Annotated in this window: 48 protein-coding genes and 1 pseudogene; 32 read left to right on the top strand and 17 right to left on the bottom strand. The window is 40.0% G+C overall.

Annotation, left to right across the window (positions count from 1 at the left end; genetic code table 11):
- The first annotated feature begins 503 nt into the window (after nt 1-503).
- On the top strand, nt 504-671 hold the full coding sequence (locus tag O3C63_01955) for a hypothetical protein (protein ID MDA0771686.1): 168 nt from the start codon (nt 504-506) through the stop codon (nt 669-671).
- On the opposite strand, the gene O3C63_01950 is transcribed toward O3C63_01955, so the two are convergent.
- Nucleotides 668-1,654 carry a 2-hydroxyacid dehydrogenase gene (locus O3C63_01950; protein MDA0771685.1) on the bottom strand — a complete coding sequence of 329 codons (987 nt, stop codon included), beginning with the start codon at nt 1,652-1,654 and terminating at the stop codon, nt 668-670. The two genes, O3C63_01955 and O3C63_01950, sit on opposite strands and share 4 nt — an antisense overlap.
- 51 nt (nt 1,655-1,705) lie before the next feature.
- The gene (trpA, locus tag O3C63_01945; protein MDA0771684.1) at nt 1,706-2,431 is read right to left on the bottom strand and encodes a tryptophan synthase subunit alpha; all 726 of its coding nucleotides are present in this window, start codon (nt 2,429-2,431) and stop codon (nt 1,706-1,708) included.
- A 130-nt stretch (nt 2,432-2,561) separates the two neighbouring features.
- Here trpA and gatB point away from each other — a divergent pair, with 130 nt between their 5' ends.
- Complete coding sequence (gene gatB, locus O3C63_01940; protein ID MDA0771683.1) at nt 2,562-4,148, top strand: Asp-tRNA(Asn)/Glu-tRNA(Gln) amidotransferase subunit GatB; 1,587 nt, start codon at nt 2,562-2,564, stop codon at nt 4,146-4,148.
- Nucleotides 4,149-4,184: 36 nt separating this feature from the next.
- On the opposite strand, the gene O3C63_01935 is transcribed toward gatB, so the two are convergent.
- Nucleotides 4,185-4,904 carry a hypothetical protein gene (locus tag O3C63_01935; GenBank protein MDA0771682.1) on the bottom strand — a complete coding sequence of 240 codons (720 nt, stop codon included), beginning with the start codon at nt 4,902-4,904 and terminating at the stop codon, nt 4,185-4,187.
- 468 nt (nt 4,905-5,372) lie between these two features.
- Here O3C63_01935 and topA point away from each other — a divergent pair, with 468 nt between their 5' ends.
- On the top strand, nt 5,373-7,889 hold the full coding sequence (gene topA / locus O3C63_01930) for a type I DNA topoisomerase (protein ID MDA0771681.1): 2,517 nt from the start codon (nt 5,373-5,375) through the stop codon (nt 7,887-7,889).
- Nucleotides 7,890-8,163: 274 nt separating this feature from the next.
- Complete coding sequence (locus O3C63_01925; GenBank protein ID MDA0771680.1) at nt 8,164-8,352, top strand: hypothetical protein; 189 nt, start codon at nt 8,164-8,166, stop codon at nt 8,350-8,352.
- 165 nt (nt 8,353-8,517) lie between these two features.
- Here O3C63_01925 and O3C63_01920 read toward each other — a convergent pair whose 3' ends face one another.
- Nucleotides 8,518-8,763, bottom strand: a complete 246-nt coding sequence (locus O3C63_01920; GenBank protein MDA0771679.1) for a hypothetical protein — start codon at nt 8,761-8,763, stop codon at nt 8,518-8,520.
- 299 nt (nt 8,764-9,062) lie between these two features.
- Here O3C63_01920 and mutS point away from each other — a divergent pair, with 299 nt between their 5' ends.
- The 3 genes from mutS (at nt 9,063) to O3C63_01905 (ending at nt 15,782) form a co-directional block, all read left to right on the top strand.
- Nucleotides 9,063-11,681, top strand: a complete 2,619-nt coding sequence (gene mutS / locus O3C63_01915; protein MDA0771678.1) for a DNA mismatch repair protein MutS — start codon at nt 9,063-9,065, stop codon at nt 11,679-11,681.
- An 83-nt stretch (nt 11,682-11,764) separates the two neighbouring features.
- On the top strand, nt 11,765-13,657 hold the full coding sequence (locus O3C63_01910; GenBank protein ID MDA0771677.1) for a hypothetical protein: 1,893 nt from the start codon (nt 11,765-11,767) through the stop codon (nt 13,655-13,657).
- Between the two features lie 88 nt (nt 13,658-13,745).
- Nucleotides 13,746-15,782: an acyl-CoA thioesterase gene (locus O3C63_01905; GenBank protein MDA0771676.1), complete on the top strand. Its 2,037-nt coding sequence runs from the start codon at nt 13,746-13,748 to the stop codon at nt 15,780-15,782.
- On the opposite strand, the gene O3C63_01900 is transcribed toward O3C63_01905, so the two are convergent.
- Nucleotides 15,779-17,230: a hypothetical protein gene (locus tag O3C63_01900; protein ID MDA0771675.1), complete on the bottom strand. Its 1,452-nt coding sequence runs from the start codon at nt 17,228-17,230 to the stop codon at nt 15,779-15,781. The genes O3C63_01905 and O3C63_01900 overlap by 4 nt on opposite strands.
- 216 nt (nt 17,231-17,446) lie before the next feature.
- On the opposite strand from O3C63_01900, the gene rplC reads away from it, so the two are divergent.
- The 7 genes from rplC to O3C63_01865 all read left to right on the top strand — a co-directional run bounded on the left by rplC (nt 17,447) and on the right by O3C63_01865 (nt 22,228).
- On the top strand, nt 17,447-18,124 hold the full coding sequence (rplC, locus tag O3C63_01895; protein ID MDA0771674.1) for a 50S ribosomal protein L3: 678 nt from the start codon (nt 17,447-17,449) through the stop codon (nt 18,122-18,124).
- A gap of 58 nt (nt 18,125-18,182) precedes the next feature.
- Complete coding sequence (locus O3C63_01890) at nt 18,183-19,187, top strand: ABC transporter substrate-binding protein (GenBank protein MDA0771673.1); 1,005 nt, start codon at nt 18,183-18,185, stop codon at nt 19,185-19,187.
- Nucleotides 19,177-19,980 (top strand): tRNA (guanosine(37)-N1)-methyltransferase TrmD, encoded by an 804-nt coding sequence (gene trmD / locus O3C63_01885; GenBank protein MDA0771672.1) that lies wholly within the window; start codon nt 19,177-19,179, stop codon nt 19,978-19,980. The genes O3C63_01890 and trmD overlap by 11 nt, the downstream gene beginning before the upstream one ends.
- An 8-nt stretch (nt 19,981-19,988) precedes the next feature.
- Entirely contained in the window at nt 19,989-20,801 is an 813-nt protein-coding gene (uppP, locus tag O3C63_01880) for an undecaprenyl-diphosphatase UppP (GenBank protein ID MDA0771671.1), read from the top strand.
- A gap of 22 nt (nt 20,802-20,823) precedes the next feature.
- Complete coding sequence (locus O3C63_01875; protein ID MDA0771670.1) at nt 20,824-21,438, top strand: hypothetical protein; 615 nt, start codon at nt 20,824-20,826, stop codon at nt 21,436-21,438.
- Between the two features lie 82 nt (nt 21,439-21,520).
- Nucleotides 21,521-21,874 carry a hypothetical protein gene (locus O3C63_01870; GenBank protein MDA0771669.1) on the top strand — a complete coding sequence of 118 codons (354 nt, stop codon included), beginning with the start codon at nt 21,521-21,523 and terminating at the stop codon, nt 21,872-21,874.
- 12 nt (nt 21,875-21,886) lie between these two features.
- Nucleotides 21,887-22,228, top strand: a complete 342-nt coding sequence (locus O3C63_01865; protein ID MDA0771668.1) for a hypothetical protein — start codon at nt 21,887-21,889, stop codon at nt 22,226-22,228.
- A gap of 28 nt (nt 22,229-22,256) precedes the next feature.
- Here O3C63_01865 and thrC read toward each other — a convergent pair whose 3' ends face one another.
- From thrC to O3C63_01845, 4 genes are all read right to left on the bottom strand, one after another.
- Nucleotides 22,257-23,333 (bottom strand): threonine synthase, encoded by a 1,077-nt coding sequence (gene thrC / locus O3C63_01860; protein ID MDA0771667.1) that lies wholly within the window; start codon nt 23,331-23,333, stop codon nt 22,257-22,259.
- A gap of 253 nt (nt 23,334-23,586) precedes the next feature.
- On the bottom strand, nt 23,587-24,786 hold the full coding sequence (locus O3C63_01855) for a radical SAM protein (GenBank protein ID MDA0771666.1): 1,200 nt from the start codon (nt 24,784-24,786) through the stop codon (nt 23,587-23,589).
- Nucleotides 24,779-26,230, bottom strand: a complete 1,452-nt coding sequence (locus tag O3C63_01850; protein MDA0771665.1) for a phosphoglucomutase/phosphomannomutase family protein — start codon at nt 26,228-26,230, stop codon at nt 24,779-24,781. The genes O3C63_01855 and O3C63_01850 overlap by 8 nt, the downstream gene beginning before the upstream one ends.
- 41 nt (nt 26,231-26,271) lie before the next feature.
- Entirely contained in the window at nt 26,272-27,180 is a 909-nt protein-coding gene (locus O3C63_01845; protein ID MDA0771664.1) for an HDOD domain-containing protein, read from the bottom strand.
- A gap of 177 nt (nt 27,181-27,357) precedes the next feature.
- Between O3C63_01845 and aroB the strand changes: the two genes are divergently transcribed.
- Nucleotides 27,358-28,998, top strand: a complete 1,641-nt coding sequence (gene aroB, locus O3C63_01840) for a 3-dehydroquinate synthase (GenBank protein MDA0771663.1) — start codon at nt 27,358-27,360, stop codon at nt 28,996-28,998.
- Between the two features lie 60 nt (nt 28,999-29,058).
- Nucleotides 29,059-30,186 (top strand): glutamine-hydrolyzing carbamoyl-phosphate synthase small subunit, encoded by a 1,128-nt coding sequence (gene carA, locus O3C63_01835; protein ID MDA0771662.1) that lies wholly within the window; start codon nt 29,059-29,061, stop codon nt 30,184-30,186.
- Here the strand turns inward: carA and ribH are convergent.
- From ribH to O3C63_01820, 3 genes are all read right to left on the bottom strand, one after another.
- Nucleotides 30,125-30,613, bottom strand: coding sequence for a 6,7-dimethyl-8-ribityllumazine synthase (gene ribH / locus O3C63_01830; protein MDA0771661.1), 489 nt, complete (start codon nt 30,611-30,613; stop codon nt 30,125-30,127). The two genes, carA and ribH, sit on opposite strands and share 62 nt — an antisense overlap.
- 84 nt (nt 30,614-30,697) lie before the next feature.
- Complete coding sequence (gene mnmE / locus O3C63_01825; protein MDA0771660.1) at nt 30,698-31,993, bottom strand: tRNA uridine-5-carboxymethylaminomethyl(34) synthesis GTPase MnmE; 1,296 nt, start codon at nt 31,991-31,993, stop codon at nt 30,698-30,700.
- A 132-nt stretch (nt 31,994-32,125) separates the two neighbouring features.
- A complete protein-coding gene (locus O3C63_01820; GenBank protein ID MDA0771659.1) occupies nt 32,126-34,402 on the bottom strand; it encodes a sensor domain-containing diguanylate cyclase in 2,277 nt (758 codons plus the stop codon).
- A 156-nt stretch (nt 34,403-34,558) separates the two neighbouring features.
- Here O3C63_01820 and O3C63_01815 point away from each other — a divergent pair, with 156 nt between their 5' ends.
- The 6 genes from O3C63_01815 (at nt 34,559) to obgE (ending at nt 39,832) form a co-directional block, all read left to right on the top strand.
- Nucleotides 34,559-35,218, top strand: a complete 660-nt coding sequence (locus O3C63_01815) for a hypothetical protein (protein MDA0771658.1) — start codon at nt 34,559-34,561, stop codon at nt 35,216-35,218.
- Nucleotides 35,218-36,018, top strand: a complete 801-nt coding sequence (locus tag O3C63_01810; GenBank protein ID MDA0771657.1) for a flagellar hook basal-body protein — start codon at nt 35,218-35,220, stop codon at nt 36,016-36,018. Before O3C63_01815 ends, O3C63_01810 begins: the two co-directional genes overlap by 1 nt.
- Nucleotides 36,018-36,560 carry a hypothetical protein gene (locus tag O3C63_01805; protein MDA0771656.1) on the top strand — a complete coding sequence of 181 codons (543 nt, stop codon included), beginning with the start codon at nt 36,018-36,020 and terminating at the stop codon, nt 36,558-36,560. The genes O3C63_01810 and O3C63_01805 overlap by 1 nt, the downstream gene beginning before the upstream one ends.
- Nucleotides 36,561-36,732: 172 nt before the next feature.
- Nucleotides 36,733-37,542, top strand: coding sequence for a prephenate dehydrogenase/arogenate dehydrogenase family protein (locus O3C63_01800; protein MDA0771655.1), 810 nt, complete (start codon nt 36,733-36,735; stop codon nt 37,540-37,542).
- A 103-nt stretch (nt 37,543-37,645) separates the two neighbouring features.
- On the top strand, nt 37,646-38,362 hold the full coding sequence (locus O3C63_01795) for a transposase (protein MDA0771654.1): 717 nt from the start codon (nt 37,646-37,648) through the stop codon (nt 38,360-38,362).
- Between the two features lie 123 nt (nt 38,363-38,485).
- Nucleotides 38,486-39,832, top strand: coding sequence for a GTPase ObgE (gene obgE, locus O3C63_01790; GenBank protein ID MDA0771653.1), 1,347 nt, complete (start codon nt 38,486-38,488; stop codon nt 39,830-39,832).
- Here the strand turns inward: obgE and trpS are convergent.
- On the bottom strand, nt 39,829-40,869 hold the full coding sequence (gene trpS, locus O3C63_01785) for a tryptophan--tRNA ligase (GenBank protein ID MDA0771652.1): 1,041 nt from the start codon (nt 40,867-40,869) through the stop codon (nt 39,829-39,831). The two genes, obgE and trpS, sit on opposite strands and share 4 nt — an antisense overlap.
- 56 nt (nt 40,870-40,925) lie before the next feature.
- Between trpS and O3C63_01780 the strand changes: the two genes are divergently transcribed.
- Genes O3C63_01780 through def form a run of 3 tightly spaced genes read left to right on the top strand, consistent with a single transcriptional unit; the run spans nt 40,926 to nt 42,704 of the window.
- Nucleotides 40,926-41,321, top strand: a complete 396-nt coding sequence (locus O3C63_01780; GenBank protein ID MDA0771651.1) for a thioredoxin domain-containing protein — start codon at nt 40,926-40,928, stop codon at nt 41,319-41,321.
- A gap of 37 nt (nt 41,322-41,358) precedes the next feature.
- Nucleotides 41,359-42,135 (top strand): acyl-ACP--UDP-N-acetylglucosamine O-acyltransferase, encoded by a 777-nt coding sequence (gene lpxA, locus O3C63_01775; GenBank protein ID MDA0771650.1) that lies wholly within the window; start codon nt 41,359-41,361, stop codon nt 42,133-42,135.
- The gene (gene def / locus O3C63_01770) at nt 42,132-42,704 is read left to right on the top strand and encodes a peptide deformylase (protein MDA0771649.1); all 573 of its coding nucleotides are present in this window, start codon (nt 42,132-42,134) and stop codon (nt 42,702-42,704) included. Before lpxA ends, def begins: the two co-directional genes overlap by 4 nt.
- On the opposite strand, the gene O3C63_01765 is transcribed toward def, so the two are convergent.
- Nucleotides 42,701-43,591 carry a Fic family protein gene (locus O3C63_01765; GenBank protein MDA0771648.1) on the bottom strand — a complete coding sequence of 297 codons (891 nt, stop codon included), beginning with the start codon at nt 43,589-43,591 and terminating at the stop codon, nt 42,701-42,703. The two genes, def and O3C63_01765, sit on opposite strands and share 4 nt — an antisense overlap.
- Before the next feature lie 575 nt (nt 43,592-44,166).
- Between O3C63_01765 and O3C63_01760 the strand changes: the two genes are divergently transcribed.
- Entirely contained in the window at nt 44,167-44,688 is a 522-nt protein-coding gene (locus O3C63_01760) for a helix-turn-helix transcriptional regulator (GenBank protein MDA0771647.1), read from the top strand.
- A gap of 62 nt (nt 44,689-44,750) precedes the next feature.
- Here O3C63_01760 and argS read toward each other — a convergent pair whose 3' ends face one another.
- The 3 genes from argS to O3C63_01745 are packed head-to-tail and all read right to left on the bottom strand — an operon-like array spanning nt 44,751 to nt 48,418.
- On the bottom strand, nt 44,751-46,541 hold the full coding sequence (argS, locus tag O3C63_01755; GenBank protein ID MDA0771646.1) for an arginine--tRNA ligase: 1,791 nt from the start codon (nt 46,539-46,541) through the stop codon (nt 44,751-44,753).
- Nucleotides 46,534-47,733 carry a hypothetical protein gene (locus tag O3C63_01750; GenBank protein MDA0771645.1) on the bottom strand — a complete coding sequence of 400 codons (1,200 nt, stop codon included), beginning with the start codon at nt 47,731-47,733 and terminating at the stop codon, nt 46,534-46,536. Before O3C63_01750 ends, argS begins: the two co-directional genes overlap by 8 nt.
- A 1-nt stretch (nt 47,734) precedes the next feature.
- Nucleotides 47,735-48,418: a hypothetical protein gene (locus O3C63_01745; GenBank protein MDA0771644.1), complete on the bottom strand. Its 684-nt coding sequence runs from the start codon at nt 48,416-48,418 to the stop codon at nt 47,735-47,737.
- 112 nt (nt 48,419-48,530) lie between these two features.
- Between O3C63_01745 and rpsL the strand changes: the two genes are divergently transcribed.
- From rpsL to O3C63_01715, 6 genes and pseudogenes are all read left to right on the top strand, one after another.
- Nucleotides 48,531-48,917: a 30S ribosomal protein S12 gene (rpsL, locus tag O3C63_01740; protein MDA0771643.1), complete on the top strand. Its 387-nt coding sequence runs from the start codon at nt 48,531-48,533 to the stop codon at nt 48,915-48,917.
- A 38-nt stretch (nt 48,918-48,955) separates the two neighbouring features.
- On the top strand, nt 48,956-49,435 hold the full coding sequence (gene rpsG / locus O3C63_01735; protein MDA0771642.1) for a 30S ribosomal protein S7: 480 nt from the start codon (nt 48,956-48,958) through the stop codon (nt 49,433-49,435).
- A gap of 141 nt (nt 49,436-49,576) precedes the next feature.
- Nucleotides 49,577-49,846: pseudogene (locus tag O3C63_01730) on the top strand (ribulose-phosphate 3-epimerase).
- Nucleotides 49,838-50,377 (top strand): hypothetical protein, encoded by a 540-nt coding sequence (locus O3C63_01725; protein ID MDA0771641.1) that lies wholly within the window; start codon nt 49,838-49,840, stop codon nt 50,375-50,377. The pseudogene O3C63_01730 and the gene O3C63_01725 overlap by 9 nt, the downstream one beginning before the upstream one ends.
- Before the next feature lie 104 nt (nt 50,378-50,481).
- Nucleotides 50,482-51,582, top strand: a complete 1,101-nt coding sequence (locus tag O3C63_01720) for an ATP-binding protein (GenBank protein ID MDA0771640.1) — start codon at nt 50,482-50,484, stop codon at nt 51,580-51,582.
- A complete protein-coding gene (locus O3C63_01715) occupies nt 51,573-52,835 on the top strand; it encodes a diguanylate cyclase (protein MDA0771639.1) in 1,263 nt (420 codons plus the stop codon). The genes O3C63_01720 and O3C63_01715 overlap by 10 nt, the downstream gene beginning before the upstream one ends.
- The last annotated feature ends 440 nt before the right edge of the window (nt 52,836-53,275 follow it).

The following is a 53,275-nucleotide window of genomic DNA, read 5'->3' as shown; positions in this document are numbered from 1 at the left end:
CGTTCGCATGAGCATTAACACTCAACGGGATTTAAGCTTATAATCTTTGCTCCACAAACTAAACCTATCAAAGTTTGTTTCGCGCACTAACCGTGTTTGTGACTTGTTAGTTAGTGGGTTAGCCCCTAATTAACAAGTAGTTGTCCTCAGTATGTCGGGACTATGCTACGCGAAGAGCAGGAGCTGCGAAAGCAACTTCTACTTTTTCAGTAGCGAACTCAGATGTTTCTACACTTATTTTTTGCCTTGGTTTTACCAGGACCTAGACTACCTGGACTCGCGTTTTATAATCTCCGACCCCTGTCAAAGCTAACACGCCCCCATATTTTATTTCCACCAAATTTTCAGTCTTCTACAGGTAATAAGCACAAGCTCACTACCTACTTAAGTATATCATTCCACAGATAAGGAAGGGTTAATCCGCTCTATAATTAACAAAGATTCAAAAGGAGTTCTATATGAAAAACAAAATCTCATTTCTTACATTAATTATGGCAATGCTTATGTCAATCGCGACACCTGCATTTGCAGCAGCTGGTACTAGAAACGAGATTACTGGCAAAAAAGTCGGTTGGCATGCTGTTGCAGGACTATTACCACCATTTAGATTCTGGTCTGGTTACGACGCTCTTTATAATAGAGACGGTGGATACTGGGAAGGCAAGATCTAAGCCTCTACTAGATTAGATATTTCAGAACCATGCAAAGACGACTCTAAATTAACTAGAGTCGTTTTTGCTATTTGGCTCAAAGCTTCAGCCGTAAAAAACGCTTGGTGACCGGTTACTAAGACATTTGGGAAAGTCAATAAACGAGCAAGCACCTCGTCTTGCATAATCATGCCAGTATGATCTTCAAAAAACAAACCTGCTTCTTCTTCATAAACATCAAGTCCTAAGTATCCAATCTTGCCTGACTTAAGACCTGCAATCGCAGCTTTGCTGTCTATCAAAGCTCCGCGGCTAGTATTAATTATCATCACACCGTCTTTCATTTGTTCAATTGCTTTTGCATCAATCAAATGTTTGGTTTCTTGATTCAAAGGACAATAGAGACTAACAATATCAGAAGCTTGCAAGAGTTCCGGCAAAGTCACTTGCACAGCAAAGTCCAAATCTCCCTTGTAGTAAGGATCATAGACAAGTACCTTCATGCCAAAACCATCAAATATCTTGGCAGCCACTTGTCCAATACGACCGCAACCAATTATGCCAATTGTTTTACCCGCAAGATCAAAACCTTGAAGACCGCAGAGTTTGAAATTAGATTCTCTAGTTCTATTGTAAGCCCTGTGAGTTTTTCTATTGAGAGCAAGTATCAAAGCACAGGAATGCTCAGCCACTGCATAAGGAGAGTACTCTGGAACTCTTACTATTTTGATATTGTATTTTTTGGCAGCTTCCAGATCTACATTATTGAAACCGGCACATCGAAGTGCTATAAGCCCAATGCCGTTCTCTGACAAGATCCGTAAAACCTCAGCATCAACAGAGTCGTTGACAAAAACACAAACAGCATCAAAGCCTTTGGACAAGAGAGCAGTTTTTTCATTAAGGTGAGCTTCAAGATAGATTAATTCAAAGCCATGATCTTTGTTGGCAAGATCAAAGGATTCAATGTCATAAGTCTGGGCACTGTAGAATAAAACTCTCACGAGCTTTATTCTAATTGTTTCAACAGGATAATTTTTGACTTAAGTCAAAAATTAAGACTTCACACTAGCAATAAAATTTTCAAAAGCCTTAAGATCCTCTGTCAAAGTCACAGTCTTGGTACCAATAATCGCCATATCAGCACCCTGTCTGTATGCAGCTTCCACTTTCTCTCGTGAATCAATTCCAAAACCAAGTGCAATTGGTTTATTGCCAAAGGATTTGAGCTTAGCGATAGTTTGATCTAATAATTCTTTTTCACTTTGATCTTTACCGGCATCGCCAGCACCAGTAATCCCAACCCTGCTAACCAAGTAGACAAAAGGATTAGAGAGATCATAGATACGCTTGAGCCTTTCTTCTGTGCTGGTGATTGCAGCAAGCAAAACAAGATCTAACCCAGCAGCTTTAAATTTGGTGCTTAATTCTTCAGCCTCATCCACTGGAAGATCAGGAATCAAGATACCCGAAATCTTATTAATTAAACACTGTTGAATTAATTTATCCCAGCCGTAAGCAAAAAGAGGATTGTAATATGAAAACAAAATCGTCTTGGTTTTCACGCCAGACTGCTTGAACAAATCAAAGACCTTGTCTAGATTCATGCCTTGCTGCAAAGACTCAAAAGCAGCTTTCTGGATCACTGGCCCGTCTGCTAGCGGATCAGAGAAAGGTACGCCTAGCTCAATTAAATCAACTTGACTTTTCTCTAGAATACGCAAGGCTTCAATCGTTGCATCTGCATTTGGGTATCCGGCTGTGATGTAAATTCCGAGCATCTAAAACATTATGATAGCAGGGATAAGATCCTGACGTCATCTTACGGGGTCTCAGTTCCTTCACCAGTGAACTCTCAGTCTTCCATCCTCCCTGAATCCTCAGGATGACGGATATGATAAAATCCTTTATATGGCAACAGCAACCAAGCAAGAATACAATATCACCATTGGACTAGAAGTTCATGCCCAGCTCAAAACTGAGTCCAAGCTCTTTTGCTCATGTTCTACTGAGTTTGGTAAAGAACCTAACGCTAATACTTGCCCAGTATGCATGGGTTACCCAGGTGTGCTGCCTGTCCTGAATAAACAAGCCGTCGCTTATGCAATTACTGCTGGGCTTGCGCTTGGTTGCAAGATTGATCTTAATTCGCGTTTTGATCGCAAACAATATTTTTATCCAGATCTTCCCAAGGGTTATCAGATTTCTCAATTCGATAATCCAATTTGTAATCATGGTAAGCTAACCATTCCAATTAACAACGCGAATAGCACTCACGAAAATCCTTCAGATGCAAGGCTTGCGAAGAGTGAGCAGGCTGAGTTGACTGAGCCGTCAATGATGACTGCACACGATGAGCGTAACGCAGCAGGTGAGGATTTTCGTAAGGGCTATAAGGATGTAAGGATCTTACGTATTCACATGGAAGAAGACGCCGGTAAATTAGTTCACGCAGGAGCCGAAAGACTTCATGGTTCAGACCACTCACTTGTTGACCTCAACCGTGCTTCAACCCCGCTAATAGAGATAGTTTCAGAGCCCGATATTAATTCAGCAGAGGAAGCCGTCACCTATGTCAAAGAATTGCGCAAGGTACTTCTTTATACTGGTGTTTGTGACGGTAATATGCAAGAAGGATCACTAAGATGTGATGTTAATATTTCACTCAATAAACCAGGTCAACCACTTGGTACTAGAGCGGAAATCAAAAACGTCAATAGTTTCCGTTCGATCTCGCGTGCTATCGAGTATGAGTACAAACGTCAATCACAAATCCTTGATGAAGGCGGCAAGATAGTTCAAGAGACTAGATTGTTTGAAGAAGGATCAGGTAAAACCCACTCTATGAGATCGAAAGAAGAGGCTCACGATTATCGTTATTTCCCTGAGCCAGATTTATTACCAGTCACGCTAGAACAAAAACAAGTTGATGATGCTCGTGCAGCCTTACCAGAACTTCCGCAACAAAAGAAAACAAGATACATTGAAGAGTTTCAAATCAATGAAGATACAGCAACTACATTGACTGATGATTTAGCTACTGCTCATTTCTTTGAAGAAGTTCTTACAAAGGGAGCTAAAGCAAACAAAGCAGCTAACTGGATTATCGGACCTATCGCTGCCTATCTCAACGAAAACAAAAAATCACTTCATGAAACCAAGCTCAGTGCTGAACTGCTCGCTGAAATGATAGTACTAATTGAAAAGGGCACAATCTCTGACAATATTGCCAAAAACGATATTATCAATGAGCTCTTAGAAAACGGTAGCCCAGTAGCTAAGCTAATTGAAGACAAGGGCTTAGCGCAAATCACCGACACTGACGCTATTGAAGCAATAGTGCAAGAAGTGATAGATGCTAACCCTAAACAAGTAGAGCAATTTAAGTCAGGCAACGACAAAATCCAAGGATTTTTTGTTGGGCAAATAATGAAGAAGACCGAGGGCAAGGCGCCGCCAGCTTTGGTCAATCAATTACTTGGAAAGTTACTTAAGTAATAGGCACAACCGGATATTTTTGACTTAAGTCAAAAATTATCTTCCTAATGCAGGTGCACCAGCTGCACTCGCCTGAGGATTACTATCAGTGCCAACCGTCATCTCTCTACCAGCACCAAAAATAGTTTCACAAATCTCTTGCAAGGCTGGACCCAGTATCGGAATCTTACGTAAGATAGAAGTTGCCTTTGCAAGATTCATCAAAACACTCAAGCCAAATGGAGCAATTGCAGCACCAGCAAGTGTCTTCATACGCACTACTGGCTTACCATCACTTATTTCAGTAAACAAATTATGTTTACCAAAAAACGCCGAGGTCAAACCAAAAAATAAACCACCTTGTAATATCCCCATAATCCCGTGAGGCAACCAACCAAGCTTGAGATCTTGAGTTGGTACCATCATTGTTGAAACACTTTTGAGAATATTTTTTACTGATTTCACACCAGTAACCAAACCACCAAGTCCAGCAATTGCTGTAATCCAAACTGGATTGGCTGCTGTTTTATTCAAACCAAGTTTGGTTATATCACCGAGACTCGCAACAATAGAACTAGTTGCAGCTCCTGCAGTTCGTAAAGCATTTAGACCATTATTAGTAACAGCTTGTGTCTTTGCTACTACATCTTTATGTAATAAACTTCCGAGATTCGCCTCCATTATATTAGACTGTATCGGTCTTGGAGAAACAGTAAAAGAATTATCACTTCCCGGAGACTTAGACTGATGTTTCAAAGCATCATTAGCAAGAATCAAAGTACCAGCTGTTGTAGCCGGCTGAGTATCAGCTGCAGCACGCGATGATACATACTCAGGATTTCTTCGAGCGATTGCTGTATTCTGGCTAGTACCTGTACCTACGATGAGTATTCTCCTTAATTGCGAACGTATGCATATGCTTTAAGCGGGCCGCAATCAGGTCTTAAAACCATGGCCAAAATCTCTTTAATAATTTGCTTAATCATATAAATAACCTCAACTTGTTAATATGTATTAATACTAGCTTACCAGGGCTTAACTGTAAAGCTCTATTGCGGGAAATCCCTTAACCTTGGAATATATTTTTCGACCTGAAACAGCCAAAAATCCAATATATTCAAGGATTTTAGCTCAAATCTATCTCAGGATCAATAAATCCAAATGCCATAAAGCGTAAAACTATGATATAAAAGCAACAAAAGCAAACATATATAAGAATGTGTTTTCTAACTAAAATCAAACAAAATGGCAACAACTAAGACAAAAGAAAAAGAAGCGGATTTCAAATACCTAGTAATAGTAGAGTCCCCGGCAAAATCCAAGACCCTCACCAAAATACTTGGTAAGGATTTTCTGGTGAAATCAAGTATTGGACATATTCGAGATCTTCCTGCCAAAGGACTTGGTATCGACGTCAAGAACAACTTTGAGCCCAGCTACGAAATCATGACTGGCAAAGACAAAGTAGTTAATGAACTTAAATCATATGCAAAACAAGCTGAACATGTCTATTTAGCTAGTGACCCGGATCGCGAAGGAGAAGCTATTGCTTGGCACTTGTCAGAAATCCTAAATTGCAAGAAAAAAGATATTTCAAGAATCGCATTCAACCAAATTACTCCTACTGCAGTCAAAGCTGCTGTAAATAGTCCTCGCCAAATTGATCAAGCCTTGGTAGACGCGCAGCAAGCAAGAAGAATGCTCGACAGACTAGTAGGTTATAAAATCAGTCCACTGCTCTGGCGCAAAGTTGGTGGGCGTAGTGCAGGTAGAGTTCAATCTATTGCTGTTAGATTAATTTGTGAACGTGAAGAAGAAATCAATCTTTTTGTTCCAGAAGAATACTGGTCTCTCAATGCTGATGTTCAGGAAGCCAAAACCAATATCAACTTTGAAATTAGTCTTGCTCAAGTTGATTCCAAACGAATAGTGAGTCCAGTGAAGGACTACGACCCTACTAAAGCAACTGTAATTAAATCAGAAGACGAAATGAATAAAATCATCACTCGCACGAAGGCAAGCAAACTGGTAGCTAGCAAAATAGCCAGTAAGCCAAGTAGCAAAAAAGCTCAACCACCTTTCAAGACTTCTACCTTGCAACGTACTGCCAGTAACGCACTTGGCTTCAACGTCAAACGGACAATGCAAGTCGCTCAGAAGTTATATGAGGGTATGAAGATCGGTACCACTGACGAAGTCGGTTTGATTACCTATATGAGAACCGATAGTTTACGTATCGCACCAGAGGCTCAAATTGAAGCCAAAGAATATATCGAGAAGACTTGGGGTCCGGAATACTACCCAGAAACTACAAATGAGTACAATAAAACCAAAAAGAAAAACGAGCAGGATGCTCACGAGGCTATTAGACCGACATATATCGACAAGACTCCTGACAGCGTGAAGCAATACCTAAGTGATGAGCAGTACAAACTCTACAAACTAATCTGGCAACGTTTCATGGCATCGCAAATGGTTCCAATGAAATTAGAAATCAAAACAATTGAAATCAGCTCAGAAAACAAAGATCTATTGTTTAGAGCAAGCCACAGCAAAAAAATCTTTGCTGGTTACTCAATTCTTTATGGCAAAGACAAAGAGATTGGTGAAGAACTTGAAGCAGAAATCGAAGACTCCAAATTCTCTGATAGTCTCAAAGAAGGTAGCGAGATAGATCTACTGAAGACCAAACCAAATCAGCACTTTACTGAGGGTCCTCCTCGCTTCAATGAAGCTAGCCTGGTCAAGGTACTTGAGGAGCAAGGTATTGGTAGACCGTCTACTTACGCACCAACTATCAATACTATCCAAGATCGCAAGTATGTAGAGAAAGTCGAGGGAGGCAACGGGCTCAAACCTACCAAGCTTGGTATCCAAGTCAATAAGCTACTTGTCGATCATTTTGGCAACTATATCAACGTTGATTTTACTTCTAGTATGGAATCAAACCTAGACAGTGTTGCAGAGAAAGGTCTTGATTGGATCATTATGCTCAAAGAGTTTTACTTAGGTAAAGAATGGAAGAAGAAAGAAAAAATCAAACCACGTCGCAAGACTAAAAAAACACTCGAAGACAAAACTCCAGATCCATATTACTTACTTGCACCTGGATTTATTGATGAAGTCAAAAAAGCTTCTGAAGCAATTGACAATGTCGTAATTGAAACAGAGTATAATTGCCCGACTTGCGAGTCAACGATGCACCTTAAGAGTTCGCGTTTTGGTCCTTTCTTGGGTTGTTCTCAGTATCCAGATTGTCAAATCATTATCAATCTAACCAAAGAAGGTACTCCAGCTCCAGAAGATAGACCATACACAGAAGAGAATTGCAAAAAATGTAAGAAGGATCAATCCCTGGTGATTCGTTACGGTCGTTACGGTGACTATCTTGCTTGCACAACCACAGACTGTGACTTCACTTCACCGATACAAAAAAAGACTGGCATCAACTGCCCGCGCGAGGCTTGCGGTGGTGAGATCGTCGAGAAAAAATCACGCTTCAATAAAATATTTTTTGGTTGTAACAACTGGTCAGCCAATGGTTGCGAAGAAGTTTTTTGGTATCATCCAATTAACCAACACTGTCCTGACTGCAACAAATTAATGATGTACAAAAACCTCAAACGTGGTGACAAACTTGCTTGCTCTGACACCAAGACTTGTGGTTACAACAGACTTGCAAGTCCAAAAGACATTGAACAGTACAGACCCAAATTTGAAGAAATTGAAAGCCAAAAAGAAAAATCTGTTTTTAGCTTATAACGAACTGCTCCTCATCCATATGACCTAGACTAGCAAGTTGATTTATTAATTCTACTCTTGGCAGAACTGTATTACACATAGTAGACTTTAGGTAACAAGGCCTAACTTTGCATAAAGCGTTAAAGTTTTGCCCCAGATAAGCCGATTAAAACATATGTGCAGGTGATTTATTGCTTGCATAAATCTAAGAAAACTTAGATTTGGGATCATCTCGGAGGATATCGGCCTAAGAATTAGAAAAGATTCAAGGGCCACGTAACTGATGGAGAAACGAATGGAAAACATAGTAGATGAGTTCAAGAAGTATGCCAAGGAATTGGGTACTTTGTATAGAACAAGAAAGGAACTGGACAGCCTCATAGAAAAATATGAAACCAAGCTCAAGTCACTAGGAGAGGTACTTGAATTTGCTGACACTGCCGAAGTTTCTTACCGAGCAGCCGAGGAGCCCGCTCAACAATAGACCAGTATCTACACCCATTAAACATCAGAAATGACACGCTTCAATGCCTGATTCTCGCAAGAGAGTCAGGCATTAAGCTTAGAGCTTAGGGTCAGGTCTCCACATTTTTTCAGAACCGCGAAGTATATTCCCCCCTTAGAGTTTTAAAATGTGGAGACCTGACCCTTATTTGGTTGCTGGTTTCAGATCGCGCTTAATGCTCTCTTTGTTGAGGTTTTGTAAGCTCTCATAAAAATCAAAAGACCAGTAACCTCTGGTAGTTCTTGCTAGAACCCGAAACTTGTCTCTTAGCGAGATCAGGTACTTGTCTGTCCATTCCTCAATATCACCCTTAGCTTTAACCGCTTTCTTATAGGTATCTACCAATTGATCCAACTGTTTCTCTTCTTTACTTAGTGTTGCTTTGGCCATTTTGTTCTTTGACTCCGAATATGAAATTAATATCGTTTCTAATATTGTAACATTAAAACTATTTTATAAAAAAATAATGAAACCTTAAGAAAAGTATGGTACAATGTTCATATAGTTCAGAAACAGAATATTGGTGGACAAACGAGTTAAATAATTAACACGAACCACAATCTACGACAAATGTAGGCGTTTCTGGATAGTTAAATTGAATATACAAAAACACTCTTGATCTGGTCGTTCGAGAGTGTTTTTTTTTCGTATGGTCAGGATACGACCCTAACAATGCTAAGATTTCCAATATGCCAAGCCTGCCAATAGAGAAATTCACTCCTGTAATGCAGCAATACTTCAACGAAAGAAGTAAAATCACCGGCAAAGCAGTACTTTTATTTAGAATGGGGGATTTTTATGAGGCATTCTTTGATGATGCCACCACTATCGCCAAAGAGCTCGATATCACCCTTACAGGCAGAGCTGAGAACAACTATCCCGGCGGGCGCATCCCCATGGCTGGAGTACCGGCAAGAGCGGTTCGCCCTTATATCGCCAAACTACTGGAAAACAACTACAAGGTCTATATCGCTGAGCAAATGGCTGATCCTAAGGACTGCAAGGGATTAGTACCGCGAGCAATTGCCAAGGTCTTCACTCCGGGCACAATCAACGATCTTGATTTGATTGATGGTTACAAAAACAACTTCATCCTGGCTCTTTACTCCAAAGCCCCATTTAGTAATTATGGTTTAGCTTACGCTGATATTTCAACGGGAGAGTTTTATGCAACAGAAGTCCAAGAAGAATACCTTCAGCAAGAACTCACTAGAATTAACCCAGCTGAAATAATCATACCTTCGGAAACTCAAGCGCGCCAAGAGGGACAGTTTGTCGCAGAGGAAGAAATCTGTTTCAAACTAGAAACAATCTATCAAGAACTTAATCTTAGTCCCTTTAACAAACGCAACTTCGACAAGAAACTAGCAAGCCACAATCTTGAAGATATTTTTGGTAGCAACATGAGTCACAACTTTGAAGCGAGTTTTGCGAAGAATGACTTTGCGTTAAGAGCCGCTGGCGCAATTATTGAATACCTCAAAGAGACTCAAGGACAGAGCTTCAGTAGTCAAGCTGCCAAAAGTTTTGATCAAATCAAGAGCTATCAAGTTGGCGAATTTATGATGCTTGACGCTAGCAGTAGAAGCAATCTTGAAATCAGCAAATGTCTCAATGGCAAAACTAAAGATAGTCTCTTTGCCATGATAGACCGCACAGCTTCCAAACCTGGCAAACGTCGTTTGCTTTCATGGCTGGAGCAACCGCTATTCAATCTAGAGATGATTCAAGCAAGGCAAGCAGCTGTCACTGAACTGATTGGTCAAAACCAACTAGCGCAAGAAATCCGAGACCTACTTTCTAATAGCTACGATATTGATAGACTCTCCAATAGATTAATCAGCCAACTCATTAACCCCAAAGAAGCAATCGCGCTGAAGGATTCTTTATTACTAGTAGCTCAGATCTCAAGCTTGATGCAAAACCTTGAATCAGGTTTGCTAACTAGCCTCAAACATATCCCTCAAGAAGTATTAGATTTCACTCGATTAGTAGAGGATGCTATTCACCCTGAGCCAGGAATGGCAATCACTGACGGCAATATAATCAAAGCAGGATTTAATCAAGAGCTTGATGAATTGATTGGCTTAGTGGAGGATTCCGAATCATGGCTACGCAATTTTGAAGAAACTCAAAGAACTGAAACTGGTATCAAGAATATCAAAGTCGCGTTTAATAAAGTGCACGGATATTTTATCGAAACATCCAGAGCCAATCAAAGTAAATTACCTGATCACTACATCATCAGGCAAACAATGATCAACACGGTAAGAGCCGTCACCGAAGAGCTTAAAGAATTTGAGGACAAGATCACTAACGCACAGGCTAGGCGTAACGCCCTTGAGCACCAGATCTTTACTAGCTTGCGCAAAACAATGTCAGAGCCAGCACGCATCATCAAAGAACTAGCTAATCAAGTCGCCGAGCTTGATGCGCTCACCTCAATGGCAATTCTTGCCAAAGAGCAAAACTATTGCCTGCCAGAATTGAACAACAGTGATGAGCTTTATATTAAAGATGGTAGACATCCAGTGGTTGAACAGAAACTTGGATTGGGTGAGTTTGTTGCTAATGATATATCACTGAACAATGCAGAAAAAATCATTATATTGACCGGTCCAAACATGGCTGGCAAAAGTACCTACATGCGCCAAAACGCTCTCATCATCATACTTGCACAAATCGGCTCTTACGTCCCAGCTCAAGCTGCACGTATAGGTTTAGTAGATAGAATATTTACCAGAATTGGAGCCAGTGATGATCTTGCTTCCGGACGCTCAACCTTCATGGTTGAGATGGTTGAGACGGCAAGTATTCTTAACGGCATGAGCTCTAAGAGCTTTGTGGTGCTTGATGAGATTGGTAGAGGAACCAGTACTTATGATGGCGTTGCCATCGCTTGGTCAATTGTTGAATACTTAGCCAAGAACAGCAAACCAAGAACCATTTTTGCAACTCACTATCATGAGCTAGCCAATCTTGACAAGGTTTTTCCAATCGTACAAAACTACCAAGTACTTGTTGCAGAGAATAATAATCCAAATGCCAAGGCACGAATTGAATTCTTGCACAAAGTAGTAGAGGGTTCAGCCGACAAAAGTTATGGTATAGAAGTAGCCCGCCTCGCTGGTCTGCCAAAACAAGTGCTAGAAAGAGCCAAAGCCATTAACAATCAGCTACAGGCTCAACGTAATCGCAAGCTCGGTATGAGCAAAAAACAAATTGATCAACACGGTATTGGTGAAGCAATTGCCCTTGATGGTTCACTTGAGATAGAGAAGTTGCCGCTGTTTACGTCATCCCAGTGATTCTCCCTAGCCATACGGGTTGCATAACAATACCCATTGGGCTATTATCTACTTGAGTTTATTTACAAAGGAGTATATTCTAAATGTCAACAATAACAGCCATACTTAATACACTTGCGAAAACTAATTACGAACAAGGTAGTAAGTTTGCTCAAGTCAAAACTGCTACAGGTGCTTGGCCAGAAATCAAAGACTATTTTAGCGATGATGGACAGGTAATTAACTTTGACGCAACTAGCGTTAGATCAAGCTTTGAAGCGCTGTCAAAAATGGACTCTAATCTGACAACTATAATGCCTAAAATGCCTAATGCGCAACATCAATACCTCCCTATCACATTAAGAAATAAGCTACAAACTTTATTGTCTAATCTAGTAATTAAATTCAAAGAACAAGTCTTGGATAAATATTTTGCAGCATTTTTTCCAAATCAAACTATCAAAGAACAAGGAGTTAGCACTCTAGTTGATGACGCCTTTGTTGACAGTATCACCACGGGCGGTTTAGCTGCGTTTGTACAAGGTGCTGATTATCAAACTTATAACAATAGATTCCAGCAAACTCAAACAGCATTAGCTAATGCAAATAACTCTGAGGCTGGGCTTGAATACTTCAAATGGTTGGATATTAATGGCGTCATAACTCAAAGTATGGCTGAAGCTCAGCAAGTTGCTGATTCACTTCATGAAGAGGGTTTCAACAAAGCTCTAGTCATGGGCATGGGCGGCTCTTCTCAATTCCCCAAAGTCATTAATGATACCTTCCCTCAAGGAGGACTTGGAAATAATTTCAAGATGGAAGTCATGGATGGTACGGATTCAGCCAGTCTCAAATCTAAATTCAAGTCATTGCAAATTCAAGCTAATGAAACTAAACAGCTAAACAACAAAACAGCCTTTCTGATCATCTCCAAATCAGGCGGCACTTTTGAAGTCAAACACGTAGTTCAAAGTATTCTAGATCATCTAACCAAATTACATCACGGCGACAAAGAAGCGGCATTAAGACAATTTGCAGAGCAAGCTGTTTTTGTTACTGAACCAGGTACAGGTACATTACGCAAACTGGCTGATAGTATTCTGAAGAAAACAGGAACTAAACCTAAAGTAGTAGAACACCCAGATCGAGTTGGTGGTAGGTTCTCCTTCTTAACGGCTGTAGGTATGCTACCAGCAGCACTCAAGGGTCTCAAGCTTGATCAATTCAAAGCTGGCTCTCAAGCTGCCATAGATGAATTCTTTGCAGAAAAAGATATACAAAATTCAGAAGTGGGCAAACTTGCTTTGCTTGATACTCTTGCAGCAAGATCAGGCAAGTTTGATGCCAAGTTTGTTGCTTCCTACACAGATAGGTTAGCTCAAGCTGGGCGTGTCAAAGAACAGCTAGCTGGAGAAAGTAATTCCAAAGGCGACGAGGCTAAGAACAATGGAGTCGATGCACTTGCAATAATTAATACAACTGGTCCATTATTCCAACACTCAACTATTGAAGGAGTGGGACGAAACGATAAACACAGATTAGTTTTTGAACAAGTTATCAGCAAGAGAGATCATGACGATATGGTTCATAGCAACCACGATCTTCCTGAACTCGAAGATGTTGCTAGAACTTCATTACACCAAGAAACTATCACCAAGCTAGCATTGCCGCTCGCTGCTCACTTGCGTGACAATAGAAAGAACCCTGTGGTTACGACTATCATGGATGATATCAATGAATACAATATTGGCTATCTCTTAATGAGAGATATGCTAACAACAGTAGTTCAAGCTGGATTACAGGATAATATAGAAGATGGTTCAGCACAGTCAGATCAAACTATTCCAGTCAACTTCGTTGAGCTCGGTAAAGAAGTACCTAGAACTATTAGAAATAATGTACAGCGATCAGTTTATCAAGATGGAGTTGAAGCCTTCAAGACAGGTAAAAACGAACTCACACCAGAGTCAGTCAGGAACTTTGCCCTTAGTGCATAAGCATTGGTCATCCGCCTTCACTCAGTTATAATGCGTCATTTGCTGAAGAAATCTAAAATAATGTGAATACGCTACAATATTATTAGTTATGACTAAAAATCCACTAATGAAGTCTTGGAACAACCTACTTTGGGGCAACTCAGTAGCACTAACTTGGACTTGGGGTTTAGGTTTATTTTTTGCAGTTCAAGTTGCAATTCAATTTGGCTTTAATGACTTAATCAAGTTTGCAACTATTGACGCCGTTGGTTTAACAATTTTTGGACTAGTGAATCATCAACTAATCAAAAAATCTCAAAACCCAGAGGAGTTTGAGAATAAATTCTTGACGCAAGCCAAGAGTTTCAAATTTGCTCTTTTGTTTTATCAATTCGTCGCAATCACTCTTACCATCTACTGCTTACTTAAATACATCACCCTTCCTCTTGGAATATTTTCGTTTCTTGTTGGAATGATGTTAATTGGTGCGGTAATTTTCTTGGGAGAAGAGTTTCCTATTACTAGGATCAAATACTTACATGCTTTTTATGCAGTAATCATGCTCACTGCCGCATTGATAATATTGAATTCAGAACTTTTTAGCTCTGAATCAATGATCAAAGCAGCTCTTAGCTCTGGTTCACAAGGACTCAAAGCAGAATTATCACTGACTCCAGGCTTATTAGGTTGGTTTAATGATGCTAGCCAATACCCAGGTCTCTATCAATTCAAAAACGGCATTAGTGAATTTGCATACTGGATCCCGGTCTTACTGGGCTTTCTCTGCGGTCCGTGGTTGGATTTACAAAACTGGCACAGAGTTGTACAAATCAATAAAGAAGGCGGCTCAGTAGCCAAGTCTTATATCATCGGCGGTTTGATTTTCTGGTGCGTGATAATGGTAGACGGTTCACTGGCGCTTGCCTGCCATCAATTTGGACAAAGCCATGCTGGCTTAATCACCAGCCTCTCAACAATTGATCCAAGCAGTTTACTCTATCCTGTCAAAGATACAATCACCCAGGTACTCAGTAACTATCCAGATTTCAATATCCTACTTGGTTCTTACATGGTCTTTATTGGACTTGCGGCACTTGCCACTTTTGACAGTGGCTATATAGCCTACAAGTGGTATACAGAATCGCTCGTTAAAGATGCTAAGGGATTGATTTTTACCTTTATTCCAAGCACGCTAATCAGTTCAGCCATTCCTTGGTTCACACTTTGTATAGTTGCTGCAATTAGCACTATGCACTTCACGGAGTTTGGCAAATTCATAGCCAGCTTTGACCCTAATTTGATTCAGTTCTTTAGATTCGAGCTTGAGTACTATGTTGCTTTCTTTGCTTCATTCTTCTTGGTTTATTCAGTTTGTTTCTATCGCAAGATGGCTAAAACAGAAGACAGTAGCTCCAAGTTCTCTGCTCTTAGATTGTTTTCTACGGCACTTTCCAGCATCGCAATTTTTGGTATTGGTTACTTCACCGAAAACACACTACTAATGGCAATCGCTGCAATTCTTGCTTTTATTTATGGTTGGATCTGTGAAGCAAAAAAAAGCAGTAACAAAGCTATCCCAACAGAAGCCAAAATACTTAGTCAAAACCAAAACATCAACATAGAAGAGTTTAGAGCCCAAGAGATTCACTACAACAGTAATGACGCCCTACCTAACGGCGCTAAGCCAGTCAGTATCAAGGGTTGCTACATACACGACAACTGGTTTGTACATCAATTCATCCCGACTTACCAAGACACCAACTCCGTTGGCAATGTTTATTTTGCAATGTACTTAATGTGGGTTGGTAAAACTCGCGAATTGTTTTTTGCACACGTAATTCCAGACTTTGATCCAAATAAATCAGATTACTTGATTCTTACACGCAGTATTGATCACAAGTTCCAAAAAGAAATTAATGAATTTACTGAAGTGCTAATCAAAATCAGAATCGGTGAATACAATCGCAAATTTGTAACTCTCGAGCACCAAATCATTGAAACCAAAACAGGTGACTTGGTTGGCAAAGGCAAACAAGCTTTGATGTTTGTTAGCTCGCAAGACTACTCACTAATTGATCTTCCTCAAGAAGTACAACAAGGATTTATTCCTTATGTCGGTGAGGTTAAGGAGTTTGCGAAGGGTTAAGCAGCTTGAACAGCAGCTACAGCAAACTTGTATGCTTGTTCTACTAGTCCGTCCATCTCTGCTGCTGGTCTTGAAGCATTCAACATGGTAATATCATTTTCTTTAATAAAGCACTCAGCATCTAAGCCTTTTGCAAAAATCTCTTTAAGGTAATCAAGCTCTGACGAGTCGTTGTCTAATAAACCATAAGCAACACTTCCATTCATTGAGAAGTTAAACTTGACATCATGATCAGCAGCCAAACTCACTTTGGCACTAGCTGCAATTCCATTAACCGCTTTAGCTAAGTCTGATGCCCAAATTGCAGTGAGCACTTTTGCAAACTTGTCTCCGTTGATTGCGGCTTCTTCAATAGCTTGATTTAAATCTTGAGTAACATCTTTATCAATGAAAAGTGAACTCTTTAATATTTCATCCACGCTGATATTATTATTGTCGCCAAGAGCAGATTCTATAAGCAAAGCATATCCATAATTCGCCTTCTCTACAAACTCAGATATTAATCCATGCTGTTCCCTTAAATCTCTCACCAAACCAGCCAAGCCTGTTCGAGGATTATTAGAATTACCACCAGCCATAACTTTTTCGAATGTCGCATCTTCAAAGCAGTCTTGTCTAATCATCAAGGGTGATTTACTTGCGTCTTCAAAAAGTTCCGAGAAAGGAACATGCCCAGATTCCATATTAAATGATTTCTGGAAATTTCCTAGTTCATCATCTTGTTTCTTGTATCCTACTGCTGTATTGGCTCCTGTCGACATTACCAAGTGCAACAAACTTGCTCCTTGACTATAATTGTCAGCCTGAAATCTAACATGTGCCACTGCATCGTTAACAACTTTAATAGAAGCAGTTTTGTCATTTCTCGCTTGAATAGCTTCTGGTGAATACCATTCCTTTCTTTCCTGACCCTGGTTATTTTCAAATTTGTACCTTGATTGCACTTGAGGAAGTGCTCCATTCATCATATTGGGCAGGTCTAATAAATATGCATTCTTTCCATCATTAGAAAACGCTTTAACATTCGGTATAAAGAAGAGTCCTCTATCTTCATTTTCAATAAAAGACGCAACCAGATTCCTTGTCATAAATTCATGATTAGTAACCGGAGCTCCAGAAAAACCAAAAAGCATCTTGAGATTACGAGCACATTGATGAGCCTTCTCAACAGTCAATGCACTGATATCTCTCAACAGAGCAAGATCTTTACGCAAAGCAGTATACCCTGACTCTTCATAGGCATCTTTACCTTCAAGCACAAAAGTATCAACTCTAATATGATCAATACTCGGGTTGCTTAAACCCTTTGGCACAGTTGCAATAGCAGCCCTGACATTAGTACCTCCTACTTGACCTGTTTCAGCCAAAGTCTCTCTATCATCAAGTACCTTTTTAACTTCTTGGATGTTACGAACAGCACCACGATTAATAATTGTTAAATTAGACATATTTACAATCTCCTTTGATCGAATTTCTATTATATTACGCAAATTCAAGAAAAACCCTATCAAGATATGACCTCAATATTGTCTTAAGAATCCGTCATTGCTCAAAAAGCTAAAATACCTATTGTACAAAGGCATGAAGTCCCAGCCATGGGGTTGCTGTGCTAAAACCGTAGTCGCGTCGTAGTGAAACGAAGACGGAAAACAAAGGAGAATATCATGGCCACAACAACACAAGACTATGGAGTAGTAGGCAAAAAAGTGGGAATGACCCAAATTTTTGGTGAAGACGGAGACGTAATTCCAGTAACAGTAGTAGAAATATCTGAAAATATCGTAACTGATATCAAAACCCAAGCACGTGATGGTTACACTGCAATTCAAGTGGGCAACTTTACCAAAAGAGACAAGCTGGTTAAAAAGCCACAACTTGCCAAATTACAAAAAGATAACTTGCCTAGTTTGAGCAAGTTCTTTGAATTTAGAACTCATGAAGCTATCGAAGGAATCAAAGTCGGCGACGCAATCGACATAGAAGAATTCTTCAAAGATCTTAAAACCGTCAAAATTACTGGAACCTCTATTGGTAAAGGTTTTCAGGGTGGTGTCAAAAGACACAATATGAGCGTTGGTAGAAACAGCCATGGTTCAAAATCCAAAAGACAAGTTGGTTCATCTGGTGCAGGTACTTCTCCTGGACGTGTATTCAAAGGAAAACGTATGCCAGGTAGAATGGGTAACAAACAAGTATCGATTGCTAAAGCTAAAGTGGTTAAATATGATGCAGAAAACCGTCTTCTACTAGTCAGAGGTCCTGTACCTGGTAAAAAAGGTTCTATACTTAGATTTAGTGCTCGTTGTGTTAAATCTTGGAATCATTATAATAAAGACGCTTAGTCCTTCAACTTTGCGTAATTCATATTTAAAATTTGTATGCTTATTAGTATGCGTATTCTTGGCATCTTGTACTAGTTTCAAAACTAAAGAAAACGCACAAGAACTAAGACTTGGCTATCTACTTAACGTCAGTCACGCTGTTGCAATGATTGGTATTGAAAGCCGAGCTTTTACCAATGTTGAGACTCAGTATTTTAGCTCTGGTGGCTATCTGCTCAATGCCTTAATCACCAAGAATCTGGATATTGCCTATATCGGTCCCGGTCCTTACCTTAACGCACTAAGCAAAGGAGTTAAGCTCAAGCTTCTCAAACTCAGTAGTAGCGGCGCTAATAGTTTGATACTTAGTGACAAGTATCAAATAGGCAAAGATTTCCAAATCAAGAAACTCGGTATCCCGCAAATTGGCAATACTCAAGACTTGCTTGCCAAGTACTTAGTAGCACAAACAAAAGAACAGAAAGCCAGATACAAAAAGCTCAGTCCTGAAATGAAGCAGATGCTTGAACCACCAACTATCAAATTCTCTAAACGACTTCAATACATTGCAGTCAATCCAGCAGAACTTGAAACTGTCTTCTTTACTGGTGATATTGACGCTGCCTTCGTTGCAGAACCTTGGGGCACGATCTTAGAAGGAAAGGGCTACACCAATCTAAGCAAACTATCCTTTCATTCCAGCAATATTTTGGTCAATGAGCTTGAAGGTAATGAAAACGATTTTATTCATCATCAATTACAGTTCATCAATCAATTCCCTGCCGCCCTACTTGTGGTTGATGAAGATTTCTACAATAAAAATACTAAGATAGTTGACGACTTTGTCAAAGAACAAGATGCCATCCTAGACTACCTCAAGAACAATAAAGACGAGTCTATAACTCTAATACAACAGCATCTCAACCAAATCACCAAGAAAAATATCCTCTATGGCTTTCTAGCTGAAAGTCTCAACAAATTAAGCTTTGACACTAACTTAGATCAAAACAAACTAGACCTCTTAACTCAAATTGCTCAAGACCACAACTATATTCGCAAAGGAAAAGCCAAGCATGCAAATTGATGTACTAAGTCTCTTCCCGGAGTTAATTGAGAATTATTGTCAAACAAGTATTCTGGGTCTTGCACTAAAACAAAATCTCTACCAACTCAAGACTCACAATCCTCGTGATTACTCAAAAGACAAACATCATAAGGTCGATGATACGCCTTATGGTGGCGGGGCTGGGATGGTGCTGAGTCCACAACCATGGATTGATTGCCTTGCTGAGGTCGTTCTGAACTCCGATAATTGCGTTACGCCAGCTCCCCATCCCGAGACCATGGAAATAATAGTAACAAGTCCATCTGGTATTCCATTTAATCAAGAACTCGCCCGCGAGCTTTCTACAAAAAAGCAGCTTGTCATCCTTTGCGGGCGCTACGAAGGTTTTGATCAGAGAATCAGAGACAGAGCCACAATGGAAATCTCTGTTGGTGACTATGTTTTAACGGGCGGTGAGCTTGCTGCTCTCAGCATCATTGATGCAACAGTGAGACATATACCTGGAGTATTAGGAGACCCGGAAAGTCTTAAAGAAGAAAGTTTTAGTAAACTCAACTATCTAGAGAAGCTCAAAGAACTGCAAGTCAGCAAAAAAGAAATGACTAATTTCCTTGAAGAAACTGGTATTAGTCGTGAAGAGCTTGAAGAGCTTCAGTTATTAGAACACCCACATTACACTCGTCCTGCTGATTTTCGCGGAGAAAAGATACCAGAGATACTGGAATCAGGTGATCACAAAAAAATATTCTTGTGGCGTTTAGCTGAGGCAATCAAACTAACTCGCCAGAAACGAGGGGACTTATTAAACTAACTTAAATCATGAACTTTGACATCATCTTACTAAGTATAATCCAAGGACTCACCGAATTCTTGCCCGTCAGTAGCTCAGCACATCTTGCTCTAGCACCGCGTTTGCTAGGACTAACAGAGTATGGCTTAGACATGGATGCCTTCTTGCATCTGGGCACTTTACTCGCTGCACTAATTTATTTTCGCAAAGAGATACTAGCGATGCTTTCAGGGCTCGTCATTGCGAGCGTAGCGAAGCAATCCAGCAAAGACAATAAAATCAACCGCAAACTCGCACTAGCTATATTACTTGCAACCCTACCAGCTATTGCAGTTGGTTTTAGTTTCAAGGATTTCTTTGGCTCGGACTTGGTGCGCTCAAGCATGGGAATTGCAATTACTCTAGTACTAGGATCTTTGCTGATGTTTGTTGCTGATCGTTATTCCAAAAAACAAATCAGTAATAAAGAGATTACCGATCTTGGTTACACAGAAATATTTTTCATCGGCATAATGCAATGCCTTGCTTTATTTCCAGGAGTCTCGCGTTCTGGTTCAACAATCTCTGCTGGACTTTTTGCCACGCTCAATAGAGAGCAAGCAGCTCGTTTTTCTTTTATAGTTGGCTTGCCTGCTATTGCTGGGGCCGGACTTTTAGCTCTCAAAGATCTTCTCACTAGCCCGATAACTAATCTTGACTATCAAGAGCTAGGAATTGGATTTCTTGTGAGCTTTGTTGCAGGTTATCTGGCTATTGATTTTATGATCAAGTTTCTTAAGAGCAATTCTTTGATTTGGTTTATTGTTTATAGAATAATACTTGCAGGCTTTATTATTCTCTAAGATTTGTGTTATTATCACAATAATGCCAGATCTAATTCCAGATCAAATCGCAAAGATTTCCAGAAGACCAGTCTTCAACAGGACTCTCAATGTCCCTCCAGAAGATGGTGGCAAAAGCAGAACAGGCGGAAGTGGAAGATCATCAACTAACTCCCTTCATCAACTCTCCCAAAAACTAACTAAACAACAAGTTCTAAATCATAAAAAATCTCAGCTAATTGCAGAAGGGCAACGTTTCTTAGATACATTACCACCAGTAAAAACTCCTCTCAGTCCTTGGCAAAAACTTAAACTCGACGAATATTTTGAACAATATTCTTATCAAGTCGCTAATGTAATTGAAGAAGAGCATACTCCCAAACCCTTAACTCCTAAGACACAAAGTAAAGCTAAAACCCAACAAGACAAAGCTCATATATACTCAACTGCAACAGGAGTAATCACAGAACCTCTTGCAGGTGATGATGATTACATAGGAATGACCTTTAGTCGAATGGATCAGACTGACCATCATGGAGAACCCAAGTTTACCATTGTCGTACTCATTAAACCAGATGGTAGTCTATTTGAAAGCCATATCAGCTCTGGTCAAAAACAATACTCACTATATGCAGAGCCGAGCAATCCAGAAAACTAAGAACAAACTAAATAATTAAGCCAATCTATATTTACAAATACTTAACATTGAGTATTTACCGAATAGGTTATTATCATTGTTTATGATTAGCATAGTACCCAGTGCAGCAAAACAAAAGGAAAGACCTAAAGCAACCGCTGCTAATGAGCCTGTTTCAAATCTAGTATATGGTAATCCACCAGTTAAACAAAAAGTAATTATAACTACAGCTGAAAGAACAACCCCTCCAAAATTCAATGAAACAAGTAGTGAAAGACCTGTCACACAGAAACCCAGACTATTTATTCAAGAGTATAGAGAAGCAAAAGCAGAAGCAGAGGCACAACAACGAAGAGAAGAATTAGAGAGCCTTGCAAGATTTGCAAATAGTATTACAAGAAAACCTCGCGAAGATCATAAAGACACTAGACCTTCATTTGAAAGAGCAAATGGCTAATAATTAAACATCATGAAAGCAAACCCAATACCACCAATACCACCAAAACCAGTCTATTTGTCCTTTAAAGAGTTAACGGATGACGGTGTTAATGTTACCAAGGCACAGATTGCAAAAATAGAACCATGGCAACCAACAAACATAATTGAATCAAGAAGAGGACCAGTTGATCTAGACGATCTTCATCGACCTTATCAATCTGATGGATTAATGGATTATGCTTTAGAAGAAATGGAACGTCAGTTTCCAACCGTTCCAACCGAAAAACCAAAATCTTTAACAGAGACAAACACGGAAAGAACAACAAGAAGAAGAGATATCCATATACAACCTGCTACTGTAGAAGCAGGTTAACCTCCTAATTTTTGACTTAAGTCAAAAATTAACTCAATCCAAGCGCTTTAGCAACATCCTTAATCTCTGACTTATAAATCTTCTCAGCACTAGCCATATCTGACTGCTCCATTGCTACTTTGGGATCTTTCAAACCGTTACCAGTTAGCACGCAAACCACTGTAGAGCCAGGTTCAATCTTGCCAGCTTTGGCAGCTTTGATTAATCCAGCAACACTAGCGGCTGACGCCGGTTCGCAGGCATAACCCTCAGAGCTGTGAATCACACGGTAAGCAGCCAGCATCTCATCGTCAGTTACCTTGTCTATCAAGCCACCACTTTGATCTCTAGCAGCCTCAGCTTGCTTCCAGCTAGCTGGATTACCAATACGAATCGCTGTTCCGATTGTCTCTGGATTTGCCACAACTGCTCCGTCAACTATTGGCGCAGCGCCAGCTGCTTGAAAGCCATACATCTTAGGCTTCTTGTGAGCTTTTTTATAATCAGAAAATCCTGCCCAGTAAGCAGTGATATTGCCAGCGTTACCAACAGGGATACAAAGATAGTCAGGCGCGTCCCCAAGCTCATCACAAATCTCATAGGCTGAGGTTTTTTGTCCTTCAATACGATACGGATTAAGTGAATTCACAAGTTCAATTGGATACTTATCACAAAGGTCTTTGACAATATCAAGTGCCACATCAAAGTTGCCCTCTATCTGAATTACCTTGGCGCCATAAATCATTGCTTGAGAGAGCTTGCCAAGAGCAACATAGCCAGCCGGGATAATCACAAAACATTCCATTGGATAACCCAAGCCCCTTGCTCTTGCTGCAAAAGCTGCTGCTGACGCTGAAGTATTGCCGGTACTCGCACAAATAATTCTAGTTGCACCCTTCTCAACTGCTTTGGTCACAGCCATTGTCATACCACGATCTTTAAATGAACCAGTCGGATTCAGTCCTTCTATTTTGAGATAGACTTTAAGATCCTTGACTCCTGTTAGCCCAGCAATGTGCGGTGCCGGCACCAAAGGAGTATTGCCTTCTTGAATAGAAATTATTGGGGTGCTTTCGTTTACTGAAAGATATTTGGAATACTTTTGTATAGTGCCTTGGTAAGCCATAGCTTAATTATAGCAGCGAAGCCGCTATGTAAAAATAGCGAGATTGAACTCTGCAAAGATGACTAATTTGTTTTAACTAAGATGATTAGTCAGGGAGTGCAAAGCTCTTGAGGTATTCGGGTTGAGGTCTCCGACGTTTTTGCAAAGCAAAAACACATAAAAACCCCTCATGGCTACGGTCCGATAACGAAAGAGCTTTGACTCCTTGACGAAAAAGTAGTTAAATTTTGTTGGTTTGTCAATTGAGGTAAAATTAATTACCCGCAATTAACTCATACTGTGTATTGCGTTGCGCCGCTTCCCTACCAGTCGCCTCAATATAGTAAATCATCTCTTGGACATTGGCATGATGAGTGGTATTGGCTGCAGAAACTACATTCTCTTCCATCATATTGCCACCAAGATCATTGCAACCAAAGGCAAGAGAGGCTTGACCGAGTTGATGTCCCTGAGTTACCCAACTCGCCTGAAAATTATCGATATTGTCTAAATAAATTCTTGCAATAGCAGTTGTGCGTAAATAATCATCACCCGATGAGTTTTTATTATAAGCAGGTAGCTTGCCTTGCTTCTCTAGGCTCGTCATGATTTTAGCAAGCGGAGTTTCACCAGCCTGAAAGTTCCAATTAACAAAAGCTGTGAAACCATGAGTCCTATCTTGCAAGTCACGCAAGACTCGCATATGCTCAACTCTATCAGCATAAGTCTCAACATGCCCGTACATCATAGTCGCTGACGAGCGCATACCCAGACTATGAGCAAGCTCCATAACATCAAGCCAAACCTGTGTAGTGATTTTAAGAGGCGCAATAATTTTGCGCACCGACTCAACCAAGATCTCTGCACCTGCACCAGGTAATGAATCCATTCCAGCTTTTTGTAATTCAATCAAGACTTCTTTGATCTGTTCAAGACTAGGTTCATGAATTATAGATCGATTGGTACCATCTCCGTAAATATCAACAGGAGTAATTCTTTTCTCTGTGATATGCACAATCTCAGCCGGGCTAAGTGCGTGCAAAGTCACACCAGGAAAATCTCGTTTGATCTTGGTAAATAAATCAGTATAGTAATCTAAACCCAAAGCCGGGTTGTGACCACCTTGCAGAAGAATCTCTGTGCCGTTAATTGCAACAAGTTCTGCTATTTTAGGCTTCAACTCAGTCTCATAATCTAAGACATAAGCTCCAGGAAAGCCAGCCACCTCATCACCTGGAGGCGCATAAAACGCACAGAAACTACATCTTGCTGTACAAACATTGGAGTAATTAACATTGCGTTGAACCACATAGGTTGTTGGCTCACTGTCAGGATGCTTGCGCAAACGCAATTCATTAGCAACATAGGCAAGATCCAGGGCTGTTGCTTTGTCAAAAAGCTCAAGAGCTTCATCTTCAGAAATGCGCTTGCCATCAAGGGCTTTATTTAAAATAGGGTTGGCGGTTTTAAGCATCACTTGTCTCCACCAATTGACTTACAGCAGCAACCAGCTTATCCAATTGCCCCTTATCATTCCCTTCAAAATAGACCCTACACATAGCTTCAGTACCACTAGGACGCGCCAGGAACCAAGAACCATCATCAAGGTAGACCTTGGCGCCTTCAGTTCTATCAATTAGTTTCACTTCAAAATCACCAATATTGTTCAGGTCATCATTAAACAAAGCCATAAAATCATCCTTTGCTTGACCTTCCAGGTGCAAATCTAATCTATTGTAGAAATAATTCTTGCCAACAAAATCCTGCACCTCTTGCCAAAGCACTGATAGTTTCTTGCCGGTAACAGCAAGCACTTCAGCCATCAAGACAATCGCTAAGACTCCGTCTTTCTCTGGGATATGACCAAGTATACTCATGCCACCGGATTCTTCTGCCGCAATCACAGTATCTTGATCCAACATTACTTCACAAAGCCACTTGAAACCAACTGCTGTCTCAATTGTATTTAAGTCAAACTTGCGAGCGATATCATCAAGCAAATGAGTTGTTGCAACAGTACGAGCGATTACACCTCTATAGCCACGGTACTCTAAAAGATATTTGAGAATAATTGAGACGGTTTTATTGGCTGGGTAAAAAGCACCGGTCTCATCCATAAAAGCAAAACGATCTGCGTCACCGTCATTGGCAGCGCCCAAGTCAGACTTAGAATCTAAGATAGTTTGACGCAATTCTTGCAATTGTGGTTCACTTGGATCTGGCATAGAGCCGCCAAAGCTGGGATCTCTAATATCATGTATGGTAATCAAATCAAAACCCAATTCTTCCAATAACTTATTAGTGTAATTTCTACCACAACCAAAAAGCGGGTCATAAACGAGCTTGGTTTGTTGCTTTTGATTGGCTTTTTGGATAGTGCCAAAATCGATTATCGAACGAATATGCTCAAAATACGACTCGCGTACTTCTATTAATTCAGACTTGGCAGTTACTGCATTATTAGTAAATTCACCTCTTACTGCAATATCAATCTTGTCTAAAATCTTGTCAGTAATTGCTTTAGATGAAGGGCCAGCATATTCAGGAATATATTTAATACCCATGTACTCAGGGGGGTTGTGGCTGGCAGTGAAAATCAACGCCCCGCACGAATTATTCTCTTTGGCTGCAAAAGCAATCACCGGAGTTGGAACAGGGTGATCTATATACCTAACCTCAATACCCCATGAAGTGATTTTATCAATGGCAAACTGAGCAAACTTGTCAGCGAGCAATCTTGCATCATAACCAATCAAGAGTGGTTTCTCAGTACCATAGTTCTCAAGTAAATAAAGCGCAAGACCATTAAGGAAGATCTCCAAATTAGCATAGGTAAATTCCTTGGCAATAAGGGCTCGCCAGCCATCAGTACCAAATTTAATCTCATGAAGCTGCGAAGGGGTAGAAAAAAACGACATACCTTGTATTTTAGCATGAGCCCACTTACCTAGCTGCTGAATTAATGTGTAACAGACATCTCAAACTCTAATGATTTAACAAACAGTAAACTAATCTTATTGCCCCACTCTTCAGTACTCAATTTGAGCCCAAGACCCTCAATAGAGGCTTGAGAATCAGTCCAGATACTTGATGGACTTTGAGTTTTATCAGAAAAACACTTGGCAAGAAATTTTGCAAAGTTGGCAATTTTGGTAAGTTGAATATTCTGAGTTCTCACCTTCTCTGAGTTGTAACCACTTTGTACAACATCAATAACCGAAGAAGGCACAGAAAAATACTTAAATAGTTTTGCACCAAATTCTCTATGATCAAAACCTAGCACAACCATTTCAGCTTCAACATTACTCAATCCCTTATCAATCTTGTCTTGAATTTTTTCTTGAGATTCTGGATCATTAATAGAAAGTACTATTGATGGAATATCTGCAAGCAAAGCCGCAAAGAAAGCTTGTTCTGCATCTTTATAATCAACCCATTTTGCGATTGCTTTTGCAATTATTGCAGCTCTAATAGAAAGTCTCCATGATTCTTTTAAATCAACAGACTCTAGTCTCTGAGCTACTGCATTATGATATTTTTTAGCGAGATCAATTTCTAGTGAGCTTTGGGTAAAGTCTTTTTCTAACTTGTTGATTGCATTAACAACATCATTTTTGTTTACGTTTTTATAGTTTTGTTCAATTGCTGGAATTTGGAGCACCGCAGCAACAGTAGCTGCATCCTTACCAATTTCTTCAGTCATTTCACTTGGCTTAGTATTAACCGAGTAAGCCATTTTTAATAATTTAAAAAAATAACCAGGCTTCTGCGGAAGGTAATCCGTATTCTTGATAAGCTCCGACATTTTACCAAAGGCGCCTACTCCTATGGTAAATAAGGCTTTTTTAGTTTCATTAAGTTCTAACATGATATATTCCTCTCACTTTGTATTTTCGTTTTAACATCAGTACCAGACCCACCGGTGACTTAATGTCCACGTTAGTTAATATCGGATACTTACCAGAGGAACTGCAATGAAATTATCAAATTTCAACTATTTACCTAGGTCATTAGACCCAGAACGTATTAGAATGTTGACTAACAGATGCCAAAAATAAAACTAAATGCAAAAGGCAATATCACGCTAACTGGCTTAATGGGTTCAGGCAAGTCCACCATTGGCCGTCATTTAGCTTATGTGCTGAATAAAGAATTCATCGACACGGATGAAGAAATAGAAAACCGTCAAGGCAAAAGCATTAATGAGATCTTCAAAGACAAAGGCGAAAAGCACTTTCGTAAACTAGAACAAGAACTTATCCAAGAAGTCTGCAAGCTCAGCAATATGGTTATCTCACTTGGTGGTGGGGCAATTGTTAATGAAGAGAACCGCAAACTTATCAAACGCAACTCGTCCTTGGTCACATTGATTGCTGACCCTCAAGAGCTTTATGATAGAGTCAAACGCCGCAAGAATAGACCTCTACTCAAAGGTGGCGACCAATTAGAGACCTTGCAAAAGCTTTGGGAAGAGCGCAAGCCAGCCTATATGGACAGTCACCTGCAAATCAAAACTGGTAATAAATCCATTAATCTCATAGCAAGAGAAATTATGAAGTTCTTTGGTTTCCGCAAACCTAAGATCAAAGAGTTTGAAGTGATGATTCCAAGTGCCGAGCATCATTACAAAATACTTTATCGCGAGCTCAATAAAATCGACCTAAGTTCACTTAAAGCAGGACCCAATATTTTAATCGTCAGTCAAAGCAATATCGCAAAAAAATACCTTGCTGAAATCGAAGGGCCACTATCCTCTGACTACAAAGTACACAGCATGGTAATTGCCGATGGTGAGGAAGCAAAGAATTTCATCACCTACCAATTAATTATCCAAAAACTCTTGTCGCTCAACTTTGAACGCAAGGATACCATCATAGCCCTTGGTGGCGGAGTCGTGGGTGACACGGTGGGCTTTGCAGCTTCAACTTATTATCGCGGGATCAACTACGTGCAAATCCCTACTACATTACTGTCTATGATTGACTCTTCTGTTGGAGGCAAAACTGCAATCAATGTCCCCGAAGGCAAAAATCTTATTGGTACTTTTTATCAACCCAATATGGTGCATATCGATTCATACTGCTTGCGCAGTCTTCCAGAAAGAGAATACAAATCCGGACTTGGCGAGATGGTTAAATATGCGCTACTTGGAATGGAGTGGGACCACCTGATTGGAGATAGTTTCTTTGAACATCTCATCAATAACGCTGACGCCATAGTTAACAAGGATCATGATGTCCTCAATGAAATTATTGACCACTGCCTTAGAATCAAGTCAGGTATTGTTGCTCAAGACGAAAAAGAAAAAGGCATCCGCGCTTACCTCAACTTGGGTCATACCTTTGGTCATGCCATTGAAGAACTGACTGAGTTCAAACGCTACTCTCATGGTGAAGCTGTTGCCATGGGTATCATCTCAGCTTGCTATCTTTCTGAAGAGCTTGGTTATTTCAAAGAAAAATACACGACTCAAATCAAAGGCTTGATGGACAAATTGGGCATTAGCTACACTATCCCCAAAGATCTAAAAGCTAAAGACTTAATAGATGCCTTCAGATACGACAAAAAAGTCGAGGCTGGCAAGACCAGGTTCATTATCCCTAAATCCAATATTGGTAGGGTTGAGATTGTTTCTAAAGTGGATGATTCGGCGCTCAAAGCTGCTATTGAACGAAATAGGGAATAGGGTCGTATCATTTATAGTAAATAGCGAAGCTCTGTAGCGTAAAAAATGTTAAAATGTCCAATGTCAGGATACGACCCTCATATGGCAAAACTACTATTAGAAGACGGCAGAGAATTCACAGGCAAAAGCCTTGGTGCAACAGATACTAGTTTTGGGGAGCTAGTTTTTAACACTGGTATGACCGGTTATCAAGAAACCATGACTGATCCGAGTTACGCTGGGCAGATCATTACCTTTACTTATCCAGAGATTGGCAATTATGGTTGCAACAATGCTGATTATGAAAGTCCAGACATGAGCACTAAAGCCAAAGGCATGGTGCTCAAAAACTATAGCCCCATAGTGAGCAACTTCCGCGCCCAAGAAAGCCTGGATGATTTCCTCAAGAAGCACAATATCACTGCTATCTATGATGTCGACACTAGAGCTATCACCAAACATATTCGCGACAAAGGTGCAATGCGCGCTGTAATTTCAAATGATGACAATGCTAGCACTGACGAGTTGATGGCAAAGCTCAAAGAATTTCCTTCTATGGACGGACAAGATCTTGCTTCAGCAGTCACTTGCAAGCAAAGCTATAAAGCCAAGCTCTCAATCAAGTCAACAGCTTCATTTACTAAGACCTATAAAGTAATCGCTATTGATTTTGGAATTAAGCAAAACATCTTAAACAAGCTCATCACGCATGGTTGCCAGGTTGAAGTAGTGCCAGCAAGTACTTCTATTGACTACATCCTAGAACAAAACCCGGATGGTATTTTTCTAAGTAATGGACCTGGAGACCCAGCTGCTGTAGATTATGCAGTCAATACCGTCCAAGAATTACTAGCCAAGTTTGGTAAACCAATTTTTGGAATTTGTCTTGGTCATCAAATTCTTGCTCTTGCTTGCGGCGCAAAAACATTTAAGCTCAAGTTTGGACATAGAGGTGTCAATCAACCAATCAAAAATCTCAAAACTGGCAAAATTGAAATCGCTTCACACAATCATGGTTTTGCAGTAAGTAAAGAAAACCTACCTGATAATTTAGAGATCACTCATTTGAATATCAATGATGATACGATTGCTGGAATTAAACACAAAAATCGCAATAATGTATTTTCAGTACAATATCATCCAGAAGCTAGCCCTGGACCACATGATAGCGACTATCTATTTGAGCAATTTGTTGCACTAATGCAATAGCACTCAAAGCCACTTCTCTGCCTTTATCTTCTTTGTTTCTTGAAGCTCTTGTTTCTGCTTGATCTTTGTTTTCACAAGCTAATACTCCATTCAAAACAGGTACATTAAAAGTAAGCGAGACATCCATCAAACCTCTTGCACTCTCATTTGCAACGAGTTCAAAATGCAAAGTCTCACCTCTAAAAATAGTCGCAAAACAAATCACCGCGTCAAAGTCACCAGTCTGCACCAATTGTTGTGCCATGATTGGTAACTCAAGTGCGCCAGGTACTTCAAACTCTTCTACCTGAGCACCATGCTCTTGCAGAGCCTCTTTGGCAGACTCAGCCATTTCTTGATTGAATTCACTGTTCCAACTAGCAGTGATTATTGCTATTTTCGAGTCAGAGTTGTTGTCGATATTGAAGGTCGGTTTTGATTCGCGCATGATAGTTTATTTTAGCATCCTCTGTCATAGCAAGTCTAATCCTTAACCAAAGCGTGCGTTGTGGGGATACGACCCTGGTAATCGCTATTTACCAATACAAAACCTACTGAATATATTATCGAGCAATTCTTCTGTCAAAGTCTCGCCAGTAATCTCACCAAGAGCAGCAATCGCCCCGCGCAAATCGATAGTCCAAAAGTCAATTGCAAGCTCAGTAGCAGCTTGAGATTTAATTAGAGCGTCTTTGGCTTTGCGCAAAAGGTCAGCTTGACGGTGATTAATTTTGACTTGAGACTCTGAACTGATATCCATGACTCTAGAGTATATAAGTTCTTTAAGCTCTTCTATATTAGTTGAATTGTGAGCAGAAATCATCAAATCATAATTAGCATCAGGACAATCTACCAAATCAAGCTTGGTGCCGATGTGCAAACAATTAGCTTCAAGCTGCCAGCGCTGATGATGAGTTTGAGTCATATCTGCCAAGACCAAAGTAAGATCAGCTTCCTTAATCGCTTGCTGACTGCGTTCTATGCCGATACGTTCAACTTGGTCACTACTCTCGCGAATACCAGCTGTATCCAAAAGCACTATCGGTAAACCTTTGATACTATAATTCTCTTCAATCAAATCGCGAGTGGTTCCAGCAATCTCAGTAACTATGGCTCTTTCTTTTTTCAGTAAGGCATTCAAGAGTGTCGATTTACCAGCATTAGGCTGACCGACAATAGCTACCTTGTAACCCTCACGCAAAACATGTCCTTCCTGCTCGCTTTCAAGTATTTTTTCTATCTCTGCAATTGTCTTTGCCATTTGCTTTTGGTATTTAGCTTTGTCATAGTCCTCAACTTCATCTGGGAAATCAATAGAAGCAGTGAGTGCACCGAGCGTATTTAACAAATCAGTTCTTATTGTTTTAATTTCAGAACCTAAATCACCTTGATAGAGCTTGATAGCGTTGACACCAGCTCTATCACTACGCGCTTCAATCAAATCCATAATAGATTCCGCCTGACTCAAATCTATCTTGCCGTTCATCACCGCTCGCTCAGTAAATTCACCAGGCTTAGCTAAAACGGCGCCAGCCTCTAGTATCAATCTCAAGATCTTTTGACTTAGCCAATAACCACCATGGCATTGGATTTCAATTACATCTTCACCGGTGTAACTGCGTGGTGCCTTGAAAGGCAAAATCAAAGCTTGTTCTATTTTTTGATCGCCATCATAAAGCCAAGAGAGTTGGAATTTGCCAGCCTCGTCATCCTGAGGAGCAGAGCGACGTAAGGACCTCACTATAGGCCAGCTCTCACTACCGCTAATTCTAATAATAGAAACGGCGGCATTACCAGGTGCTGTGACTATGGCTGCAATTGTTGACACCGCAGTGATTATAGCAGTCAGTAAATTTAATCATCGAGTCTCATAGATCCTCACGTCGCTCTGCTCCTCATGATGACGGACACCTAGATTTGTTCTCAAATGTTCAAGAGCAAGACATTTCGGAGCAAGTCCCTATAACTCTAAAGTAGTACTAATAGCATCTCTACCTTTATGTTTCGACTGATAAAGCGCTTTGTCCGCAAGAGTCTTGAGCTGCTCATAATCATAAGGATCATCAGGAGTAGCTGCTATTCCGATACTACAAGTCAAAGCTTCAGGCCAAGTACTATGTTTCACCTTACGTAGATTTTCGGCAATTCTACTAGCAACAATTGTTGCTCCTTCAATACCAGTGCCAGGCAAAAGAACCATAAATTCATCACCACCAAAACGTCCAACAACATCAGAGAGCCTATGATGCAACTCATCTATCGGAGTTTGCCTTACTGTTTTGGCTAATATATTAGCCAGGGTTTGAATCGCTTCATCACCAGCCTCGTGACCACCATGAATAGTGTCATCGTTAATTGCTTTCAAGTGATCAACATCTATTAACAAAAACGCGATTGCGCCTTTATTTTTTTCTGCCCCTGCGATAGCTCGCTTGGCAATTTCTCTAAAATATTTTTTATTATAAAGACCAGTGTCTGGATCCATCTTATTAAAACGATTAATAGTGTTAAACAATGCAGCATGTTCAATGGCAATTGCAGCTTCCGAACCAACACGGAAAATAAACTCAATCTCTTCATTCAAGAAGCTACGCTCTCTATCGCACTGATGGACTGTGATTGTGCCAAGCACCTTGCCTCGTGCGACAAGCGGAATTGATAAGTAGCTCTTAAGATTAATTGCCTTAGCTACTTTTAGTAAAGCAGGACTTTCATCCGCTAAATGAGTTTCCACTGAACTAATATTCAAGACTTCAAGAGCGCTAGAATAACTATTAGATTGAGACAAACTAGTAATCCATTCTCTTTCAAATCCAAAAATCAAATCTGCACTTGGTTCGTAGCCAGTAGAACAATATTCTTCTTCTGTTTTAATAATCCTAAAATCATCGGAGAACCTTCTAACAAAACAACGATTGAGCCCAAGCACTTCACCAATACCTTTGGCAATTTGTCCAAGCACAACAGAAATATCCAAACTGTCTCTAATATCACTACTCAAACGATGCAATAAAGCCATTTGCCTTTTGGTTTGCTGCGCTTCTTGATAAATAGATGCCTGAATCAGAGCTATTTCTAATTGTTTGGCAACCCCTTCTAACAGTAACTGCTCATCCTCTGTCCAGGTGCGGATTTGATTAAAGAAACCAAGTGAAACAACACCAATCAACTCTTTACTATTATCACGAAACAAACCGCAACAGAGATATGACTTAAGTCCAACAGCTTCAAGTCCACCCCAAGTATGAATTTCAGCTTCTTGTTCTATCGAACTAGGTACTTGAATCGAAGGATTGAGCCAATTTGGTTCCAAATCTGTTTTGAGAGTTGCATAAATCGCGTCAATCATTTTCGCGGAATAACTATCATTAACAGACCAAACCTTGTGCCCAAAACTTCCTCTGATTTTGCGATTAAGAATTACAATCCCGCAAGACTCTGCGCCCATCACTTGAGCAATCTCTGCAACCGCAGTTTCAAGAATACTATCAACAACGAGTGACTCTCTAATCTTGGTAGTAATTTGATTAAGCAGGAATTCTCTTTGAGCCATTGTCAAACTCTCATTATGTAGTTCATTTTGATTAAACACTGTTGCCATCTGCTCTGCAAAGAGTTCTAAAATCTCAGCATCTTCACTTGTCCATGACTCATTACGAGCAGCAACCAAAAGCCCCCACTCTCTTCCACGAATTTTAGATTTGATAATTTCAACTTCTAAGTCTTGGTCAATAAAATCAGCTTCTTGAATCTCTTCAAGCTCCAAAACTCTCTCTTTATCAATTAAAGTATTACTAGACGCCGAATCAAAAAAAAGATTGTAACCCTTGAATAAAAACTCACCATCATCGTCTCTATTAATCAAGCGCTTGAAGAAATATAAACCCTTGAGCTTCATGAAGCTCTCAAGACTTTGATAGATTTTTTCAAGTGCTAATTCTGGTTTAAAAGTCTTACGCAACTCAGAAGTAAGAGCACGAATCAAAGTCGTTTGTGTTTTCAATGCAGCGCTTTTCACAAACAAGCTCAAAGCGTCAGTAATTTCTTCCCAAGCTGGTTCTAATTTTGGAGCAAGCGCAAACAAAATTCCCCATTGACCGATCTCAAATTTGAGTAAATCTGGGTTATTAAAAGAGATTTGAGACTGATCACAACCTTGAGGAGCAAAGAGTTTCTCTTCTGTTTTACTGAGTATAAACAATTGTTTGGTAGCAATTTGTCCCTGCAAATGCTCCAAAAACTCCACTAAAACCTCATGAACATCAAGTTCTCCCTCTTCATGAAGTGCTTTAGCTAATATTTTCGTAGCGCTGAGGTTTTGACTAAACTTAATAATATTTAACTCCGACTTTAACCGTTCGATAACCTTTTTACAGTACTAATATACCCATAGATGAGCGATTTATATAACCACAACGTAAAAACACTTTATGACGCTATGGACCAAAGTGTCAAGAGAATAGGTATTATTCAGACCAATATTGCTAATTCGCACACGGTTGGCTTTAAGTCAATACATCCTGACTCAGTAATGTTTTCTGATGTTATGAGTGATGTATTCCGTGATGAAGAGCAGGGAGTGCTTGAAAAAACTAATCACAAATTAGACCTGGCATTAACTAAAGCCGGAGCTTACTTTATGGTTGAAGGTCCAGACGGTAAACCAGAAAGAACTCGTGATGGACAATTCCACCTCAATCGAGATGGCAAAATAGTAGATATTCAAGATAGAGAACTAGTTGTACTTGATCAACAAATTAATAAGCCAGAGTATGCAGAACTAGCCAAAGGTGGCAATATTAAAATTAATCAAAATGGTCATATTCATGTTAATGGAACTTTCATTGGAAGAATCGCAATTGATTATGAAGCTCAACCAGGTGAAAAAGTACATGTAATGCAAGGTAGTCTAGAGACTTCTAACGTAGATCTATCCTCCAATGTTACAAAAATTCTACAAGTCAAACGTCATATCGATACAGTGCAAAATGTACTCTCAATGCAACTTGGAGTAGATAAAGCACTCATCGAAACTTATGGAAGGAATCTTTAATGTTTAATCAATACACATACAACAGCATCAGTTCAGTCAATCATCATATGCATGATCTTGGTAACCGTGTAGTTGATATCAACAATATTTTTACTACTGGTTATCGTGGTAAGCAAACAAGTTTTCATGAAACAATTCATGGAATGAAAATGGTAGAAAGAAGAGACTTTAATAATGGAGCTCCTGCCAAAACCAATCGTGAACTAGATTTTGCAATCCAAGGAAAGGGCTTCTTTGAAGTTGAACTTCCAGATGGAACTCGCGGCTATACTCGTAACGGTTCATTTACTGTTGGACCCAACGGTGAATTAATGTCAGCACAAGGCTATCCTCTCATCACCTCTCACCCAAACAATGAACTTATTAGTCAGAATTACGACAATATCGCTGGTGGTCAAACAGTTTCTTTTGATGCAGGTGCAACCTCATCAACTATCATTCTTCCAATCGGCTCCAATGTCAGCCTAGATGAAGAAGGTACACTCTCAACAGTAGAAGGTACTGTACTAGGTAGATTGAGTGTAGTCAACTTCACTAACAATGATGCATTGCAAGATGTTGGACAAGGATTATTTATCGCCACAGAAGAAGCTGGTGATATTTATGAAATGAAAATTGGCGCAATGTTAGGTCAGACTCAAGTAAGACAAGGTCACCTTGAACAAGCAAACGTCTCAATCGTCGACAAGATGGCGGACATTGTTCAACTCAACACGGCAATCAAAGCAGAGATGAAGATTATCAAAGTACTTGACCAAATGCAAGAAAATCTCAACTCATCGATATCGAGGAATTTATAATGAACAACCCATACACATCAGATTCGGCATTCGCATACGCAAGCAACCCAGGACTTGGTTTCCTGGAAGACAGTATGCAAAGCAGTATGAGCGCACAAGCTGATACTGGCGGTGCCTTCTCTCAAGTACTAAATCAAATGTCAGCCGGCATATCATCAGGAGCTCAGCAAGGGACTGTACCACTATTTGGTGGCGGCAACTCTGCTGACTACAATGTAAATGCAGCTCAAGCACAAAAACTTGGTGTTAAAACTTTTGGCGGATTAACCGCAGCTCAAATTGGACAACAAATGAGTGTGGGCGGGCCTGCCAGTGTGCTTCCTTATATGGGCGGCAATGTTTTACCACAACTAGTTTTCCCTATCGCTGGTCTTTGGACGATGTACGATGGAGTTAAAGCCGTCAAAGCGTTTAGAAGAGATGCAAGAGCAGAACATGCTTCGCAAACAGCTTTTAATCCAAGTCAGTTACGATACAATGCGTCGGTGCAACAGATGGATTCGATGAATGATGAATACGCCTACCTTGGCCCAATGCACTAAGAGCGTGTCTTGAAGAACTCATCTACTGCGTTACGCTCGTTCTGATCCGTCATCATTGGCGGCTCAGCCAACTGCGGTTCACAAAAACTCGCAAGCCTTGTATATGTGCCTTTTTGAATACTCTCTAATCACTGGTATCATCATAGATCGACATCAATGCTAATATAAATTCATGTCAAAACTTAAAATCGGAATAATAGGACTCGGTCTCATCGGTGGCTCAATAGAAAAACGACTCGCACTTAAGCCTGATAGTTATGAATTACTTTGTGTCAGCAAAAGTCAAAACAAAGAATTGGAGTTAAAGGATTTAGCCAATGTAGATATTTTGTTTCTTTGCGCTGAGCAAACAACTATCATTAAGCAACTCGAGCAAATTGCACAAATCATTTCTAATTCAGGCAATGAGGGAACAATAGCTACTGAAGCAAGAGCTTTTGCCAAAACAATAATCACTGATTGCGCTAGTACCAAAAGCAAAATCGCAATCAAAGCCGCCGAGCTAGGTTTAAACAATTTCATCGCTGGTCATCCAATGGCTGGTACAGAGAAACAAGGCTACGAGGCGAGCTTTCCTGAGCTTTTTGAAAATGCAAGCTGGATCATAGAAAAACCAAACTCAATACTTGAACAAGTAATCACCGAGCTTGGCGCCAAACCAGTTCTATTAGATCCAGAAACTCACGATAGAGCAGTTGCGATCACTTCTCATTTACCATTGGTTCTTAGTCTTGGTTTAGCTAATTTATCTGATAGTTTTGCACCTAGCAAGGCAACTCGCGGACCAGGCTTTGCATCAATGACTAGGCTCGCTACTGGCAATGCCAAGCTCGGCAGAGAGATGATTAGTCTTAATCGCAGCAATATTAGAGCTAGCTGGGAGATTTATAAACAAGAAGTGGATCTCTTGCTTAATATCTATGGGGATGAGCTTGAAACTGAAATAGGTGATATTGCGCAAACACTACAAGTTAGAACTTAGGGTCAGGTCTCCAGAATTCCAGATACTATGTGTATGACCGCAAATTTTCAGACTTGATGAAAAATTTTGCTATAAGTCTAGATTATGGTGAGACCCTGTTTACATAGAGTTTGAAAATGCTTTCTATCATGTTGCATCTCGTGGCATCAATCGTCAAAATCTCTTTTGTGATTTAGAAGACAATATCGTCTTTATGCGCTTATTGAGAAAGATGGTGTTCAAGTATAATATTCGACTTTTTGCCTTTTGCTTGATGAGCAACCATTATCATTTGTACTTTTCATCGCCCAATGCAAATCTATCAATATTTATCAAGGCATTGAATCAGAGCTATGCAATATATTTTCTGAAGAAATATCCAGAGAAGGATGGGACTGTCTATAAGGGAAGATATATGAGGAAACTTGTTGAGAAGGATAGATATTCTCTAGCTTTGATTGCTTATATTCATAACAATCCTTATAAATTAATTGATGAGGTACAGGATTGGAGCTATTCAAGTTATTCATCCTACCTGGATTCAACTGAGAGATTTGATTTTATTGATTATAATTTTGGCTTGACAGGCTTTGCTGGCTCTGTACAAAAATTTAAATCTTTTCATGATGAGATGCGCAAAGCAGAGTGGAATCCAGAAGATCATACTGTTGCAAAAAGCTTTATTGGTAGTGAGGAATTTGCCAAAAATATTATACAAGAGCACCTGAGTCTGGACCAGATCTATAACGAAGAAATACTAGGTATGAATTTTTTTCGAAATAAGCCCTTTGCGTCCTCTAGCTTTCCTGTTTTTGGATTACGTCCAGCATTCTTGACATAAAGCCTTCTAGCAGGTTCTTTATAACTTTGTTTAATTTCAAGTGTCATAATTGACAATATTAACGTAAAACATGACGATTTATCTAGACTCGCAACTCTTTCGTGCTACAATCAGTCTTTACTAATGTTTATTGATAAAGTCACAATCAAACTTGCAAGCGGCCGTGGAGGACACGGAGCTAGTAGCTTTCGTCAAGAAAAATTCGTCGCCAATGGTGGACCGGATGGTGGTGATGGTGGCAGAGGTGCAAGTATCTGGCTTGAAGCTACTCATGATCTTAGTACCTTATTAGATTTTAAATTTAAAGCAATTTACAAAGCAGACAATGGCAAGAGAGGCGGCAGATCAAACAAAACCGGACCCAGTGGCGAAGACTATATCATCAAGGTACCTCTTGGAACTGTCGTTAAAGATCCCAACGCGGAGCTGATCATTGGAGACTTGACGTACGAAGGGCAAAGGCTATTAGTTGCAGAGGGCGGCCGTGGTGGGCGCGGCAATACCAAATTCAAATCAAACAAAACCAAAGTACCCAATTTTTCAGAACCTGGCGAAGCTGGTATTGAACGTGAGCTAGAACTCGAACTAAAAATGATTGCAGATGTTGGCATCATTGGTTTTCCCAATGCTGGTAAATCGACCCTCATCTCTAAAGTCAGTTCATCCAAAGCCAAAATTGCAGACTACGCATTTACAACTATCATGCCCAATCTTGGTGTTGTTCGCAAAGAATCTGGCGATGCTTATGTCATGGCAGACATCCCTGGACTAATCGAGGGAGCTAGTGAGGGACATGGTTTGGGGCACGAGTTCCTAAGACATGTCGAGCGCACTCGTCTTTTGATTCATATGGTAGATGTCTGGGGTTTAATGGGATCTAATTTAGATGAGTTTCAACACAAAAACTTTGAGAACCCATTGCACAATTTTATTCAAGTAAATTATGAGCTTTATAATTATTCTCCTGAGCTTGCAAAGCGCAAACAAATTGTTGTCCTAAATAAAATCGAGGGCTATCCAGAAGATGAACTAGCCAAAGTCGTTAAGGATTTTGAAGAACAAATGGATCCTGATGTTTGTCTCAAACTCTTTACAGTCTCAGCTTTCACAGGTCAAGGACTCACTGAACTTAGAAGATATATAGAACAAGCTCTTGAAGAAATTCCAAAAGAAACTAAAGAAGTATTGATCGACTACGATCCAATTGCAACAGATCATGATGATAGTAATTTCCAAATAATCAAACAAGATCAAAGTGACAAAACTGTCAAATGGTTAGTTCATTGCGGCAAACTAGAACGTCACATGAAACTAGTTAACCTCAAAGAACCTGATTCGCTCTATCATATATTTAGAGTAACCAAAGGCTTAGGAGTAATTGATGCAATTAAATCCAAAGGCGCCAAAGACGGTGACAGCTTGAATATTGACGGTGTTGACTTTGAAGTTAATGATGCGCTTTTGATTTAAGCAATAACCGACAAGTCATAAGCAATCCCCATCGCTTCTTTAACATCTTTCATAGTAGCCTGCACAACTGCTCTAGCTTCTTCAGTACCTCTTGCAAGCATTGCCATTACTTGCGCTGGCTCTTTTGCAAAGTCTTCTCTAGCTGCACGAATTGGCGCGAGCTTAGCGTCAAGCACTTCCATAACATATTTTTTGACGACCATGTCACCGAGTCCACCGCTCGAGTAATGATCTTTAAGTTCTTGTACCTTAGCTTGATCATCTCCAAAAGCATCAAGGTACGTAAAACAAACATTGCCTTCTACCTTACCAGGGTCTTCTACTTTGACATGATCCGGATCAGTATACATCTGACGCACCTTGCCCCAAAGCTCATCGGTCGTGTCTTTGAGATAGATTGCATTGCCTAATGACTTGGACATCTTCGCTTTGCCATCTAGTCCAACAAGACGACCAAAGTTGTCTGGAATAAGTGCTTTGCATTCTTTAAGCACTTCAGACTTGTAGACTTGATTAAATTTGCGCGCCAGCATATTACTATCTTCAATCATTGGAATTTGATCAGCACCAACCGGCACCACATCTGCCTTGAAAGCCAGAATATCAGCGGCTTGCGAGACTGGATAAATCAAAAATCCCATCGGGATTTGTCCTTCATAATTCTTCTGGCGAATTTCTTCTTTGACAGTGGGGTTACGTTCAATTTGATTGAGCGTAAGCAAATTCAAAAAATACATAGTGAGTTCTGAGAACTCAGGAATTTGTGACTGAATATAAATCGAACTAAGTTTGGGATCAATTCCCACAGCAAGGTAATCAAGCGCGACGTTGAGGATATTGCCACTAACTAAGTCAGGTGTCTCAAAATTGTCAGTGAGTGCCTGCATATCAGCAATCAAAATATATGGCTTATAAAGGTGAGCGCCACTAGTATCTTGTTCGTTTTGCAACTTCACTCTATTTTGCAATGAACCGACATAATGCCCCAAGTGCAAGGGTCCAGTTGGTCTATCTCCGGTTAGTAGTATTTTGGGCACAGCTCTATGATATCATCCGTCGTAGCAAAGCGAAGACGGATGCTATAATCATCCCCATGCGCAAACTATCAGTCCTAACTCTACTTGCCTTCTTGGTTACCGGTTGTAACCAAACTAGTGAAACTTCAAGCTCCAACGTGAGTGCAGTTAGTGAGTTTCTGGCTAGCTCCTCAAAGCCAGCAGTACTCAAGTTCTATGCAAGCTGGTGCTCAAGCTGCAAACAATATGCACCTGCATTTGAAGAAGTAAAGCTCTCAATGGGCGATAAAGTAGATTTCTTTGAAATAGATGTTGATGAGTCTAAATATAAAGGCATGGTCAAAGAGCTCAAAATCTCAAGAATCCCCGAAACTGCCTTTGTTAATACTGAAAGAAACCGCATTAGCAAGATTTTAGGTCCAATTCGTGTGTCACAGCTTGAAAAACATGTTACTGAACTACTCATCCAATAGGTATTACCATTAAGCCAGATATGATATATTTACATACGTGCTTTCAACTAAGAACATGATTGCCAGTAATGCCCGAATCGCCAACACTGCGATTATAGAAGATGACGTAATCATTGGTGAAAACACCGTAATAGGTGAGTACAGTATTATTCGTTCTGGTACTAGAATCGGAGCCAACAACAAAATCTCAGCACATGTGCTGATTGGTGGTGAGCCTCAAGATCATGCATACAAAGGCGAAACTAGTTATGTCGAAATTGGCGACAACAATATCATCCGTGAATTTGCAACTGTGCACAAAGCGACAGGAGAAGGCAAACTAACCAAAATTGGCAACAACAATATGTTTATGGTCGGCAGTCATGTTGGGCACAATAGCCAAATTGGCAACAATGTAGTTATGGCAAACAACACTTGCCTTGGTGGCTATGTTCATATTGAAAACAACGTAACTCTTGGTGGCGGCGCAATGGTGCATCAGCATTGTCGTATTGGCAAGTATGCAATGATGTCCGGAATGGCAGCAGCTAATCACGATCTCATTCCCTTCTTTATTTATATGGGCGTACCAGCTGGGGCGATTTCAACTAATCGCATTGGTTTAAAACGCGCCGACTTTGATCAAACTAGTCTTAGTGAAATTATGCGCGCATTTAAAATCATCTATTGTAAAGAAAGACTCAATAGAGACAACCTGATTCAGCGCTTAGAAACCGAGTTAGAACAAAGCGCGGAAATTCGCTATATAATTAATTTCATTAAAGCTAGTACTAGAGGGGTTGCCCTCAATACCTTTAATCACAAATCACGATGAGCGAAAGCAAATACTATCAAATTGAAAAATACGGCTCTGAACTACTGCGTCAACCCTGTTCAGTAGTTTCTAAGTTCGATCGCAAACTAGAAAAGATCGTCGACAAAATGCTCAAAACGATGTACCACCAAAACGGTATCGGCTTAGCTGCCCCGCAAATCGGTGTCAATCAAAGGATTCTAATCATTGATATTGACTGGGCTTCAGAAAGATATGAAGAAGAGCGCAATAAAGAACCAGAATACAATCCTGTGGTAATGATCAACCCAGTAATTGTTTATCAAGAAGGTGAGATGGATAGTTTTGAGGGTTGCTTAAGTTTCCCAGATGTATTTTTCAAGGTCAAACGTGCTCGCAGAATCATTTTCAAGTTTCAAGACCTCAAAGGTAAGGACTATAGAGTAGAAGCAGCAGAGGATCTTTTTTGTCGTTGCGTCCAACATGAAATCGATCACCTTAACGGTAAATTATTTGTGGATATTGCCTTAGACAAAGCTATTGCTCGCGAAGAACTTGCAAATCATGGATTTGGAGATGTTAACTCGCCGCCGCCGATGATTTTGGGTTAAACCCCGATCTTCCAAACACCTTTCTCTCTAAACGCTGCAATAGTCTGTCTCTTGGCAGAATTACTTAAAGCAGAAAGAGAACGATCTTGGGTTTTAGCGTAGTTACTTAGTCTCATTATTTTCAAACCTTTCATGTATGCAAGCCGCTTATGGATTGATTCCTGGATTGCCAGGATTAAGATTTTTTCCATGCCCCTAGTTTTGTGGCTACTATCATAATCTCTAAATGCAGAGTAATAATCAGCCTTCTCTTTATCACGAATAATTACCGGAGGAAATCCTTGACGCTGCAATTGATAATTTATCAGCACTCTACCAATCCTGCCATTACCATCACAAAAAGGATGAATGTTTTCAAACTCCAAATGAAACTCAGCAATCCTCTCTATAATATTGCGACTAATACTACTACTATAATTTACAAAAGCCATTTGCAACAATTCTTCTAGCTTCTCTGGCGCAGCAGCAACATGATTGGCGACTCTAACGTACTCACCAACTGCTCTCAAACGTCCAGCGATTTTGTCATCAATGCCACCCAACAGCATTTTATGCAAAAGCACAATCATCTCTTGGTTCAACTCTTGCTCTTTAGACTTGGCTCTAATGTATTCAACAACTCTAGCCAAGTTTTTCGCTTCATATATTTCTCGCAAAGATAGATCAGAACTAAACTCAAGCTCCAAAAGAATCTGCTCTGTTTGTTTTAAAGTCAGAGTTGAATTTTCAATAGCATTGGAGTTATATACTGCCTCTGCAACTTCGGCTTCATCCAATAAAGCGAGCAAGCTTGCCTTGCCTTTACGCAATGAGTCATACTCTAATTTCATGCATTCTAGCTCTTCAATCACTAGTTCTATTATACCAATTCCACAAGCCAAATTCACGGATTTCTGGCAAAATAGCGTGAATTTGGCTTAATTTAAGCATGAATTCACGCTATTTTACCAGAAATGCGTGAATTTAAAGTACATAATATTGTTGTGATCAGAATTTCCAGGGGTTAAATGACCCTTCTGCCGGCAATACCAAACCTAAGTCACTGCTATAGAGCCTGAGTCCAGCTTAGGGCGACGCAGTCGCCTTAGATGCCAGCTTGAGTCTAGTAAAAAATGCAACGCATTTTTTGTGTTATACATTTCTAGAATTTCCAGGGGTTAAATGAACCCCTTAAATCCCGAGAACCCATCAAGACAACCTTAACCCAACCCCCCAATCCCTCTCACCAACAACACAAATCACAAAATCACTCAGAGGTTAAATGACCCCTTTCATATTGGGACTCAATCATTTATTATTAATGACATAAGCGAGCTTATCAAGCCAACCTAAGACCCCTTCCTTGACAGGGTTTGACTAAGCACGCTTGCTTCAAATACAACAAGGGAGCTTGCGTATGCAAGCTCCACGGGGGATACAAATAATGGAAATAGGATTCGTGTTTATAAAAGGAAAAATAGAAATGGCAACAACTATAACCAAAGAACCAAAGAAAGAGCTCTTTCCGAAAGATGCAATTTTAAAACCCAAGGTAAGTTACAAAGGAGAGCAGCTAACCGATGCTCAAGTAAGTATTTTGAACATGATCGGTGAAGCCAAAAGCAATAAAGAAATTGCAGCTGCACTATCTATCTCAATTAGAACAGTCGAATCACACCTTGCAAGAGTTCGTAACATGATTCTCAATCTTGATGGCGCCCGCCCCAAAGAAAGAGAGTTGGTGCTCTTTGCTAAAGAGATGCGTGATGGCTACAAAGTATTTACCAAAATTAAAAAAGAACAAAAATCCAATCAATCAAGCTTCTATGACAGAGAGATTGAATTAATTGAAGATTGGGACGAAACAATTTTAGAGTCGAATCAGGATGCTTCTGGTAACAATATAGTCGGACTAGACCAATTCCGCCCAGAATATGAGATCACGGATTTCCAAACAGTAGAACAAGAAATCCAATTTACCAGCGGTAAATATTACCTGGTTTAGGCTCCTTTGGTGGTTATGACAACCACCCTGTTCAAGCAGCCCTTCTGCTTTAGGGCTGCTTTTTACATCCGCTCCGGCGCATTAATCCCCAAAATACCTAAGCCATTACGTAAAACTTTTTGACTTGCAGCAACCAAAGAGATTCTTGCTTTCATTAATTCTGCATCATCATTGATCACTCTATTGTGAGTATAAAATTGATGAAATAAAGCTGCGAGTTCTTTGATATAGTTTGCAATCCTGTAGGGTGCATAGCTAGCAGCAGCATCCTTAACTTCTTCTGGGAAATTGAGCAAAACAAGAATTAATGCCTTGGTAGACTTGTGCTGTTCTGGACTCAAGTTAGCAAAGACTCTTGAGTAAAGGCCTGTAGCAGAAGTAAATGTCTTAAAATATTGATCCAGCTCAGCCTCTGTCATAATGCCATCTGCAACAGCAAGGCTGTTACCGGGCAGTTCAGTTTGATCCACTTGTTTTTCTGTTAAGTTACGCAAGATACCACAACAACGCGCATGAGCATATTGCACATAGTACACAGGATTGTCTTTGTCTTGCTTGGTAGCAAGCTCTAAATCAAAAACGATGCGATTATTTGGTTGGCATTCAAGCAAGAAATAACGAAAGGCATCAACCCCAACTTCTTCAATCAATTCTCTCACTGTGACGAAATTACCAGTTCGCTTGGACATCTTCACTTCCTCACCACCCTTAGTAAGTGAAACCATTTGCATCAAAACTATTTCAAGACGCTTAGGATCTTCGCCAAGTGCTTCAAGTGCGCCCATAACCCCAGGAATCTGCCCATGATGATCAGCGCCCCAGAGATTGATCAATCTATCTGCGCGACTGAGTTTGTCTTGGTGATAGGCAAGATCAGCAGCGAGATAGGTATAGTAACCATCAGTCTTGCGCAAAACTCTATCACGCTCATCACCAAACTCTGTTGCTTTAAACCAGAGCGCACCTTCGCTCTCATAGGCGATACCAGCTTCAAGCATTTTTTGACAAACCACATCTACCTTAGTAGTTTCTCCTTGGTGTAAATTCTCTAGCTCTGAATACCAGCACTCAAACTCAGTACCAGCTATTTTGAGTATCTCCTTTTGAGACTCAAGGAAAATCTCCTTGGCAACTTTGCCACAATCCTCTGCCGTAACAGAGCTCATATCCTGACTTTCAATGTCTTGCCATTTCTTATCAGACAAGATTTCTTTCATTGCAGCAAATGGATAATTATTCTCTTCATCATAGTCAGATTCGCCTAGCTCACCAGCCTTAATTAAAATAGCTTGCCTTGCAGAAGCAGCTAGTTTGCCCATTTGCACGCCAGCATCATTTATATAAAACTCAGAACTAGCATCATAACCAGCCCATCTCAACAAATCAACCAAGGCACTGCCCAAGACCGCTTGACGACCATGTCCCAGATGCAAGTCACCAGTAGGATTGGCTGAAACATATTCAACAATCACAGTCTCAAATGATTTATCAGCTCTATCATTTTTTGCAATGCGACCATAGTCCAAATCCAAACTAAAAATCTCAGCAATACTCTCTTCAAGCAAATCCCAATCTAGCGTGAGGTTAATAAAGCCCGGACCAGCTACCTCAACCTTAGAAAAAACCTTGGACCCAAGCTCAGTAGCAATAGCCTCAGCAATCATTCGTGGTGCAATCTTGGCTTCCTTAGAGAGTTTCATCGCGATACTAATTGCTTTGTCACCGTGTTCTGGATTTTTCGGAAGCTCAACAGGAACGAGTTCTGGCAAAGTTGTTAATTGCCCAAGTTTGCCCTGCTCTAAACTCTTGGCAAGAGCGTCTTTGACTATTGTTTCTATTCTTTGTTTAAGCATCTAATGGGGCAACCTCTGGTTCATTTTCTAGTTTCTCTGTAAGCATATCAATTGAAGTCTGGAAATCACTAATATCCTTAGACAAAGACTTTGATAAGGGTAAAAAATAATCATCCATATAATTAATCGCAAGCTGTTCTTTGAATTTGCGCTTGGTGATAAACATCATTAGCCCGCAGCACAGAGACCTAATCATGGCATCTACCGCAGTTCTATCGGCTTGTTTTTTAGCATAACCATAGATTTGTTCAAAGCCATCATCACGCAAAAGCATATAAGAGAAGTTAGGTGTTGATTCTTGACTCAAGTCAACAGTAAAGATAGGCTTGGCTGTGTTCACCTCAGGAATCACACTCAATAAATCTAAATCATTAATCAAAAACACAAAGTCACAATCATTGATATTAGTTTCTTGAATCTCCATATAAGCAAGTAATGCCTTGATATCCAGAAGCAGGTATTTATTGAGTTTGCGAGAATTAGCAAGGATATGTGTTTTGATATTGAGCTTGCGCAAGAGTTGAAATTTAAGTACGAGGTTCAGCACAGCAACACCCAAGCCATTTTCAACAAGTCGGCAAATTCCTTGAGCTTGGTTATCACGAATTGACTTACTGAGATATTGCTCCTCAGCAACATCTAAACCATATTGAGTTTCATTTTTGGTTTCATGCGGCAAACCGGCAAAAACAATCTTGTCAAAGAATTGATGGTTGTTTACAATATGCATATAAAAAGCAAGGTTGGTTTCTCGCAATGCTTTAAAACGAGCAAGCTTATTAACATCAATTCTGGATTCAAGCTTGTGCCATTCATTCATAGCGGCTTGATCTTGCCCTTGTGAGGCAGCAAACTTGTGATTATAGTAAGACCAGCGAAACAGCTCCTCATCCGTGTTTGACTTAACATCAATTACATTAATAGTGAGGTATCTATTTTGTTTTTGCCCAGGAAACTTGCTCTCGTATTCAGCAAACTCAGCAAGTAAACGATTAAAGCGCAAATTGAGTTCTTGAAGACTCAGATGGTGATTTGCAAAACTAGTTTGTTTATTTGCACTCTTCGGGAAGATATATTCATCTAAATCAATAAAGACATTGCGTGCTGTTTTAATGGAGTCAGCATAAGTGAAGCCAAGAAACTCGACAAATCTATCAAACTCTTCAAACTGCGTATTTGAATAATAGTCCATCTTACAATCCCGTTCCTGGACTCGGTGCTAGACCTGGTATCATCGACTTAGCAATTGAAGCAGCCGTTGCATGATTCGTTGGTTCTGGTTTAATTTTGACTGCATTATTATTTGAGAAATTTGCATTTGAACCAAAGTAACTTGCGCGCATAGTATTAGTCTCACCAGTTTGCGGATCTTCATAAGTTACTAAAGCTTCAAACATATAGAACTTATCTACCAAGGCAGCATCTTTCTCTTTATCCAACTTCACAACAAAGTCAGCCTTTAAATTCTGATTCTCAAGAACTCTCTTCTCACCAATTTGCCTGTAATCAACTCCTAATCGAGTAGGCTCTCCAGCTAGTTCAATCTGTCCTGGTTCATTAGATGCAAACAATTGAACCTTGCTTGCGCCAGGCGCATAAACAAAAACCCTGATTTCTTCACCAAGAAATACGCTATCGGGTAAATACATCTTGGGTTGTACCGCTCTTTGCTGCAAAACCTGTCTCAAAGCCTGAATAGTATTGGCAGAAGCCGGTAAAGCAATCACAAGAAGCAGTATGAGACATCCTGCAAAACCCCGTTTTGCTAGTGATGTCGATACAAAAAAGATCGGAACGCTGCGCTGCACTAGTTCCGTTAGTAAAGATAAAGGGAACTTGCGCAGGAAGCCTATTAGATGTATAGATTTGAATTTCATAGCCTTAAAGCACCTAGATTATAGCCTGAAAGAGCCTTATTTAAAAGAAAATCTTAAAAATCTTATAAATCCCAGCAATACCAATCCCTAGGGGTGCTAGAATAACCTGCTAATGCCGACTATACAACAACTAATTCGCAAAAACCGCAAAAACTCAAAGAAAAAGAGTAAGAGCCCGGCTTTGGACAACAACCCACTCAAGCGTGGTGTGTGTACAAAGGTAAGAACGGCCACGCCGAAGAAACCAAATTCAGCGATGCGTAAAATCGCAAGGGTGCGTTTAACTAACGGAGAAGAAATTACAGCTTACATCGGCGGCGAAGGTCACAACTTGCAAGAGCATTCAGTTGTTCTTATAAGAGGTGGTCGTGTAAAAGATTTGCCTGGTGTTCGTTATCACGTAGTTCGTGGTGCACTTGATACTCAAGGTGTTACAGGACGTAAGCAAAGCAGATCTAAGTACGGAACCAAAAGAGAAAAAGCTAAAAAGAAAAGCTAACTAGACAAACAGGAAATTAATTTAACAAGGAAACTATAATGCCAAGAAAAGACGGAAGATTTAAAAGAAAAGTAGCAAAGCCAGACCCAAGGTTTAACGATACCCACGTAGGTGCGTTCATCAACAGAATGATGGTTGATGGCAAGAAATCAACAGCCGAAGGATTGTTTTACAAAACACTTGGCGAACTTGACACTAAAGTCGAGGGCAAAGCAGGAGTTGATATTTTCAGACAAGCAGTCAAGAATGCAATGCCTTTAGTTAAAGTTAAAGCCAAACGTATTGGTGGTGCAACTTACCAAGTACCTAGTGAAGTAGAGCCTAGAGTTAGTGAAGCATTTGCACACAGATGGTTAATCATCGCTGCTCGCAAACGTAGTGGTAGAAGCTTCATTGAGAAACTTAGTAACGAATTATTAGACGCTTTCAACCACAAAGGCAAAGCTGTTGAGACTAAAGAATCTACACACAAAATGGCAGAAGCTAATAAGGCTTATGCTCATTTCGGCAGAAACTAAACTGACTCTGTGATCTTTTCCTATATTACTGCGTTCTCGTCACTTTTTGCCATCCTCATTTACGCCCAGTAAACTCCGGTGTCAAAAAGCTCCTCGGTCTTGTACTACAGAAAATCTCTACATCGCAAAACCAATAACTCAATGGTATTAATCGCACCCTCAATCCTATCTGCCGACTTCGCTAATTTAGAAAGCGAAATCAAGAAGATAGCAACAGCTGACTGGGTTCATGTTGATGTAATGGACGGTAGCTTTGTACCAAATATCACCATCGGAGCACCCGTTGTCAAAGCAATTAAACCTATAACAAATTTATTTATCGATGTTCACTTAATGATCGTGAACCCAGAACGTCATATACCTGACTTTATCAAAGCTGGTTCAGACTTAATTACATTTCATATGGAAGCGTATCGCTATGCAGCCGGCAGACAAGACTTGCTTGAGCATCAATTAGCGGTTTCCAATTTTGATAAAAGATTAACTGGTGAGGAGACCCAAGAACAGTGGGAAGAGCTTGGTAAGACAGTCAGTGACTACGACACAGAGAAAATATTCAACACTGTTCAATTAATTAAATCAACAGGCGTCAAGGTTGGACTCTCAATTAATCCTGCGACTCCTGTCAGTTCGCTTGAGAGCTTTATTAAGGATATTGATTTGGTTTTGCTCATGTCCGTTAATCCTGGTTTTGGTGGACAGAAATTTAGACCAGTGGTCTATGAAAAAATCACTCAAGTAGTAGAACTAGCTAAAGCTAATGGCAGAACTATTGGTACTGATTTTGCGAAAGGCGAACTTGCTATCGAAATAGATGGAGGAGTCGCTCCTGGACCTATAGCTCAAGAACTTCAAGCCAGGGGCGCTAATGTCTTTGTAGCTGGCTCAGCAGTTTATAATGCTCCTGATATCAAAGAGGCGATCAACGAACTTCAAGGTTAAGAGCGCTTTTTACAGCGCAGCATTTGCAGCCTCGAAGAGCGAGCATAAGCAAAATTCTCAAATCATAGACTGCCCAATAATGTACAATTGTACATATGACCGTTATGGATCAATTTCCCAAACTAGGCGTAAATAATCCCGAGGAAATACTCGACAGCGTTGCAAGAGCTACAGAAAATGGTTTTGTAGCATACAACTTGCAAAAACGCATCACATTATTTAGTACCAAAATGGTGGAGATTACGGGCTGGCATGACTCAGAAATTCTGGGTAAAAACATCTCTGAATTATTTCAAGTCAAAGATCTCACCAGCTCAGCGGACCCGAGCCCAGAATCAGTTCACCATCAAGCTACAACCCTCTTCACTAGAGACGGCAAACAAATCAATATTCAAGCACGCAAGACAGCAATCATCGATAAAGCAGGTGCAATAGTTGGTTCATTGATGTTCTTTATTATTGAAGGCTATAACAAAGATCTAGATAGAACTCAAGCTGAATTTATTAGCACAGTTTCGCATGAATTAAGAACTCCTATTACTAGCATCAAAGGTTTTGCCGCAACACTACTCAACAGCAAACAAGAAATAGACAAAGACAAACGTAATAAATATATTGGCATCATTAAAAATCAAGCTGAAAGACTTGCAAGATTGGTTGAAGACCTACTTGCAGTTTCAAGACTCGAAAGCAAAAAGCTACAACTAACCATTCATCCAGTCAAAATCCATGGCTTGGTAGACTATATTGCCGAGGTTGTTGGTTCTAAGCATAACTTCTCTCATGAAATCAAAATAGTCTCAGCCAAAGACCTTCCAGAGGTTTGGGTTGATAAAGATAGATTAGAGCAAGTACTTACAAATCTAATTGACAATGCTATTAAATACTCACCGGAATCAAAGAAAGTAGACATTGAAATCTCTAGCTCAATGCTCAACGCTAAACCAATGGTCAAGGTAGATATAATCGATTACGGTATTGGTATTAAAGCAGAGGATCAGCAAAAAATCTTTACCAAATTTAGTAGACTGGATAGTCCACTCACTAGAATCACAGAAGGTACCGGTCTTGGTTTATATATCAGCAAGTCTCTCTCTAAATTACTGGGTGGCGATCTTAGTCTTGCAAGCCAAGATGGTAAAACCACATTCAGTCTTTATTTAACTACCGAATTTCATAAGGGGGGCGAAGTGTGGTGGGATTAATTCCAAACGATCACATTCTTCATATTCTTGGAGCTAGTGGTCAATCTAGTATTGTATACAATACAATACTCCGTGCCTCATGCCAAGAAACTGGGATTAATCTCATTGAGACGATTAAAACAAAAGACTTCCTTGAATTAATCAAACAATATAGACCAGAGATTGTACTAATTGAAGAAGAAGCTTTTAACCCTGAAGTTGAATATAGATCAAGATCATGCCAACCGTTTAAATTAGTTGTCACTAAAGCTGACCAAAACATAGAAAGAAAACTAGAGCTGATGAAACAGGGAGCGGATGAAACCATTTCCAGAGACTGTACTGATGAAGAATTGTTTCTCAAATTCTACTCCATCCTTAGACGCAAGAAAGTCGAAGAACTTTCTCAGCTTACCAATCTGCCCAGTATCAACAAAACCTACAAAGTAATCGAGCATTGCCGCAAGCATCTCAATGACTGGGTTATAATCCACATTGACATCAAGCATTTCCAGAGTTACAACGTGATGTATGGAGTAAGCAAGTCAGATGAAGCGATTCGCGCTACTGCGCGAGTACTTGAAAAGAGCCTCAAAGAGAAACTTCGTTCTAATTTTTTCCTTGGACACCTAGGTAGGGATAGTTTCCTGATCATTAGTGACTCTGCATCTCTTGATACGATCACCCGCAGCGTACAAATCAACTTCAAAAAAATCTTAGGTAATTTATATATGCAAACAGATTATGAAAGTGGTTTCATAATTTCATCAGCACCTAACAAAGTCAGACGCAGAGAGGGTTTACTCAGGCTCAACATTGGCTATTGTTCTAAGATAGATCGCAATTTTCTTTCAGGCACTGACATTATAGAACAAGCTATCAAAAACAAACGTGAGCCAGGTATTCGAAACAAAAAGGTCTTAATCCTAGAAAACGATCTTGACTTTGCCGAACTAATACAAGAGACTCTAAATCAAGAAGGCAGTAACGCTATTCTTTCTAGAGGAATTGAACATCTCATTGATGATGTCACAGAACACGAACCCAAAATCCTTATAATTGAAGCTACTACTATCGGACAAAAGAACTTCGTCCCTTTATGCAAAGAACTAGACCGTTTCAAAGAAGAACTCGGCATGAAAATCTTAGTTGCAACCCAAATACCTGGTTACCAAAACTTTTTGAGCTCTGGAGCCGACGTCTACCTACCAAAGCCCTACGAAATTGAGACTTTACTTAAGGAAGTCCGTAGATTGGGTTTTGATTATGCTTAAATTCTGCTTAATCTTTGATTCTGAAGCGTATTAGATGTGATAATATTGGTGTGCTTACGAGCATTCACCAGGCATGGCAGGTGTCGCCAAGTGGTTAAGGTTAAGGGGTAGCCAGATACGCAAAAGACATCATTATAAAGTTTTGTCCCCCGACACACGAAGGAATAAACGATTAATAATCGTTTTGACTGAGTACGGATTGTGGTTCCGGTTGAGTGGATAAGACGGTTGTAGCAGACCTCAGATGATAAAGCAGACTTGTGACCCGTCTTGGACATCGTAAAATTGCATCGCAATTTAGATGTCCCTAGTCCCATCATCGACAATAATTATTTTGAAAAGTGAACTGTGGAAACACGGTCCTCAATATATTGATTATGCTTAAATTCTGCTTAATCTTTGATTCTGAAGCGTATTAGATGTGATAATATTGGTGTGCT

It is taken from the genome of Cyanobacteriota bacterium (assembly GCA_027618255.1).
GTDB lineage: Bacteria > Cyanobacteriota > Vampirovibrionia > LMEP-6097 > LMEP-6097 > JABHOV01.
The sequence above is the reverse complement of the archived record's forward strand: the minus strand, read 5'-3'. Positions and strand labels throughout refer to the sequence as shown.

What these genes read in the sequence shown, in the direction of transcription:
- uppP (MDA0771671.1), top strand. Translation starts at nt 19,989, where the DNA reads ATGAACTTTGACATCATCTTACTAAGTATAATCCAAGGACTCACCGAA.
- O3C63_01720 (MDA0771640.1), top strand. Translation starts at nt 50,482, where the DNA reads ATGGATCAATTTCCCAAACTAGGCGTAAATAATCCCGAGGAAATACTC.
- O3C63_01855 (MDA0771666.1), bottom strand. Translation starts at nt 24,786, where the DNA reads ATGCTTAAAACCGCCAACCCTATTTTAAATAAAGCCCTTGATGGCAAG.
- O3C63_01870 (MDA0771669.1), top strand. Translation starts at nt 21,521, where the DNA reads ATGATTAGCATAGTACCCAGTGCAGCAAAACAAAAGGAAAGACCTAAA.
- topA (MDA0771681.1), top strand. Translation starts at nt 5,373, where the DNA reads ATGGCAACAACTAAGACAAAAGAAAAAGAAGCGGATTTCAAATACCTA.
- obgE (MDA0771653.1), top strand. Translation starts at nt 38,486, where the DNA reads ATGTTTATTGATAAAGTCACAATCAAACTTGCAAGCGGCCGTGGAGGA.
- O3C63_01910 (MDA0771677.1), top strand. Translation starts at nt 11,765, where the DNA reads ATGTCAACAATAACAGCCATACTTAATACACTTGCGAAAACTAATTAC.
- O3C63_01780 (MDA0771651.1), top strand. Translation starts at nt 40,926, where the DNA reads ATGCGCAAACTATCAGTCCTAACTCTACTTGCCTTCTTGGTTACCGGT.
- trpA (MDA0771684.1), bottom strand. Translation starts at nt 2,431, where the DNA reads ATGCTCGGAATTTACATCACAGCCGGATACCCAAATGCAGATGCAACG.
- O3C63_01925 (MDA0771680.1), top strand. Translation starts at nt 8,164, where the DNA reads ATGGAAAACATAGTAGATGAGTTCAAGAAGTATGCCAAGGAATTGGGT.
- rplC (MDA0771674.1), top strand. Translation starts at nt 17,447, where the DNA reads ATGGCCACAACAACACAAGACTATGGAGTAGTAGGCAAAAAAGTGGGA.
- O3C63_01760 (MDA0771647.1), top strand. Translation starts at nt 44,167, where the DNA reads ATGGCAACAACTATAACCAAAGAACCAAAGAAAGAGCTCTTTCCGAAA.
- ribH (MDA0771661.1), bottom strand. Translation starts at nt 30,613, where the DNA reads ATGCGCGAATCAAAACCGACCTTCAATATCGACAACAACTCTGACTCG.
- O3C63_01905 (MDA0771676.1), top strand. Translation starts at nt 13,746, where the DNA reads ATGACTAAAAATCCACTAATGAAGTCTTGGAACAACCTACTTTGGGGC.
- O3C63_01725 (MDA0771641.1), top strand. Translation starts at nt 49,838, where the DNA reads ATGGAAGCGTATCGCTATGCAGCCGGCAGACAAGACTTGCTTGAGCAT.
- O3C63_01745 (MDA0771644.1), bottom strand. Translation starts at nt 48,418, where the DNA reads ATGAAATTCAAATCTATACATCTAATAGGCTTCCTGCGCAAGTTCCCT.
- aroB (MDA0771663.1), top strand. Translation starts at nt 27,358, where the DNA reads ATGCCAAAAATAAAACTAAATGCAAAAGGCAATATCACGCTAACTGGC.
- trmD (MDA0771672.1), top strand. Translation starts at nt 19,177, where the DNA reads ATGCAAATTGATGTACTAAGTCTCTTCCCGGAGTTAATTGAGAATTAT.
- O3C63_01900 (MDA0771675.1), bottom strand. Translation starts at nt 17,230, where the DNA reads ATGTCTAATTTAACAATTATTAATCGTGGTGCTGTTCGTAACATCCAA.
- gatB (MDA0771683.1), top strand. Translation starts at nt 2,562, where the DNA reads ATGGCAACAGCAACCAAGCAAGAATACAATATCACCATTGGACTAGAA.
- O3C63_01800 (MDA0771655.1), top strand. Translation starts at nt 36,733, where the DNA reads ATGTCAAAACTTAAAATCGGAATAATAGGACTCGGTCTCATCGGTGGC.
- O3C63_01845 (MDA0771664.1), bottom strand. Translation starts at nt 27,180, where the DNA reads ATGTTAGAACTTAATGAAACTAAAAAAGCCTTATTTACCATAGGAGTA.
- def (MDA0771649.1), top strand. Translation starts at nt 42,132, where the DNA reads ATGAGCGAAAGCAAATACTATCAAATTGAAAAATACGGCTCTGAACTA.
- thrC (MDA0771667.1), bottom strand. Translation starts at nt 23,333, where the DNA reads ATGGCTTACCAAGGCACTATACAAAAGTATTCCAAATATCTTTCAGTA.
- mutS (MDA0771678.1), top strand. Translation starts at nt 9,063, where the DNA reads ATGCCAAGCCTGCCAATAGAGAAATTCACTCCTGTAATGCAGCAATAC.
- O3C63_01875 (MDA0771670.1), top strand. Translation starts at nt 20,824, where the DNA reads ATGCCAGATCTAATTCCAGATCAAATCGCAAAGATTTCCAGAAGACCA.
- argS (MDA0771646.1), bottom strand. Translation starts at nt 46,541, where the DNA reads ATGCTTAAACAAAGAATAGAAACAATAGTCAAAGACGCTCTTGCCAAG.
- carA (MDA0771662.1), top strand. Translation starts at nt 29,059, where the DNA reads ATGTCAGGATACGACCCTCATATGGCAAAACTACTATTAGAAGACGGC.
- O3C63_01865 (MDA0771668.1), top strand. Translation starts at nt 21,887, where the DNA reads ATGAAAGCAAACCCAATACCACCAATACCACCAAAACCAGTCTATTTG.
- O3C63_01810 (MDA0771657.1), top strand. Translation starts at nt 35,218, where the DNA reads ATGTTTAATCAATACACATACAACAGCATCAGTTCAGTCAATCATCAT.
- O3C63_01955 (MDA0771686.1), top strand. Translation starts at nt 504, where the DNA reads ATGTCAATCGCGACACCTGCATTTGCAGCAGCTGGTACTAGAAACGAG.
- O3C63_01805 (MDA0771656.1), top strand. Translation starts at nt 36,018, where the DNA reads ATGAACAACCCATACACATCAGATTCGGCATTCGCATACGCAAGCAAC.
- rpsG (MDA0771642.1), top strand. Translation starts at nt 48,956, where the DNA reads ATGCCAAGAAAAGACGGAAGATTTAAAAGAAAAGTAGCAAAGCCAGAC.
- O3C63_01920 (MDA0771679.1), bottom strand. Translation starts at nt 8,763, where the DNA reads ATGGCCAAAGCAACACTAAGTAAAGAAGAGAAACAGTTGGATCAATTG.
- rpsL (MDA0771643.1), top strand. Translation starts at nt 48,531, where the DNA reads ATGCCGACTATACAACAACTAATTCGCAAAAACCGCAAAAACTCAAAG.
- O3C63_01750 (MDA0771645.1), bottom strand. Translation starts at nt 47,733, where the DNA reads ATGGACTATTATTCAAATACGCAGTTTGAAGAGTTTGATAGATTTGTC.
- O3C63_01815 (MDA0771658.1), top strand. Translation starts at nt 34,559, where the DNA reads ATGAGCGATTTATATAACCACAACGTAAAAACACTTTATGACGCTATG.
- O3C63_01850 (MDA0771665.1), bottom strand. Translation starts at nt 26,230, where the DNA reads ATGTCGTTTTTTTCTACCCCTTCGCAGCTTCATGAGATTAAATTTGGT.